38 protein-coding genes (2 of these 38 cut by a window edge) are annotated in these 57,671 nt (G+C 74.3%); 25 read left to right on the top strand and 13 right to left on the bottom strand.

What is annotated here, in order from left to right; genetic code table 11:
* From topA to WMF20_RS30260, 4 genes are all read left to right on the top strand, one after another.
* A protein-coding gene (gene topA, locus WMF20_RS30275) for a type I DNA topoisomerase (RefSeq protein ID WP_437605362.1) crosses the window boundary here: on the top strand, positions 1-577 show its 3' end. Its footprint begins 2,021 nt before the window's first position; only the last 577 of its 2,598 coding nucleotides appear in the window; its start codon lies off the left edge, out of view; its stop codon occupies positions 575-577.
* 34 nt (positions 578-611) lie between these two features.
* Positions 612-2,051, top strand: a complete 1,440-nt coding sequence (gene trmFO / locus WMF20_RS30270; RefSeq protein ID WP_437605361.1) for a methylenetetrahydrofolate--tRNA-(uracil(54)-C(5))-methyltransferase (FADH(2)-oxidizing) TrmFO — start codon at positions 612-614, stop codon at positions 2,049-2,051.
* Between the two features lie 277 nt (positions 2,052-2,328).
* On the top strand, positions 2,329-3,813 hold the full coding sequence (locus WMF20_RS30265) for a DUF2330 domain-containing protein (protein ID WP_437605360.1): 1,485 nt from the start codon (positions 2,329-2,331) through the stop codon (positions 3,811-3,813).
* Positions 3,814-4,085: 272 nt separating this feature from the next.
* Positions 4,086-5,309: a phospholipase D-like domain-containing protein gene (locus tag WMF20_RS30260; RefSeq protein ID WP_437605359.1), complete on the top strand. Its 1,224-nt coding sequence runs from the start codon at positions 4,086-4,088 to the stop codon at positions 5,307-5,309.
* Between the two features lie 309 nt (positions 5,310-5,618).
* Here WMF20_RS30260 and WMF20_RS30255 read toward each other — a convergent pair whose 3' ends face one another.
* From WMF20_RS30255 to WMF20_RS30240, 4 genes are all read right to left on the bottom strand, one after another.
* Entirely contained in the window at positions 5,619-7,475 is a 1,857-nt protein-coding gene (locus tag WMF20_RS30255; protein ID WP_437605358.1) for a serine/threonine-protein kinase, read from the bottom strand.
* A gap of 203 nt (positions 7,476-7,678) precedes the next feature.
* Positions 7,679-8,185: a hypothetical protein gene (locus tag WMF20_RS30250; RefSeq protein ID WP_437605357.1), complete on the bottom strand. Its 507-nt coding sequence runs from the start codon at positions 8,183-8,185 to the stop codon at positions 7,679-7,681.
* Positions 8,186-8,442: 257 nt separating this feature from the next.
* Positions 8,443-14,295, bottom strand: a complete 5,853-nt coding sequence (locus tag WMF20_RS30245) for a HAMP domain-containing protein (RefSeq protein WP_437605356.1) — start codon at positions 14,293-14,295, stop codon at positions 8,443-8,445.
* Positions 14,296-14,944: 649 nt separating this feature from the next.
* Complete coding sequence (locus WMF20_RS30240; protein WP_437605355.1) at positions 14,945-15,616, bottom strand: hypothetical protein; 672 nt, start codon at positions 15,614-15,616, stop codon at positions 14,945-14,947.
* Positions 15,617-16,015: 399 nt separating this feature from the next.
* Between WMF20_RS30240 and WMF20_RS30235 the strand changes: the two genes are divergently transcribed.
* Together WMF20_RS30235 and WMF20_RS30230 are read left to right on the top strand one after the other, a co-directional pair.
* On the top strand, positions 16,016-17,197 hold the full coding sequence (locus tag WMF20_RS30235) for a mechanosensitive ion channel family protein (protein WP_437605354.1): 1,182 nt from the start codon (positions 16,016-16,018) through the stop codon (positions 17,195-17,197).
* A gap of 406 nt (positions 17,198-17,603) precedes the next feature.
* Complete coding sequence (locus WMF20_RS30230) at positions 17,604-18,722, top strand: CBS domain-containing protein (RefSeq protein WP_437605353.1); 1,119 nt, start codon at positions 17,604-17,606, stop codon at positions 18,720-18,722.
* Positions 18,723-19,074: 352 nt separating this feature from the next.
* Here the strand turns inward: WMF20_RS30230 and WMF20_RS30225 are convergent, their stop codons facing one another.
* The 4 genes from WMF20_RS30225 to WMF20_RS30210 form a co-directional block, all read right to left on the bottom strand.
* Positions 19,075-19,623: a hypothetical protein gene (locus tag WMF20_RS30225; protein ID WP_129577679.1), complete on the bottom strand. Its 549-nt coding sequence runs from the start codon at positions 19,621-19,623 to the stop codon at positions 19,075-19,077.
* 10 nt (positions 19,624-19,633) lie between these two features.
* The gene (locus WMF20_RS30220; RefSeq protein WP_437605352.1) at positions 19,634-20,125 is read right to left on the bottom strand and encodes a YtxH domain-containing protein; all 492 of its coding nucleotides are present in this window, start codon (positions 20,123-20,125) and stop codon (positions 19,634-19,636) included.
* A 471-nt stretch (positions 20,126-20,596) separates the two neighbouring features.
* The gene (locus WMF20_RS30215; protein ID WP_437605351.1) at positions 20,597-21,169 is read right to left on the bottom strand and encodes an OmpA family protein; all 573 of its coding nucleotides are present in this window, start codon (positions 21,167-21,169) and stop codon (positions 20,597-20,599) included.
* Between the two features lie 234 nt (positions 21,170-21,403).
* Positions 21,404-23,914 carry a PAS domain S-box protein gene (locus tag WMF20_RS30210; RefSeq protein WP_437605350.1) on the bottom strand — a complete coding sequence of 837 codons (2,511 nt, stop codon included), beginning with the start codon at positions 23,912-23,914 and terminating at the stop codon, positions 21,404-21,406.
* 362 nt (positions 23,915-24,276) lie between these two features.
* On the opposite strand from WMF20_RS30210, the gene WMF20_RS30205 reads away from it, so the two are divergent.
* Entirely contained in the window at positions 24,277-24,789 is a 513-nt protein-coding gene (locus WMF20_RS30205; protein WP_437605349.1) for a hypothetical protein, read from the top strand.
* Positions 24,790-24,961: 172 nt separating this feature from the next.
* Here WMF20_RS30205 and mug read toward each other — a convergent pair whose 3' ends face one another.
* Positions 24,962-25,474, bottom strand: coding sequence for a G/U mismatch-specific DNA glycosylase (gene mug, locus WMF20_RS30200; protein WP_437617187.1), 513 nt, complete (start codon positions 25,472-25,474; stop codon positions 24,962-24,964).
* Positions 25,475-25,666: 192 nt separating this feature from the next.
* On the opposite strand from mug, the gene WMF20_RS30195 reads away from it, so the two are divergent.
* The 7 genes from WMF20_RS30195 (at position 25,667) to WMF20_RS30165 (ending at position 40,006) form a co-directional block, all read left to right on the top strand.
* A complete protein-coding gene (locus WMF20_RS30195) occupies positions 25,667-28,885 on the top strand; it encodes a hypothetical protein (RefSeq protein WP_437605348.1) in 3,219 nt (1,072 codons plus the stop codon).
* Positions 28,882-31,971 carry a hypothetical protein gene (locus WMF20_RS30190; RefSeq protein WP_437605347.1) on the top strand — a complete coding sequence of 1,030 codons (3,090 nt, stop codon included), beginning with the start codon at positions 28,882-28,884 and terminating at the stop codon, positions 31,969-31,971. Before WMF20_RS30195 ends, WMF20_RS30190 begins: the two co-directional genes overlap by 4 nt.
* A 420-nt stretch (positions 31,972-32,391) precedes the next feature.
* Entirely contained in the window at positions 32,392-35,679 is a 3,288-nt protein-coding gene (locus WMF20_RS30185) for a hypothetical protein (protein ID WP_437605346.1), read from the top strand.
* Between the two features lie 51 nt (positions 35,680-35,730).
* On the top strand, positions 35,731-36,336 hold the full coding sequence (locus tag WMF20_RS30180) for a hypothetical protein (protein ID WP_437605345.1): 606 nt from the start codon (positions 35,731-35,733) through the stop codon (positions 36,334-36,336).
* Between the two features lie 142 nt (positions 36,337-36,478).
* Entirely contained in the window at positions 36,479-37,423 is a 945-nt protein-coding gene (locus WMF20_RS30175) for a hypothetical protein (RefSeq protein WP_437605344.1), read from the top strand.
* Positions 37,424-37,665: 242 nt separating this feature from the next.
* Positions 37,666-39,135: an alpha-amylase family glycosyl hydrolase gene (locus WMF20_RS30170; protein WP_437605343.1), complete on the top strand. Its 1,470-nt coding sequence runs from the start codon at positions 37,666-37,668 to the stop codon at positions 39,133-39,135.
* Between the two features lie 40 nt (positions 39,136-39,175).
* Positions 39,176-40,006, top strand: a complete 831-nt coding sequence (locus tag WMF20_RS30165) for a glutathione S-transferase family protein (protein ID WP_437605342.1) — start codon at positions 39,176-39,178, stop codon at positions 40,004-40,006.
* 31 nt (positions 40,007-40,037) lie between these two features.
* On the opposite strand, the gene WMF20_RS30160 is transcribed toward WMF20_RS30165, so the two are convergent.
* Positions 40,038-41,078 carry a phosphatase domain-containing protein gene (locus tag WMF20_RS30160; protein ID WP_437605341.1) on the bottom strand — a complete coding sequence of 347 codons (1,041 nt, stop codon included), beginning with the start codon at positions 41,076-41,078 and terminating at the stop codon, positions 40,038-40,040.
* A 444-nt stretch (positions 41,079-41,522) separates the two neighbouring features.
* Here WMF20_RS30160 and WMF20_RS30155 point away from each other — a divergent pair, with 444 nt between their 5' ends.
* Together WMF20_RS30155 and thpR are read left to right on the top strand one after the other, a co-directional pair.
* Positions 41,523-43,487, top strand: a complete 1,965-nt coding sequence (locus WMF20_RS30155; protein ID WP_437617186.1) for a M2 family metallopeptidase — start codon at positions 41,523-41,525, stop codon at positions 43,485-43,487.
* 17 nt (positions 43,488-43,504) lie between these two features.
* On the top strand, positions 43,505-44,092 hold the full coding sequence (gene thpR / locus WMF20_RS30150) for an RNA 2',3'-cyclic phosphodiesterase (RefSeq protein ID WP_129577666.1): 588 nt from the start codon (positions 43,505-43,507) through the stop codon (positions 44,090-44,092).
* Positions 44,093-44,244: 152 nt separating this feature from the next.
* On the opposite strand, the gene norR is transcribed toward thpR, so the two are convergent.
* Positions 44,245-45,804: a nitric oxide reductase transcriptional regulator NorR gene (gene norR, locus WMF20_RS30145; RefSeq protein ID WP_437605340.1), complete on the bottom strand. Its 1,560-nt coding sequence runs from the start codon at positions 45,802-45,804 to the stop codon at positions 44,245-44,247.
* A gap of 441 nt (positions 45,805-46,245) precedes the next feature.
* Here norR and WMF20_RS30140 point away from each other — a divergent pair, with 441 nt between their 5' ends.
* Complete coding sequence (locus tag WMF20_RS30140; protein ID WP_437605339.1) at positions 46,246-46,725, top strand: globin domain-containing protein; 480 nt, start codon at positions 46,246-46,248, stop codon at positions 46,723-46,725.
* Here WMF20_RS30140 and WMF20_RS30135 read toward each other — a convergent pair.
* Positions 46,706-47,119 (bottom strand): secondary thiamine-phosphate synthase enzyme YjbQ, encoded by a 414-nt coding sequence (locus WMF20_RS30135; protein ID WP_437605338.1) that lies wholly within the window; start codon positions 47,117-47,119, stop codon positions 46,706-46,708. The two genes, WMF20_RS30140 and WMF20_RS30135, sit on opposite strands and share 20 nt — an antisense overlap.
* A gap of 187 nt (positions 47,120-47,306) precedes the next feature.
* On the opposite strand from WMF20_RS30135, the gene WMF20_RS30130 reads away from it, so the two are divergent.
* Entirely contained in the window at positions 47,307-47,660 is a 354-nt protein-coding gene (locus tag WMF20_RS30130) for an HNH endonuclease (protein WP_129577663.1), read from the top strand.
* Between the two features lie 44 nt (positions 47,661-47,704).
* On the opposite strand, the gene pdxH is transcribed toward WMF20_RS30130, so the two are convergent.
* The gene (pdxH, locus tag WMF20_RS30125) at positions 47,705-48,292 is read right to left on the bottom strand and encodes a pyridoxamine 5'-phosphate oxidase (protein ID WP_437605337.1); all 588 of its coding nucleotides are present in this window, start codon (positions 48,290-48,292) and stop codon (positions 47,705-47,707) included.
* A gap of 222 nt (positions 48,293-48,514) precedes the next feature.
* Between pdxH and WMF20_RS30120 the strand changes: the two genes are divergently transcribed.
* From WMF20_RS30120 to ruvC, 7 genes are all read left to right on the top strand, one after another.
* Positions 48,515-50,050 carry a serine/threonine-protein kinase gene (locus WMF20_RS30120; RefSeq protein ID WP_437605336.1) on the top strand — a complete coding sequence of 512 codons (1,536 nt, stop codon included), beginning with the start codon at positions 48,515-48,517 and terminating at the stop codon, positions 50,048-50,050.
* Between the two features lie 29 nt (positions 50,051-50,079).
* Positions 50,080-51,237 (top strand): hypothetical protein, encoded by a 1,158-nt coding sequence (locus WMF20_RS30115; protein ID WP_437605335.1) that lies wholly within the window; start codon positions 50,080-50,082, stop codon positions 51,235-51,237.
* A gap of 547 nt (positions 51,238-51,784) precedes the next feature.
* A complete protein-coding gene (locus WMF20_RS30110) occupies positions 51,785-53,248 on the top strand; it encodes a PQQ-dependent sugar dehydrogenase (RefSeq protein WP_437605334.1) in 1,464 nt (487 codons plus the stop codon).
* Between the two features lie 234 nt (positions 53,249-53,482).
* Positions 53,483-53,683, top strand: coding sequence for a hypothetical protein (locus tag WMF20_RS30105; RefSeq protein WP_437605333.1), 201 nt, complete (start codon positions 53,483-53,485; stop codon positions 53,681-53,683).
* Positions 53,684-53,724: 41 nt separating this feature from the next.
* Positions 53,725-55,890, top strand: a complete 2,166-nt coding sequence (locus WMF20_RS30100) for a hypothetical protein (RefSeq protein ID WP_437605332.1) — start codon at positions 53,725-53,727, stop codon at positions 55,888-55,890.
* Positions 55,891-56,014: 124 nt separating this feature from the next.
* Positions 56,015-57,523 carry an FAD-binding oxidoreductase gene (locus WMF20_RS30095; RefSeq protein WP_437605331.1) on the top strand — a complete coding sequence of 503 codons (1,509 nt, stop codon included), beginning with the start codon at positions 56,015-56,017 and terminating at the stop codon, positions 57,521-57,523.
* 4 nt (positions 57,524-57,527) lie between these two features.
* On the top strand, positions 57,528-57,671 hold the 5' portion of the coding sequence (ruvC, locus tag WMF20_RS30090) for a crossover junction endodeoxyribonuclease RuvC (RefSeq protein WP_129577656.1). It continues 396 nt past the right edge of the window; 144 of the gene's 540 nt are visible here — the first part of the coding sequence; the start codon lies at positions 57,528-57,530; the stop codon falls past the right edge of the window.

Here is a 57,671-nt window from a genome sequence, read left to right as displayed (position 1 = left end):
GACCGACATCTCGTGCGACAAGTGCGGGAAGCCGATGATCATCAAGACGGGGCGCTTCGGGGACTTCCTGTCGTGCACCGGGTACCCGGCCTGCAAGAACACGCGCCCGGTGCCGCTCGGCGTCGCGTGCCCGAGCTGCGGCGGCGATCTCATCGAGATCCGGCCGCGCAAGAAGGGCGGGCGCACCTTCTACGGCTGCTCGAACTGGAACGCCGAGCAGAAGTGCGACTTCAAGCTCTGGCAGAAGCCGGTGCCGGTCCCGTGCCCCCAGTGCGGCGCGAAGTTCGTCACCCGCACCGCCGGCAAGAAGGCGATGCTCGTCTGCGCGACGAAGGACTGTGGGTTCAAGCAGGAGATCGTCGAGGGCGAGGGGGAGGACGGCGCCGCGGACGGGTCCGCCCCCCTCGACGCCGCGGCGGTCGTCGCGAGCGCCGCGCCGGCGCCGGCCGACCAGCCCGAGCCGCCGACGCCCGCGCCGGCCGACCGGTCCGAGGCCGCGCCCAAGGGGGCCGGCGCGCCGAAGGGGGAAGCCGAAAAGCCCGCGCGGGCCGTGCGCGCCCGGCGCACGGCGAGCTAAGAAGGCCGCGAGACCTCCCACCCTGGTGAGCTGAATGAACGGAGCGGAGAGCCCGAGCGACGATGTCGTCGTCGTCGGAGGCGGCCTGGCCGGTTGCGAGGCGGCGTACCAGCTCGCCCAGCGCGGGCTGCGCGTGCGCCTCGTCGAGATGAAGCCGCACAAGCGCACGCCCGCGCAGACGAGCGATCGGATGGGCGAGCTCGTGTGCTCGAACTCGCTGCGCGGCGCGGCGCTGAGCAACGCGGTGGGGCTGCTCAAGGAAGAGCTCCGTCGCGTGGGCTCGCTCGCCCTGCGGTGCGCCGACGAGACCTCGGTGCCGGCCGGCGGCGCGCTGGCGGTCGACCGCGAGCGGTTCGCCGAGGCGATGACGCGGGCGATCGAGGCCCACCCCCGCATCGCCGTGGAGCGGCGGGAGGTGACGGAGATCCCGGCCGAGCGCCCGGTGATCCTCGCGACCGGCCCGCTCACGTCCGACGCCCTCGCGGCGAGCCTCGCCGCGGCCGTGGGCGCCGAGCACCTCGCCTACTACGACGCGATCGCGCCGATCGTCAGCGCCGACTCGATCGACTGGTCGCGCGTGTGGAAGCAGTCGCGCTACGGCAAGGGCGGCGCGGTCCGGGGCGAGCGCGCCGCGCCGCAGGAGGGCGCCGCGCGACCCGAGCCGACCGCGCCGCCGCCGGAGGACGCGGCCGAGCGCCGCGACGACGCCGAGGCCGGCGACGAGGCGTACGTGAACTGCCCCTTCGACGAGGCGCAGTACAAGGCGTTCGTCCGGGCCCTGGTCGAGTCGGAGAAGGTGGAGGCCCGCGACTTCGAGGAGGTGCGCTACTTCGAGGGGTGCCTGCCGTGCGAGGTGATGGCCGCGCGCGGGGAGCAGACGCTCGCGTTCGGGCCGATGAAGCCGGTCGGGCTCACCGATCCGCGCACCGGCAGGCGGCCGTACGCGGTGCTCCAGCTGCGCCCGGAGGACGAGGCGGCGACGGCGTACAACCTGGTCGGCTTCCAGACGCGCATGAAGTACGCCGAGCAGCTCCGGGTGTTCCGGATGGTGCCCGGCCTCGAGGAGGCCGAGTTCCTCCGCATGGGCTCCGTGCACCGGAACACCTTCGTGGACGCGCCGGCGCTCCTCGGCCCGGCGATGGAGCTGCGCGCGCTTCCAGGCGTGCACCTCGCCGGCCAGATCTCGGGCGTGGAGGGCTACGTGGAGAGCGCCGCGGCCGGGTTCGTGTGCGCGATCCTCCTCGCGCAGCGGCTGCGGAACGAGCCGCTCCGGCCGCCGCCGCCCACGACGGCGCTCGGCGGCATCCTCACGCACCTCGGGCGGAAGCAGCCGTCGTATCAGCCGTCGAACATCACCTGGGCGCACATCGCGCCGCTCGAGCCCGCGCACGGCAAGCTGCGCAAGCGCGCCCGCTACGAGGCGATGGCCGAGCGCGCCCTCCGCGACCTCGACGCGTGGTGGGCGGCGGGCTGACGGGCGGCCTCGGCGGGCCGTGGACGCGCGCGTCGCGCGCGTCCCAGACGAGCGCTTGGGAAGGCTGTAACCCGGGAAGAACCTTGAGGTTTCTCCCTGCCTGCGCGCTCTGACGCCGGGCCCGCGGCGCGCGGCGCGGGGGCCACCGGCGCCGCGCCAATCGTGCGCGGGCTGCCTGCCGCGCGCGGGCTTAGGTAGCCTGGCGGTGGTGCGCCGCGCGCCGACCGCGCGCTCCGGGAGCCCGCCCCGCGCGGACCCGCGCCCATGGAGGTACCCGATGAAACTTCGCTTGCTCGCGCTCCTCGCGCTCGCCGTTCCTGCCGCGACGCTCCTCTCGCCGCGCGAGGCGCTCGCCTGCGGCGGGTGCTTCGCCCCGCCGACCGAGACCACGGTCGTCAACGCGCACCGGATGGTCCTCTCCGTATCGCCCGTGCAGTCGGTGCTCTGGGATCAGATCCAGTACTCCGGCGATCCGAGGGAGTTCGCCTGGGTGCTCCCGGTGAAGCCCGGCGCGACGATCGAGGTCGGCTCGGACGCGTGGTTCGAGACGCTCGACGCGGCCACGTCGGTCCGCATCACGGCGCCCAACTCCTTTTGCGCCTCGAGCGGGGGCGGCTGCGGCACGCTGTCCGCCAGCGACTCGGAGGGCGGCGTGGCAGGGGCGTTCGGCAACGACCAGGTCACGGTCCTCCACCGCGGCACCGTCGGCCCGTACGAGACCGCGACGCTCACGACCGACACGCCCGGCGCGCTGAACACGTGGCTGGAGAGGAACGGCTTCGGCGTCGACGAATCGACGCAGCCGGTCATCGACGCCTACGTCGCGGAGCAGTTCGATTTCATCGCCCTCAAGCTCCAGCCCGGCAAGGACGTGAAGGAGATGAAGCCGGTGCGGGTCGTCATGCCGGGGGCGAACGCCACGCTGCCGCTCCGGATGGTGGCCGCCGGCACGGGCGCGAACGTCGCGATCACCCTCTTCACCATCAGCGAGGCGCGGCTCGCTCCGGAGGGGTTCGCGGCCGCGGCGGTCCCCGTCGACCTCCTCGCGTGGGACTTCGCCTCGCAGGACTCGAACTACGGCGAGCTCCGCGAGAAGGCGCTCGCGGCGCAGGACGGCGGCCGCGCGTTCCTCACGCCCTACGCGCAGCAGGGCTCGCTGTTCTCGCCGGTGTCGAGCTCCGCGGCGCCGTTCGGCGTGCAGTACACGACGAGCGGCTCGACCACCCCGGTCGACACGATCGCCGCGGCGTTCGCCCAGCAGGGGCTCGCGAACGGCGAGACCCACGACGCCGACTGCGCCGTGCGCTTCGCCGAGATCGCGACGGAGAGCCGCGCCGTGGCGAGCCCGTGCCCGGCCGGCGTCCCGCTCTCCGACCCGAGCTGCGGCGAGGTCGCCTCGGGCCAGATCGACGCGCGCGAACTCGCGTGCGGGCCGCTCGACGACCTCGCGGTCGCGATGATCGGCCTGCACCCGAGGGACGTCTGGCTCACGCGCCTCGAGGCGAACCTGCCGCGCGCGGCGCTCGACACGGACCTCGTCCTGAGCCCCGCGAAGCAGGAGCGGGTCGACAACTGGATGCGCGCCCGCCTGAGCGTCCACGCCGAGGTGCTCTGCGGCGCGGCGCTCCCGCTCGTCGACGGCGACCGCGCCTCGCGGACGCGGGGGCAGGGCACGCTCGTGGGCATGACGCTCGGCGCCCTCGCCCTCGCGGCGGCGATCGCCCGCCGCGGCGCGCGCCGCTTCGCCTCCCGCCCGGCCTGACCGGCGCTCACGCGTCGACGTCCCGCGCCCTCGCCCGCGCGCCGGAGTGCTGGGCTGCGCCCGAGAGACCGCTTGCCCCGGCGGCGCTGTGGCGCCGTGGCCGCGCGTGGCAAGCTGCCACGTCGCGCGCCTCCATTCGCGAGCATCCCTGCGCGATCGCGACTTCGCGAGGTGGCACACGGGCTGCTTGAGCCGTTGTGGTGAGGGCGTGCGGGCCACTGCGGCAATCGAGCTGCAGCCGCCCCGCGTCGGGACTCGACATGACCTGCTCGGTGCTGACTTTTCCAGGCTCCAGGGCGAACTCCAGGACCAGCCACGCGGTGCCGGACAGGGGGCGCGCGCTCCACGCGACGCGCCTCCTGCCGGGGATGACGGTGGTGCTCGAGTCGCTCCTCGACGACATCGCGCGCGCCCGGGAGCGGATCTGGATCTCGACATACATCTACCGCAACGATCGGATGGGCCACCGCTTCGCCGACGCGTTCGCGGACGCCGTGCGGCGCGGCGTCGACGTGCGGCTCCTCTACGACGCGCTCGGCAGCCACGCGACGCCGGCGCAGTTCTTCGAGGACATGCGGGCTCGCGGCGTCCGCGCGCGCGCGTACCGGCCGCTCGGCACGGTGCTGCGCCGGGGCGTCCTGTTCCCGCGGGAGCACTCGCGCATCGTGGTGATCGACGGCGCCGGATACGTCGGCGGCGCGGCGTGGGCCGACGAGTGGCTGCCGCGCGATCAGGGCGGCGACGGCTGGCACGAGGTCTGTAGCCGGGTGGTGGGGCCCTGCGTGGGCGACATGGAGCGGGCGTTCGAGTGCCGCTGGATGCTCGCCGACGAGGCCGACGGGCGCTCGTTCGACTACTGGACCGGCGGCGTCTACGACGACGTGGAGTTCATCACCGACGCGCCCAGGCCGCCGGCGATCATCTACGAGCGCCACGTGGAGCGGGTGCGCTCGGCGCGGCGGCGCGTGTGGATCGAGAACGCGTATTTCTGCCCGCCCCGCGGGCTGGAGCGCGAGCTCATCGCCGCCGCGCGCCGCGGGATCGACGTGAAGATCATCGTGCCGCGCAACTCCGATCTGCCGGCCATCCGCAACGCGAGCCTCGCGCGGTACAGGTGGTGGCTGGAGAACGGGCTCCAGATCCACGAGTTCCTGCCGTCGATGCTGCACTCGAAGTTCGCGGTGATCGACGACGACTGGGCGACCGTGGGGACCTTCAACGTGAACCCGACGAGCCTGCGGTGGGTGAGCGAGGCGAACCTCATCGTCAAGCAGTCCGGCTTCGTGAGGGACGCGGCGAACCTGTTCGAGCGGGACCTCGATCGGAGCGAGGAAGTGTGCCTCAACAACCTGCCCAAGCTGGGAGCGCTCGCGCGGATGCGAAACGCGCTGTGGAGCCTGGGGCTCGACCTGCTGGAGCCAGGGTACGCGTCGGGGAGAGGGCGCGGGGCGCTCCCCGAGCCGGAGCGGGAGTTCCTGCCCGCGATCGGGGTCTAGAGCGGCGGTCACCCGCTTCGGATACGGGCCCATCTCGACGTTTTCGGTGCTCAGCGCACTGGAGTGCGCTTCCGCGCCGAAAACGCCGAGCTGGACCCGTCTCCTGTGCGGGTGACCGCCGCTCTGTAACGCATGTACCAGAGACGGGCGAAAACCGCTCTAGGGCGACGAGCTCCCTCCCGCGGGCCTGGCGATTGGCCAGTACGGCAATCCAGATCACGAAGCCGCCAGGCAACCAAGAGAGAATTGAGCTGGTCTTGGTCCCCCGGCTTGGTCTTGCTTCCCCGGCCGCGCCGTGAGGCCGACTCGCTACGGCGCGGCTGGAGCGGTCGGGGGCTCCTCGGCCGCGCCGGCGTCGGCGGCCGGCGGGGGCGGCTCGGCCGCAGGCGGGGTAGGGGCGGGCTCCTGAATGGCCGCCCCCGCATCCTCGTAGACCTCGACGGCAGGCGCCGAGGCGTCGGCCACCGGCGGGCAAGCCGACCCCCCGCCTTCAGGACCACCAGCGCAGGCCGCAGACCCGGGCTCCGGCGACGCGCCCGACCGGGGCGCGTGCGCAAGGAGCTGCGGCGCCTCCACGCCCGCGTCGGACACGGGAAGATCCGGGAGCGGCGCGCTCGCGGTGGGCGCCGGCGATGTGGTGGCCGCAGCGGCCGGCGCTGGCGCGGGGGGAGCCGGCTTCGGAGCCCTCGTCGGGCGCGGGGCCACAGGCTCGGCCACGGGCGCCGGGGGCGCCACGACGCCGCGGGCGATGCTGGCCGTGAGGGAGCTCGCCTCGGCCGCAGGGCGCATCGACGGCGACGGCTCGGCGGCCGGCGCCGGAGGCTCGGCCAGAGACGCCGGCGCCGTCGGCGTCAGCTGGACCGCAGGGCCCGTCGCGACCGGCGCCACGCTCCACGCCGCCGCGCCCGCCATGAGGACGAAACCCGCCGCCGCGACGCGGCGGAACGGGAAGCGATCCCGCAACGAGGGACGCTGTGACGGGGACACCACCACCGGCGGATTCACCATCGCGGTCGCCTCGGACCACGCGCGCTCGCCGCTCTCCTCCAGCGACCCGCGCCGCACCACCACCGGGGCGCGGCGGCTCGTCTCGTCAGGCGCCCGCCGCGCGGACGCCATGGGGAGCTGCAGCTCCAGCGCGTCGTCGGAGCGCCGCGAGTGCAGCGTCGGCGCAGCGCTCACCACCATCGGCCGCGGCGACGGCGCGGGGACCTGGCTCGTCCGCTCGTCCAGCCACTGCGCGCGGAGCGACGCGCCGCACAGGTCCTCCGAGACGCCCCGCGAGAGGAGCCACGTCGCGAGCGCGACGCCGAGCTCGCGCATGCTCCCCCAGCGATCCGCCGGGTCCTTGCGCAACCCGCGCTCGATGATCGACCACAGCGCCGGATCCGTGCCGCACCGCTCGACGAGCGACTGCACCGGATCCTGGATGACCGCCCGCAGCGTCCCGAACCCCTGCTCGCCGGCATAGGGCGTCTCGCCCGCGATCGACTCGTACAGCATCGTGCAGAACGCCCAGATGTCCGCGCGATGATCGAGCTGGCCCTGCCCGAGCGCCTGCTCGGGCGGCATGTACTGCGGTGTCCCGATCACCGCCGCGCCCGTCGAGCCGGACTGCGGTTCGGTCCACGTCACCTTCGCGATCCCGAAATCGACGACCTTCGGCTGGACCCTGCCGTCGCCCTGCTCGGCGAGCATCACGTTGTCCGGCTTGAGATCCCGGTGGACGACGCCGCGCTCATGGGCGGCGTGCATCGCGCTCGCGACCGGCAGCAAGACCGCGATCGCCGCCTCGGGCAAGAGCCGCTGCTCGCGGCAGAGCATGTCCCGGAGGGCCTCGCCCTCCAGGAGCTCCATCACGATGTACGGCGTGCCGCCCGCGGTCTTGCCGAGATCGAAGACGCGCACGATGCCCGGATGGCTGAGCTTCGCCGCCGCCCGCGCCTCGCGCAGCAGGCGCTCCGCGATCGCAGGAGAGCGCATCTCCGGGCGCAGCACCTTGATGGCCACGTTGGCCTCGAGCGCCGTGTTCGCAGCGACCCAGACAGAGCCCATCGCCCCCTCTCCCGCCTTGCGGAGGAGCTGGTACTTGTCGCCCACCACCGTGCCAACCTCGAAGCGTTCCCCTAAGGTGTGCTCGAAACCCTGGGTCAAGTTGCTCGACATGCGCTCTCCTGCCGCCTGCTCCGGCCATCCGCCGCCCACGACGCCACGCTTCGCCACGAATCCGATTCTGGAGCATCGCTCGTGCCAGGCGCTCCTCTCGGGGAGCGCCTGAAATCCCGAACGAGCGCGTCGGCGGCAGCGCGCCTCAGCGAGGCAAGTTGCCACGCGCCGGGCACCACGCGCGCGCTCGCCCCGCGAGCCGCCTAGATGAAGCTGTCGTACGGACGTCGCTGCGCGCTCTCGCTCCGGACGTCCTCGGCGCCCGAATACTCGAGGATCATTTCCAGGATCTCCGCGTCTCGCTCCGAGGTCGCGTGAACGCCCACGAGGACCGCGCCTTGCCGCAGGCCGCTCTCGTACACGTGCGCGCGGTGCTCGGGGACACCAGCGCCGACGAGCCCGCCGGCCGCGCTGTCCGCGCCCGCCAGCGCGGACTCCAGGGGGCCCGCCACCACGAGCCCGAGGCCAGGGAACACCGCGCTCGCGCCGGCCGCCGCGAACGCCGCGAATGCCGCCCCCACCGCCGCGCCGACGCCGCCGCCCGCCGCCGCCCGCGAGCCGGTTCCGCTCTCGACGCGCTCTCCGCGCGCATCGTCGCTCATGACAAGGCTGATGGCGTCGCGCTTGTATCCACAGCTCATGACGCGCTCAACCGCCCTCTCGGCGTCGAGCCGCGTCCTCACAAGACCGGTCACCAGCTTTGCCCTCACCGACAGCTCCTTTCCCGAAGAACGTCCTCGACCCGGGCGCGTCCCCTCTCTGTATTCTGGAATCCCACACGGTACAGCAGGCGCCGTGCCAACGAAGGATGCCGCAAATGCACGCTCTCCTACGCTGTCGGCTGTGGACGGTCGACGCCTGAGCCTGCGGAGGGACGCCACACTGAGGCGTCGTTGCAGCGAAGACGAACCGCCGCGTGCGCTCGGACACATCCGCGCCGCGCGGCGGCGAGCCGGGGAGAGCGAGCTCAGCGATGCAGCCAGATGCGGAGCAGCGCGAGCAGCTGCTCCGTATCGACCGGCTTGGAGATGTAGTCGGTCGCGCCGGCCTCGAGGCATTTCTCGCGATCGCCCTTCATCGCCCTGGCCGTGACGGCGATGATCGGGAGCGTCTGGAAGGCGGGCCGCTGCCGGATCGCGCGCATCGTGTCGTATCCGTCCATCTCCGGCATCATGATGTCCATGAGCACGACATCGATGCCGCTCGTCCTCTCCAGACGGTCGATCGCGGCCTTGCCCGTATCGGCGGCGAGCGTGGTCATCCCCTGGCTCTCGAGGACGGTCTTCAGCGCATAGATGTTGCGGAAATCGTCGTCGACGATCAGCGCGCACTTGCCGGAGAGCGCGGCGGCCGACTCGTGGAGCTGCTCGACCACGAGCCGCTTCGCCTCCGGCAGATCCGAGAGCCGGCGGTGCAGCGCGAGCGTGACCTCGTCGAGCAGGCGCTCCCTCGACTGGACGTGCTTCACCGGGAGCCGCTGCGCGAGGCGGCCGAGCTGCACCTCGTCGTCCCCGGCGACGTCGGCCGGCGTGTACACGATGGCCGACAGATCGACGAAGCGCCCGGCCCGGTCGAGGTGCTCGATGAGCTCGAGGCCGGGCATGTCGGGCAGGCGCAGCCCGAGCACGACCGCCTCGTACGGCTCGCGCTCGAGCGCCGCGAGCGCGGCCTCGCCGGTCGCCACGCTGGCGACCGTGACCCCCTCGTCCCGGAGCAGCTCGACCACGGGATCGCCCGACGCCGCGTCCGGCTCGACGACGAGCAGCCGGCGCCGCGGCGAGCTGACCAGCCCGTCGAGCCGCGCGAAGGCCTCGTCGAGCGCCGTCCTGCTGCTGAGCGGCTTGTTGAGGAGCCCCACCGCGCCCATCCGCCGCGCGCGGCTCCGCTCCTCCTCCGTCTCCGTCGTGATCACCTCGACCGGGATGTGCCGCGACGACAGATCGCGCTTGAGGCAGTCGAGCACGCGCCAGCCGTCCATGTCGGGCAGGTTGATGTCCAGCGTGATCGCCGCGGGCTTGAGCTCGCGCACCAGCGAGAGCCCCGTCGCGCCGCGGACGGCGACGACCGCCTTGAAGCCGTGCTCCCGCGCGACGTCCACGAGGAAGCGGGCGAACACGGTGTCGTTCTCCACGATCACGATCGCGCGGTCGCCGGGGCGGACGCTCTCGCTGTCGTCGATGACCTGCGTGTCCGGGCCCGCGGCCATGCGATCCGACGGCCGGCTGCTGTGGACGGTGTCCTCGATGGCGGGCGGCGTGTCGAGGACGTGCGCCGGCGGCCGCCGCACCGCCCGCACGGGCCGGTAGGTGCGCGGCAGGTAGAGCGTGAACGTGCTGCCGCGGCCCGGCGCGCTCACCAGCGCGAGGTCGCCGCCGAGCATCCGCGCGATCTCTCGGCTGATCGCGAGCCCGAGCCCGGTGCCCCCGTACTTGCGGCTCGTGCTCCCGTCGGCCTGCTGGAACGCCTCGAAGATGATCTGCTGTTTGTCCGGCGCGATCCCGATGCCCGTGTCGTGGACGGAGAGGGCGATCACCGAGTCGGCCCGGCTGAGCACATCGTTCTCACGGTTCCAGCCGTCGCGGGCCACTGTCACCTCCAGGACCACCTTGCCGCGCTCGGTGAACTTGAAGGCGTTGGAGAGCAGGTTCTTGAGCACCTGCTGGAGCCGCTTCGCGTCGGTGAGCATCGAGGACGGCAGCGCCGGCGAGAACGAGAGCTCGAACTCGAGCTTCTTGGACTCGGCGACGTGCCGGAACGTACGTTGTACGTAGTCCGAGAGGTCCTTGAAGGCGATCTCGCCGACGTCGACGACGACGGTGCCGGACTCGATCTTGGAGAGGTCGAGGATGTCGTTGATGAGCGCCAGGAGATCGGTCCCGGACGCGTGGATCGTCTTCGCGAACTCGACCTGCCGCGGGGTGAGGTTCTGGTCGTTGTTCCTGGAGAGCTGGTCCGAGAGGATGAGCAGGCTGTTCAGCGGGGTCCTGAGCTCATGGGACATGTTGGCCATGAACTCCGACTTGTATTTCGACGTGAGGGCGAGCTGCCGCGCCTTCTCTTCGAGGGCCTGGCGGGCCTGCTCGACCTCGTGGTTCTTCCGCTCGACCTCGACGTTCTGCTCGGCCAGGAGGCGCGCCTTCTCGCCGAGCGCGGCGTTCGTCTCCTGGAGCTCCTCCTGCTGGCTCTGGAGCTCGCGCGCGAGCGACTGGGACTGCTTGAGCAGGTCCTCGGTGCGCATGTTCGCCTCGATCGTGTTGAGCACGATGCCGATCGACTCGGTGAGCTGATCGAGGAACGCCTGGTGGGTCGGGCTGAAGCGCTCGAGCGACGCGAGCTCGATGACGGCCTTCACCTGCCCCTCGAAGAGCACGGGCATCACGATGATGTTGACCGGGGGCGACTCGCCGAGGCCGCTCGTGATCGTGATGTAGTCGGGCGGCGCGTTGACGAGGAGGATCTTCTCCTTCTCGAGCGCGCACTGGCCGACGAGGCCCTCGCCGAGCTTGAACTGGTTGTCGACGTGCTTGCGCTCCTTGAACGCGTAGCTCGCGAGCAGCTTGAGGACGGGCTCCTCCCGGGAGGAGTCCATGATGTAGAAGACGCCCTGCTGCGCCGTGACCACCGGGGCGAGCTCGGACAGGATGAGGCGGCCGACGGTGAGGAGATCCTTCTGCCCCTGGAGCATGCGCGAGAACTTGGCGAGGTTGGTCTTGAGCCAGTCCTGCTCGCTGTTCTTCAGCGTCGTGTCCTTGAGGTTCCGGATCATCTCATTGATGTTGTCCTTCAGCGCCGCGACCTCGCCCTGCGCCTCGACCTTGATCGACCGGGTGAGGTCGCCCTTGGTCACGGCGGTGGCCACCTCGGCGATCGCGCGGACCTGCGTCGTGAGGTTCGCCGCGAGCTGGTTCACGTTGTCGGTGAGGTCCTTCCACGTGCCGGCCGCGCCGGGCACGCTCGCCTGGCCGCCGAGCTTGCCCTCGACCCCGACCTCGCGCGCCACCGTGGTCACCTGATCCGCGAACGTCGCGAGCGTCTCGATCATGCCGTTGATCGTGTCCGCGAGCGCGGCGATCTCGCCCTTCGCGTCGACGATCAGCTTGCGCTTGAGATCGCCGTTGGCGACCGCGGTCACGACCTTCGCGATGCCGCGCACCTGGTTCGTCAGGTTGCCGGCCATCGAGTTCACGTTGTCGGTGAGGTCCTTCCAGGTGCCTGCGACGCCGCGGACGTCGGCCTGGCCGCCGAGCTTGCCCTCGGTGCCGACCTCGCGCGCGACGCGCGTGACCTCGGAGGCGAAGGAGTTGAGCTGATCGACCATCGTGTTGATGGTGTTCTTGAGCTCGAGGATCTCGCCCTTGACGTCGACGGTGATCTTCTTCGAGAGGTCGCCGTTGGCGACGGCGGTGGTGACGGCGGCGATGTTGCGCACCTGGGCGGTGAGGTTGCCGGCCATCGAGTTGACGGAGTCGGTGAGGTCCTTCCAGGTGCCTGCGACGCCGCGGACGTCGGCCTGGCCGCCGAGCTTGCCCTCGGTGCCGACCTCGCGCGCGACGCGCGTGACCTCGGAGGCGAACGAGCGGAGCTGATCGACCATCGTGTTGATGGTGTCCTTGAGCTCCAGGATCTCGCCGCGGACGTCGACGGTGATCTTCTTGGACAGGTCGCCGTTGGCGACGGCGGTGGTGACGGCGGCGATGTTGCGCACCTGGGCGGTGAGGTTGCCGGCCATCGAGTTGACGGAGTCGGTGAGGTCCTTCCAGGTGCCGGCGACGCCGGTCACCTCGGCCTGCCCGCCGAGCTTTCCCTCGGTGCCGACCTCGCGCGCGACGCGCGTCACCTGCGCCGCGAAGGCGCTCAGCTGGTCGACCATCGTGTTGATGGTGTTCTTGAGCTCGAGGATCTCGCCCTTGACGTCGACGGTGATCTTCTTCGAGAGATCGCCCGTGGCGACGGCGGTGGTGACGGCGGCGATGTTGCGCACCTGGGCGGTGAGGTTGCCGGCCATCGAGTTGACGGAGTCGGTGAGGTCCTTCCAGGTGCCTGCGACGCCGCGGACGTCGGCCTGGCCGCCGAGCTTCCCCTCGGTGCCGACCTCGCGCGCGACGCGCGTGACCTCGGAGGCGAAGGAGTTGAGCTGATCGACCATCGTGTTGATGGTGTTCTTGAGCTCGAGGATCTCGCCCTTGACGTCGACGGTGATCTTCTTCGAGAGATCTCCGTTGGCGACGGCGGTGGTGACGGTCGCGATGTTGCGCACCTGGGCGGTGAGGTTGCCGGCCATCGAGTTGACGGAGTCGGTGAGGTCCTTCCAGGTGCCTGCGACGCCGCGGACGTCGGCCTGGCCGCCGAGCTTGCCCTCGGTGCCGACCTCGCGCGCGACGCGCGTGACCTCGGAGGCGAAGGAGTTGAGCTGATCGACCATCGTGTTGATGGTGTCCTTGAGCTCGAGGATCTCGCCCTTGACGTCGACGGTGATCTTCTTCGAGAGATCTCCGTTGGCGACGGCGGTGGTGACGGTCGCGATGTTGCGCACCTGGGCGGTGAGGTTGCCGGCCATCGAGTTGACGGAGTCGGTGAGGTCCTTCCAGGTGCCTGCGACGCCGCGGACGTCGGCCTGGCCGCCGAGCTTGCCCTCGGTGCCGACCTCGCGCGCGACGCGCGTCACCTCGGCCGCGAGGGAGCTCAGCTGATCGACCATCGTGTTGATGGTGTCCTTGAGCTCGAGGATCTCGCCCTTGACGTCGACGGTGATCTTCTTCGAGAGATCCCCCTTCGCGACGGCGGTGGTGACGGCGGCGATGTTGCGCACCTGGGCGGTGAGGTTGCCGGCCATCGAGTTGACGGAGTCGGTGAGGTCCTTCCAGGTGCCTGCGACGCCGCGGACGTCGGCTTGGCCGCCGAGCTTTCCCTCGGTGCCGACCTCGCGCGCGACGCGCGTGACCTCGGACGCGAACGAGCGGAGCTGATCGACCATCGTGTTGATGGTGTCCTTGAGCTCGAGGATCTCGCCCTTGACGTCGACGGTGATCTTCTTCGAGAGATCGCCGTTGGCGACGGCGGTGGTGACGGTCGCGATGTTGCGCACCTGGGCCGTGAGGTTCGACGCCATCGAGTTGACGGAGTCGGTGAGGTCCTTCCATGTGCCCGCGACGCCGCGGACGTCGGCCTGGCCGCCGAGCTTCCCCTCGGTGCCGACCTCGCGCGCGACGCGCGTGACCTCGGACGCGAAGGAGCCCAGCTGCTCGACCATCGTGTTGACGGTCTTGGCCGTCCGGAGGAACTCGCCGTCGAGCGGCCTGCCGTCGACCTCGAGGGCCATCGTCTGCGAGAGATCGCCCTTGGCGACGGCCCCGATGACGCGCGCCGTCTCGGCGGTGGGGTGGACGAGATCGCCGATCAGCGCGTTGATGCACGCGACCTCCTCGGCCCACGCGCCGTTCACCTCGCCGATGAAGGCGCGCTGCGAGAGCTTGCCTTCCTTGCCCACGACACGGCTCAGGCGGTGGAGCTCCTTCGCCATCTTCTCGTTGAGCTCGACGACCTCGTTGAAGGTGTCGGCGATCTTCCCGTCGAGCCCCAGCCAGTCGACGGGCAGCCGCACCGAGAAATCGCCCTTCTTGAGGCTCATCAGCGAGCTCAGCAGCGTCCGCCCGTCGAGCCCGCTGCGCTCGATGGGCGCCGCGGCGCGGGGGCTCTCCGCCGCGGGGGCCTTTCTCGCGCGCGGGGCGCCGTGCGACCCCTCGCTGGACGCGCCCTTCTTGCTCTTGCCATTGCCAGCCTTCGCTCTGCGGGCCTTGTCGAGGTCGCTACGCTGCTCCATGCCGCTGTTCTCCTGGCCCTGCATTGCAGTCTGGGCCGATCGGTGAAGGGAAACGAGGGCGCGCCCCGGGCGCGGAGGGGATTCGGGGCGCCGAGAGCGGTGGGATCAGGCGCCCCGGCGCGCCGCTCGGGGGCTGGGACACCATCGCGAGGCGGCGAGAGGGCGAGAGGAGGACTGGCCCTCTCGTCAGGGGGGCGGGATCGTCGGCCGCCTCGGGCTTCCGCTGGACGCCGCGCGCCGCCCGGAGGGCGGGGCTGTCGCTGCCCGACTGCGAAGATTCCGTCGGGTCCCATCGGGTTCAGGCTTCGAGGCACGGTGGCCATGTGCGCCTGCGCCACCGCGCAGGAGCATGGGTTCGTATACTACGCAAGCGCGCAGCCGGGCAAGCATCGCGCCGCGCTCGCCGCGCGCTTCTCGGGTCGCTTCTCGTGGGATTCCGTGGCAGGTCGCGGGCGATGTGGCGAGGGGCGGTGTGGCCAGGGCGAGGAGCGAGGCGGGGAGGTGCGTTGCGTGCCGGCGCGGGCGTTGCGTGCAGGCGCGGCTGTTGCGCGCCGGTGCGGGCATTGTGCGCTGTGCGGGTCGCGGGCGTTGCGCGCTGGTGCCGGTCGCGGGTGTTGCGCGCTGTTGCGGGATCGGTCGAGGGGCTGCCTCAGGCCACGTCGGCCTTGGGGGGCCGGCGTCTCGGCAGGAGAGCGCTGGGCTGCTTCCGTGGCGTGACGATGCAGTAGCGCCCAGCCTCTCCCATCCGCTCGTGGATGCCCGATTCCAGGATCTCTCGCGCTGGCCTCAGCGGCGGCAGCCATCGCGACACGTTCGCGAGGCACGAGGTGCGCTCGGGGAACGGGGAGTGACGGGGCCGCGGCCGCTCCGTCGCGCCGCCGTGCGGCCGCTCCGTCGCGGCGTCGTGCGGCCGTTCCGGCGCGTCACAGGCGCGCTCCGGGGCGGCGTCGTAAGCGCGCTCCGAGGCGGCGTCGTGGGCCCGCTCCGCGGCAGGGTCGTGGGCCCGCTCGGCGGCGTCATAGGGCCGGTCCGAGAGCGATCGGTACACCCGCTCCGAGAGCGATCCGTGGTGCGGCCGCTCCGAGGGCGCGCCGTGGGGCGGCCGCTCCGAGATCGGGCCGTGGGGCGGCCGCTCCGAGGGCGCGCCGTGAGGCCCCTCGATGGCGGCGGCGCTCTGCGCAGGGAGCGTGCCGGACGATGCGCGCCGCTTCGCGGTCGTCGCGGCGATCCGGAGCCGGAGATCCTCGACGTGCCTCGCGAGCCGCTCCGTCTCCTCGGTGAGCCGCGTGAAATCATCGACCTGGCTTCTGCGCTCTGACATAAACGAGTCCTTTGCCGCGTTTCTTCAGCCGATCTCGATTCTTTGGCCAGCTCAGGTGCACACCGCATGCCGCGCGAGCGCGGGCCCCTTGAACGGACGCCAAAGAACGACGTAGAGCTGCGGTGTAGCGATTTGTCGCAGCGTGGCAACGCTGCCTCCACCGTGCAATCGCGATCTCGGCGGCTCGCGCGGAGCGTGCCGGACATCCCGCGGGAAATGTGGGGAACGGACTCGGCGGCACGCCCTGTGCCGTGCGACGCCGCACACAAGATGGATGAGCCCGTCGCGCCTCGCGGCCTCACGGCCTGATCTCGTCGCGCTCGCGGGGCGCGGCGGGGTATTCCGTGCCCCGAGGGGCCTGGCCTGATGGCGCGCGGCGCTGGTTGAAGGAGCAGACCCATGCAGAACTCGAACTTTGAATCGCTCGGCGCCCGGCTGGGCCTCCCGGCGGACGGCGTATGGCAGTGGGTGATCGTCGCGGCGAGCGTTCCGGTCGGCTTCGCGCTCGCTCGGCTGACAGTGGGCCTGTTCCGGCGCGCCGGCTCGATCGTCGTGCGACGGACGGCGACGCCATGGGACGAAAGAACGCTCGACGCGGCAATTGGCCCCGTGACGCTTTGTCTCGGGATCGTCCTGACGGCCGGCCTCGCCAAGATGACGCGGCTCGGCCAGGAGCTCGTGGTCGATCTGCGATCGCTGCTCTCGGCGCTGTTCATCGGCGGCGTGGCGTGGCTGCTCATGCGCCTCGTCGGGATCCTCACCGAGGTGCTGGACGCGCGCGCCCTGCGGCACCTCGAGGAGGGGAGCGAGTCGTCCCGCGGCCTGCGCACCCAGGCCCGCGTGCTCGAGCGGGTCGCGCGGGTGGTCATCGTGATCGTCGCGGGCGCGCTCGTGCTCCTGAACTTCGAGGCGGTGAGGAACGTCGGCGTGTCGCTCCTGGCCTCGGCCGGCATCGCGGGCGTCGTGCTCGGCCTGGCGGCGCAGAAGCCGGTGGGCGCGATCCTGTCGGGCCTCCACATCCTGTTCACCCGGCCGATCGATCTCGGCGACAAGGTCGTGGTGGACGGTGAGTTCGGGACGATCGAGGAGATCCGGCTGACCCACGTGGTCATGAAGATCTGGGACGAGCGGCGGCTCATCGTCCCCACCGCGCGGCTCCTCGACCAGTCGTTCCAGAACTGGACGAAGCACGGCTCGGAGAAGCTGGGCACCGTCGAGCTCTACGTGGATTACCGCACGCCGGTGGACGCCGTGCGGCGGCGCTTCGAGTCCATCCTCCCGAACAGCGAGCTCTGGGACAAGCGGGTAAAGGCCGTCCAGGTCACGAAGGTGACAGAGCGCACGATCGAGGTGCGTTTTCTCGTCTCTGCCCGCGATGCTGGGCAGCTGTTCGATCTGAGGTGCTGGGTTCGCGAGGAGATGCTCCGGTGGGTCCAGGAGCTCGAGGAGGGGATGTACCTGCCGCAGGAGCGCTTCTCGCGGGCGGCTCCGGTCGCCGAGGCGGCCGAGCGGCGTGGTCCGGCCTCGGGTCGCGCGCGGCGGGCTGGAGCGGTCGACGGGGTGGCCGATGTGAAGCTGTGACGGTGCGCGCCCGCTACGTAGCGGAACGCCACACCGCGACGCCAAGGCTGGGGCGATGGACGTCGGCGCGCTCTTCCGGCGCGTCACGGTCGCGTGAGCGTCCCGCCTCGTTCCTGTCGACTCGATGACACGTTCGAAGCGCGGAACAGGCCTCCACGCCTGTCCGCGCGCTCCGTCGCGCGCCGGGGCCCGCCCGCTGCGCCGGGGTCGTGCCGCTCGCCGTCAGGCGCAGGAAAGCGGCATGTGCTTTGCAGCGAACATAGAAAGATCCGTCAATTGGCCCGTCAGCCGTCGACCGCGCGACGAGGTTTCGCCAGGCCCCTGGGGGGAATGGGGGCATGGCAGGTCGTAACTGCCCCGCCCGCTCTGTGCAGTTGCCTGCGCGGGAGTCCAGGAGCAACGCGCCATGAATTGGGTCATCAGGATCACGCGGGTTGGCGGAATCGATGTTGTTGCGCACGCGGCGTTCGGCCTGCTCATCCCGATCGGGGCGCTCCAGTGGGGGGCGCGGCACGGCGGGAGCGGCGCGCTCTTCGGCTGCGCGCTGGGGGCGGCGCTGCTCGGGTGCGTGGCGCTGCAGGCGCTCGTCCACGGGGTCGTGGCGCGGCAGCTCGGCATGCGGGTGAGCGAGGTGCTGCTCTCGCCGATCGGGGCGATCGCGAGGCGCTCGCGGCCGGACGCGGGGTGGGCGCAGGGCGGGGCGCTCGGCCTGGCGGCGAACTTCGCGCTGGCCGTGATCGTCTTCCTGGCGGCCGGGGCCCCGCACGGGGCGGGGGAGCTCCGGTGGGCGTCCGTGCTCCAGGCCGTCGAGGCGCCGTCGCGCGAGACGGCGGTCGTGTGGATCGCCAGCGCGAACCTCGGGATCGCGATGCTCGGGCTCTTGCCCGCGCTGCCGCTCGAGGGGGGGCGGGTGCTGCGCGAGACGCTGTCGCCGCTCACCGGCACCTGGCTCGCGACGTCGCTGGCGGCGACGCTCGGGCAGGCGATGGCGGGCGTGCTGTTCTTCATCGCCCTGATCGGCGGCCAGCTCTTCATCGCGCTGCTGTCGGCGCTGCTGTTCCTTGGGGCGCGGCGGGAGTGGAGCGCGGCGCAGGCGGCGAGGGCGCCTGTCGCGTCGTCCGAGGCGCGTCGGCTCGAGGGCCGGGCGGTCCAGCTGTGGCCCGGCGAGCTCGTGGGCGATGCGGCGCGGCGCATCCTGGCGAGCCAGGAGCCCGATTTCCCGGTGGTCTACGAGGATCGGGTGATCGGGATCGTGACGCGCACGGACGTGATGCGCGCGCTGGCGGCCGGCGAGGAGGGGGCGTTCATCGCGTGGATCATGCGCTGCGATGTGCCGCGGGTGGCGGCGGACGTGTCGCTCGACGAGGTGGGGCGGAAGATGGTCGAGAAGAACACGCCGGTGGTCGCGGTGTTCGACGGGGAGAGCTACCTGGGGCTCGTGAAGCACTCGGATATCGCGGGGGCGCTCACGCGGGGGCGCGGGGGGAGGCTCGGGAGGATCCGGCTGGCGGCGCAGGCGGGGTAGGCGAGAGAGGCTCTGCCGGGCTGAACGGCCCCCGGAGGGGGTGTTTGTGGTGCGGCCCGGCGCGGGGGCCCCGCCGAACTCGCCCGGGATGTTACCTCTCCGGCGCAAGCGCCGGAGAGGTAACATCCCGGGCTCAGACATCGGCCCATCCCCCGCGCCGGGCCGCACCACAAACACCCCCTCCGGGGCCTGGGGGTGATCCAATCGGCCCATCCCCCGCGCCGGGCCGGCCCACCAATACCCCCTCCGGCGGACGAGTGGCGCCCATCAACACTCGTCGGGCGATCGAAAACGCCCCGCCCACCGGAGACGGGGGGCGGGGCGTCGGGGATTGTCCCTGAGAGGCGGAGCCTCAATCGTTTCGCACGAAATTGAGCTTGAAGGAGACCACGAGCACCAGCGCGTCCTGACTGATACGCCGCTTGCCCCAGGCGACCCCGATGTGCAGCCCCTCGATCGGCTCGAGGTTGGAGGGGAGACCTACGGTGTGCGTGAGCGTCTTCGTGAAGTTCCACTCAGGCTTCTTGTTCGCAAGCGCCGAGTTGACGGCCCTCATGATGGTGTGGTCGATGATCGAGGGGATGCCGCGGATGTCGGCCTCCTCGAGCTCGACGTTGAACGCGAGGACGTTCCCCTTGTTCCTCTCGATGATCTCCGGGGTGATCATCACCCGGAGCTCGTCGAGCTTGATGGTGGGGTTCACGCCAACGATGGACCACTTCAGCTCCGCGGGACAGGTGACGCGCAGGCCCATGTCCTCGACCAAGGTGATCTCGGTCGCCTTGCCGAGGTAGAGCCAGCGGTCGGTCTTCTCATCGTCGTCCAGGTGAATTTTCACAGGGAGGAACTCGCCCAAGACCTGGGCGAGATCCTCCCGCGTGATGATGGCTTCGAGCCACACGGCCGGCGCCTCAGCTCAGGTGGTGACCGCTCTCGCCGCCCTGGGCTCGCCCGCCCTCCATCCCGTAATGCGAGTTCCCGGTCTCGGACGAGACCGCGCCCTTCACCGCGTCGACCGCGCCGCCGACCTTGTCCTGGACCTTGCGCTCGGCCTGCTCGACCCCGCGCGTCGCCTGGCGCTTGAGGCCGTCGAGGCGGTTCAGGATGTCACGGCGCAGCGCCTCGCCGGACGTCGGCGAGAGCAGCATGGCCACGCCCGCGCCCACCGCGATGCCGGCGCCGAAGAACGCGAGCGTCGTGAGCGGGCTCCGCTTGCGCGCGAGGCCGACCCAGCCGAGCACGTCGTCGAAGCCGAGCGCCCCGACGGTCGCGGCGATCCCGGCGACCGCCTTCGCGACGTCGAACGCCGTCGTCTTGGCCGTCGTCGCCGCGACGCCCGCCCCGGCAGCCGCCGACTCGTACACACCCTTCGCAGTCCCCACCGCGTCATTCAGTCTCGTCATGGCTCTTGTCTCCTTGTGACGGACATGACGTCCGCCGGTTCGTGAAGGGGATGCATTGCAGGCCCCGGACCAACCAGCAGACCGCGCTGTACGGCCCGCCTGTCCCCGCAGCCGCACCCCCTCACCGTGACGCCTCCGTGACGAAATGCCACATCTGTCGTGCCGCGCCTCGCGCGCCCACACCCCCAGTCCACGCCGCCGGTGAGCCCCCCCAGGGCCCGCGCGCAGGCCGCCGCGCCGCCGCGGCAGCCCGCCGCACCGTCGCACCGTCGCAAACGGAAGATGGTCTATCGGGAAACGTGACCAGGAAGGCAGATGCGCCCCCGCCCGCCCTGATCCACGCCCGCCGAGCGGGGCTCGCCCGCACAGGAGACGGGCCCAGATCGGCGTTTTCGGCGCACAGGCGTACTCTTGTACGCCGAGCACCGAAAACGTCGAGATGGGCCCGTATCCGCAGCGGGCGCGCCCCGCTCACCGGGGGGAGTGGGGGACGCCGAGGAGCACGACGTCGACCCGGCGGTCGTAGCCGTAGGAGTACATCGGCTGATTTCCGACCGCCTCGGACGCGCCCGTCGCGCGCACCGAGACGCGGTCCGCAGGGATGCCCTCCTGCACGAGGATCTCCTTCACCCGCGCGGCGCGACGAAGCGAGAGATCCTGATTGTAGGCCTGCGTACCCCGCGGATCGGCCCGGCCGACGAGCTCTATCCTCACGTCCTTGAGGTTGGAGGTGAGCAGGCAGTCGACGATGGCGCGGAGCTCCAGGTGATCCTGGGGCAGCGGCTCGGCCGAGTCGAAGGCGAAGTTCGTCTTGGGCAGCCGGCAGACATCGGCGATGTCTTCGCCGAGGGTGAGCCGGATGAATCGATCTTCGCCCTCCCGCAGATCGGGCCACTCGACCTTGTAGACCCCATCGGGGCCCGGGTTGGGCAACCTCGGCTCGGCCCGCGCCTGCTCCACAGGCGGGGCCGCGGCGCACGCGGAGAGCAGCGAGATCGCAAGCGCGCCCAGGCAGAGCCTGGGCAGGTGGAACACCGACGGCATGGAGACCCTCCTTTCGAGGTTGCGGCCCGAGAGGCAACGACACGGCGCCGAAGGAAGGAACGGTGCCTTCCCGGTCCCGCCATCCGCGGCGCGCATCGCCTCGAGCCGCCTGTTGTACCGCGGTGGGTAGTTCAAACTCCGTGCCGAGCCGGAAGCCGCGCCGCGCGGCCGAGAGGCGCTCCCTCGGGCCGCGCGCGGCGCCGCGTCACGCGCGGGCCGCGGGACCCGGCCGGATCAGCCCGGCGAGGAGGGCTCCCTGGCCTCGAGCTTCGGCCAGGTGAACCGGAAGGTGGCGCCGGCGCCGACGGCGGACTCGACCCACGCGCGCGCGCCCTTGCTCTGGACGATCTTCTGCACGACCGACAGGCCGATGCCCGTGCCCTCGACCTTGTCGCGCGCCTTCAGCGTCTGGAAGATGCCCCAGATCCGGTCGTGGTACTCGGGCGCGATGCCCGACCCGTTGTCCGAGACCGAGAACTCCCAGAACGGGCCGGCGTCCCGCGCGCCGATCCGGACCTCCGGATCGGCGCGGCCCGCGTGCTTCAGCGCGTTGCTGATGAGGTTCAGGAACGTCTGCTGGAGCGGCGCGCGCTCGGTGACCAGGACGGGCATGTCGGGGGCGATCTCCACCCGCGTCTCGGGCGGCGGCGCGAGCAGCTCGACGATCTCCCGGAGGAGCTTGCCGACGTCGATCGCCTCGGGCTTCTCCCGGACGCGGCCCGCCCGCGAGTAGCTCAGGATGCCGTCGATGAGGTTCTCGAGCCGGTGGACGCGCCCGCGGAGCAGATCGAGCTGCTTCCGGCTCTCCGACGTCATCTTGTCGTTCAGGTCCTCCTCGATCCACTGCGAGAGGTTGGCGATGCCGCGGAGCGGCGCCTTGAGGTCGTGGCTCGTGACGTACGCGAACTGATCGAGCTCCTTGTTGCTGCGCTCCAGCGCCTGCACGAGCCGCTGCCGCTCCTCCTCGGCGCGCTTCTGATCGTCGATGTCCGTGTACGTGCCGAACCACCGGACGATGCGGCCCGACCCGTCGCGCGCCGCGACCGCCCGGCCGATGAACCAGCGGTAGACCCCGTCGGCGCGCCGGAGCCGGCACTGGCTCTCGTACGGCTCGCCCGTGCGCAGCGCCTGCCGCCACGTCTCGATCGCCCGCTCGTGCTCCTCGGGGTGGATGATCCGGCTCCAGCCCTCGCCCCCCGTGTCCTCGGCGGTCAGCCCGGTGTAGTCGTACCAGCGCTGGTTGAAGTACTCGTGGTGGCCGTCAGGGCGGTTGGTCCACACGAGCTGCGGCATCGTCTCGGCGAGCAGCCGGAACTGCGCCTCGCTGTGCTTCAGCTCCTCCGCGAGCGTCTCGACCTCCTTGCGCACCGTGACCTCGCGCTCGAACAGCAGCGCGTTGTCGACGCTGAGCGCGGCGCGCCGGGCGAGCTCCTCGGCGAACTGCACGTCGGCCTTCGTGTAGCGCCGGCCCGACTCCGCGTGCGCGAGCGTGATCGCGCCGAGGACGCGCCCGCGCGCCGCCAGCGGCACGACCAGGTACGACCGGAGGCCGAGCTCGCGCGCCATCCGGAGGTGCTCCTCGTCCCGCGCGTTCTCGACGAGCAGCGCTTCCGAGATGTCAGAGGACCACTCGGTCTCGCCGGTCCGGAGCACCTTCGGCACCCCGCGGCTCGCCGCGGGATCGACGGGGTACTTCTCCTCGATCTGCTGGACGAGCGTCACCTTCTCGGGGTCGGTGTGCTGGACGGCGACGCGCTGGATGACGCCGTCCTGCGCCTGGATGTCCACCGCGCACCAGTCGGCGAGGAGGGGGACGGCGAGCCGGGCGAGCTGCCCGAGCGTCTCGCGGAAATCGAGCGAGGACGAGAGGATCTCGCCCGCGCCCGCGAGGAGGCTGACGTTGGCCTCGGCGCGCTTGCGCTCGCTGATGTCGAGCACGTAGGTGAGGTTGCGCTTCTGCGTCTCGATGCGGGCGGAGCCGACGAGGACCGCCACGCGCTTGCCGTCCTTGCGGATGTACTCCTTCTCGAACTGCTTCGTGGCGCCGCGGAGGCTCAGCTCGTTCACCGCGTCGTGGTGCACGTGCTCGTACTCCGGCGGGGAGAGCTGCTGCCAGGTGAGCAAGCCCGCCTTGATGTCCTCGCGGGTGTAGCCGACCATCGAGAGGAAGCAGTCGTTCGCCTCGAGGACGCGCCCTTCGTAGTCGCTGAAGAGCAGGCCCATCATGCTGGTGTCCATGATGCGCCGGAACACCTCGTCGCTCGCCTGGCGCTCCAGCTCGCGGAGCGCCGCCTCCTGCCGCTTGATCTGCTCGGCCCTGCGGTGCAGCTCGACGAAGACGGCCACCTTGGCGCGGAGGATGTCGGGATTGAACGGCTTGACGACATAATCGACCGCGCCCTCGCGGTAGCCGCGATACAGTCGATCCTCGTCCTCCGGCAGACCCGAGATGAAGATAATCGGCGTGTGCCTCGCCCGATCGAGCCCCCTCACGCGGGCGGCCGTCTCGAAGCCGTCGATCCCGCGCATCTTCACGTCCATGAGGATCAGCGCGAACTCCTCGCGGCTCAGGTGCTCGAGCGCCTCCTCGCCGGATTGCGCGGTGACGAGCCGCTGGCGCAGCGGATCGAGCACGGCCTCGAGGGCGAGGAGGTTGGGGCGGTGATCGTCGACGAGCAGAATGCTCGCGACGGGCTCGGACGGCGTCGCGGGAAGGGGGGCGCCAGGCTGGAGAGGGGCCTTCATCTCGTAAGGGCTCTGCCCTGGCCTTCGGTCGGGCATAACGATGACGGTTAACGGCGCGCGGACCGTCTGGCAAGCGAAAGCGGCGCTCGCACGGCCGCGGCGGAGGGTCGAACGTTGGTTCACCGGCCGCGCGGTCACTGGCCGCGGCGCTGCGCTGCACGGGGCCGGGCGCCTCGGGGGCCGCGCGCCTCGTGCGTCGTGTCTCGTGCCTCGTGCCTCGTGCCTCGTACGACTTGCACCACGTTGTGGCGATCCGTCACGCGCGGCGAGCGGAGCGGACAGCACCGCGGGCGCCGCGCCGCGGCGGCGGGCCGCGCGTGGCTGGCATGGGGCCTGCTGGATGCTTCGCCGAGGGAGCACCTATGCGATTCGGACTCAAGCTGGCTTCGTTCGCCTTCGCGCTCGCGGGCGCGCTGGCGAGCGCGCCGTCGCCGGCGAACGCGGCCGACGGGGCGGGGCTCTTCGCGCTCCCGCCGAGCCGGCCCGACGCGTCGGCGCGCGCCGCGATGCCGGCGCCGGAGCCGCCCGCGACGTCTCGAGGGACGTTCGTGGCGCTGGTCGAGCGAACGATGCTCGCCGCCTTCGCGCCGCCGCCGGCGGAGATGCGCGTCGCGCCGCTCGTGAGCCAAGGCGGCGGCGGCGGGCTCCGCCTCGTGCTGCCCGTGTGCGAGGACGGCTGTTCGCGCTACGCGACCCGCGGGGTCCTCCTCGTCACGCCGAGGACGCCCGACTCGCCGATGGCCTGGCTCGCCGCGGTGAGCAACCGCGGCGCGCGCTCGCCCGAGGGGCCGCCCGGCCTCGCGGCCCTGCGGGAAGAGGCCCGCAGCGCCCGCGCGAAGGTGCCTCAGGAAGAGGAGAGCGCGCTGCCCGAGTAGGCGCGAATGCGGGCGAGGCGGCGAGCGCGCGGCGGCGGGGAGCACGCCTGTCGCCCGCGGCCGCCGAGCTGGCCTGAGCGGGAGGAGCCGAGTCGGCGGAGCACGGATGTCGCGCGACGGTGGCAGACGGGGCACCACCTTTCGGGAGAACGGAGTCGGCGCGCTCGGCGGCTCACGGAGAGACGGGGGCAGACATGACCGCGTCGTGCAAGGCGCGGAACATCGCTGCGAGCTTTTCCGGCTGGTAGCTGGCGTTGAGCCCGCTCGGGTTCGGCAGCACCCAGATCCTCGTCGCGTCGAGCGTCTCCCGCTGCGGGCCGGGCGCGGCGTGGGGCCTGCCGAACGCGCTCCGGTAGGCGCCGATCCCGAGCACGGCGAGGAAGCGGGGGCGGTAGCGCCGCACTCTGGCCGCCAGCCGCTCTCCGCCGGCGGCGAGCTCGTCGGCGGAGAGCTCATCGGCCGATGCGGTCGCTCGCTCGATCACGTTGGTGATCCCGTAACCGAGCTTCAGCAGCTCGCGCTCCTCGAACGGAGAGAGCACGCGATCGGTGAACCCGCCGGCGTGCAGCGCCGGCCAGAACCGGTTGCCCGGTCGGGCGAAGTTGTGCCCGACGGCGGCCGTGTAGAGGCCCGGGTTGATGCCGCAGAAGAGGACGTGGAGGCCGGGGGCGATGACGTCCGGCACCGTCTTGCCGGCGGCGGCGAGGATCTCTTCGCGGGTGGGCCTTCGGGGTCGGCGAGGGGTGGACACGGGCTTTCGGGGCGAGCGCGGGGCGCGGCGGGGCGCAGCTTACGACGGCGGCGCGCGGGGCGAGCGCGGCTGTCGGCTGGAGGAGGTGAATCGGCTCTGGACGGGGGCGGTACAGCGGATACCGTCGTGCCTTCCCCGATGCTGGCGCGCTCGCTCGGTCTGCTCACGGCGCTGCTCGCGGCCGCCTGCGCGCGCGCGCCCGAGCCGGCCCCCGCGCGCGGCGCCGCGGGGGCCGCTCGGCCGGCGTACGGCGCGCGCGCTGCGGACGCAGGTGTGTCGCGCGTGTCGGGCGCGCCGGGCGCGTGGGGCGCCTTTGTCGCGGCCGGCGCGGCGCCCCGCTACGTCCAGGGGCTCGCGGACGTGTTCCGCGTGACGCACGGCGGGCCGGACGCGGCCGTCGTGGATCGCGTCGTCGCGGCGGGCGCGCGGCTCGAGCTCGGCGGGGGCGGGCGCGTCGTCGCGGCGGCGTGGGAGCCCGATCTGTGGGCGTCCGGCGATCCCGTCGTCGGGTCGCTCGCGATCGCGCCCCACCTCGGCGGGGGCTTCCTCCACTGGACCCGGCGCAGGGCGTTCCGGTCGCGCGGCTTCACGGGGCCGCTCGCGGAGGTGGCGCTCGGCGGCGGCGCCCGCGCGGTGCGGGGCGCCAGGAACGGCCTGGGCGGCGTCGTGATCTTCACGGAGCAGGGGCCGCGCGTGCTCCCGCCGGGCGAGGACCGCGGCCGGGCGCTCGAGGCGCCGGCGATCCACGATCTCGCCGCGCTCGACGCGGAGCGCGCGGTGCGCCTCGACGTCTTCGGCCGCGCGGCCACGACCGCGGACGGCGGCAGGACGTGGGTCGACGCCGGCCGGCGGATCGGGCTCGGCGCGCGCGGCCTCGGCGCCGCGCCGGACGCGCTGTGGCTCGGCACGGCGCTCGGGCGCGTGGCCGTGCTGCCGGACGGCTCGCTCGGCCGGCCCGACGGCGATCTCCGCGCGATGTCGGCGGCCGGCTCGTTCCAGCTGCTCTTCGCGGGCGGCCGGGCCGGTGAGCGCGAGGCGCTGGCCCTCGAGGAGCGCGCGCAGCTCGCGCCGCTCGAGGCGGCCGTCTCGGCCGGCGCGCTCCTGCCCGACGGGACCGCGCTCGGGGTGTTCGAGGGCGGGGTCGCGCGGATCGACGCGCGCACGGGCGCGACGCGCGAGCGGCTCGCCGGCTGGCTCCCGGACGGGCTGGACTGCGCGCCGATGCGCGCGGAGGACGGGCTGCTCTTCCTGTGCGCGTGGGACGACTACGAGGGCTACGGCAGCTACGTGCTGCGCTCGGAGCGCGGCGAGGCGCCGCTCGTCGAGCGCGCCTTCAGCGACGAGGGGTTCTTCGTGGCCGACGACGGCGGCGCGGTCGGCTACGTCGGCGGCTGCGCGGCGTCGCCGCGGCTCGTGGGCGACGAGGAGCGCGATCGCCGCTACGGCGAGGTCGTGGTCCACCCGCGGATCTGCGTGCGGCGCGGCCCGGGCGCCTGGGTGGAGCGCGCGATCGAGCTCGGCGAGGCGGAGTCGCTGGTCGGCTGGGCGCCGCGCCGGGACGGGAGCGCGGTCGCGCTGCTGCAGGGCGAGGGCGGCGCGCTGCCGGCGCCGGTCGGCGCGCGGCTCTGGCGCGACGAGGGGGGCGCGCGGGTCGTGCAGCTCGGGGCGCGCCCCCCCGGCTGGTACTGGACGCCGCCCCCGCGCGACGGGGCGCGGGTGCTCGTCGACCGGCGCTTCCGCGCGCGCGACGACGGCGGGGTCGACGGGTGGCTGTCGTCGATCGAGTGGCCCGATCCCGTCGGGCAGGCGAGCCTCGGCGTCACGATCGCGGCGGACGGGGCGATCTCGCCGCGCGCCTTGCCGCCGGAGCCGGCGGGGATGGTGGTGACCGGCGATCACGGCGTGCTCGTCACGCGCGGCGGGGAGCTCCACGAGACGCTCGATCACGGCCGGACGTGGCGCGCCGCGGGGCGCTCGCCGGTGACGCCGTCGTCGTTCCAGGGCGCCTGCTCCGCGCTCGGCTGCGCGCTGGTCGGCGGGGTGCGGCTCGGCTGGGGCGCGGGCGAGCCGTCGCCGGCCGTCGCCGCCGCGCCGGGGTCCGGATGCGGGGGAGCGGAGGCGGGCGGGGCGGGCGCGGGGGCGTGCCCGGACGGCGGCCAGCCGCAGGGGGCGGCGGGGCTGCCGGTGCTGTCGTGCGCGCCGGTCGGCCTGCCGGCGCCGCTCCCGGGCGCGGCGTCCGCGGCGGGATCGGAGCGATGGACCGTGGCGACGCCGTACGGCGACACGCTGGAGATCGTCGCCGACGCGCCGGAGCCCGAGCGCGCTGCGCCGCCGGCCGACGACGCGCCGCCGCCGCTGTCCGAGGAGGCGCCGCCGGAGGGCGCGGCGCCGGGGAAGGGCGGCGCGACGCGGGGGCGAGGCGGTCCGAAGGCCGCGGCGCTCCGGACGCACAGCGTCGTGGTTCGCCTGCCGTTCGATCTGCGCGGCGAGGCGCTGCGGCTGAACGCGACCGCGCTCGCGCCGAGCGGCAGGCGCGGCGCGCAGCGGGCCGCGGCGGTGCCGCTGCTCGCGCCGGGCGGCGAGGCCGCGCTGCTCGTCGTCGCCGAGGCGGGCGAGCTGCTGCTCGGCCCCGAGGGCGCGCGGGCGCTCCCCGCGCTCGAGCCGCGCCGGAGCCCCGTGGACGGGTCCGCGGGGCGGGCCCCCGGTCTCCTGCTCGGCCCGGGCCGCGCCCTCGTGCTCGGCGAGCACCGGCGCCGCGCGGCCATCGAGGAGCACGGGCCGGAGCCCCGGCAGCCCGCGCGCATCGTGGGGCTCGATCGCGAGGAGCTGCGGGGCCGGCCGATGGCGCTCGCCCGGCGCGACGACGGGGAGGCCGGCGTGCTGGTGCTCGACGGCCCCGCGCCCGAGACCGCGGGGGCCGCGGCGCTCGATCGCCTGGCCGGGACGGCGGGCGAGGTGGACGCGCTGGCGCCCTGGTCGACGCTGACCGCCGCGAGCGACGCGCGCTGCCGCGCCATGCGGGGCGCGTGGCGCGCGCTCGTGACGCTCGATCCGGAGCGCGCGCTGCGCCTCGATCGGCGGGCGCTGCCCGCGATCGCGCTCGGCGACCAGGGCATCGCGGCGGTGCGCTGGGGGCGCGAGCGCGTGTGTCTGGAGGCGCTGCACCTCGCGGTCGCCGACTCGAGGCGGCGGGGCGAGGCGGCGGCGGACGCGGCGCTGATCGCGCGGTGGACGGCGCCGCGGGGGCAGGGGGGCGGGGCGGGGCGGGGCGAAGGGGTGCTGCGGACGGCGTCGACGATGCAGCGGCTCTCGTGCGCCGCGGGCGCCAGGTCGGGCGACGAGTGACGCCGCGCGCCCTCGGGCGGCTCTCGCTCCTCGCCGCGCCGGCGCTCGCGGCCTGCGGCGCGGCCGAGCCGGCGCCCGGGCCGCCCGCCGCGCCGGAGCCGCCGCGCCGCGCCCCCGCCGTCGTCGCGCTCGGCCCTGCCCGGTACGTCGCGCAGGCGGCGCAGGGCCTCGTCGAGCGCGCGGTCGTCGGCGGCGAGGAGATCGACAGGGCCGTGGTGAGCGGGCGGCGCGTCGAGCTGCACGGCCTCGAGCGGATCGAGCCGCTCGGCGCCGGCGGCCCGGAGCTCGCCGGCGGCGCGGCGTTCCCGGCCTGGGCGCAGGCCGGGCCGCGCTACGTGTTCTGGAGCGGCGGCGACATCTACACGGCGACCACCTTCGCCGGGGAGCTCCAGAAGCGCGCGACCTTGCCGGGCGGCGTCGCCGGCGTGTTCCCGTGGCTCGACGGCGTCGGCCTGATCACGTCGGCCGGGAGCTTCGCCGTCCAGGGCGCGACCGGCGCGCTGCGGCCGCTCGGCTTGCCGTCGCTCGTCGCGGCCGTGGCGTCGAGCGACCGCCGCGCGCTCGGCCTGACCGTCTTCGGGCGCGCGCTCCTCACGCTGGACGCGGGCGCCTCCTACCGCGACGTCACCGCGGAGATCGGCGGCGCGATCGCGCTCGAGGTCCGCGGCGAGGAGATCGTCGCCTCGCTCCGCGGCGGCCTCGAGCGCGCCGTCGACGCGGGCGGGCGCCTCGGCGCGCCCCGCGCCCCGCGCGCGCGGCCGCCGGCCGACGCCGACGCCTACGCCGCGTGGCTCCCCGGCGCCGCCTTCGATCGGCTCGCGGACGCCGTCGCCGCGGGCCTGCCGCTCGACGACGGCGGCGCCGTGATCGCCGCGGACGGCGCCGTCGGCCGCATCGATCTCGCGACCGGCCGCGCGTCGTCCGTCGCGCCGCTCCCGCCCGGCAGCGGGGAGTGCGCGCCGTTCCGCGCGAGCGACGCGCTGCTCGCCGTCTGCGCCGGCCCGGATCGCGCGAGCGTCGTGGACCTATCGAGCGACGCGCGCGGCCCGCGCGCGCTCCGGCTGGAGCGCGCGTTCGAGCTCCGGCCCGAGCCGGAGCGGGAGGCCGGCCGCTTCGTCGGCGTCGACGGCGAGGCGCTCGGCTACCTCGGGCCGTGCGAGGGGCTGCCGAGGCCGCGGCTCGATCTCCGCGCGATCGCGCCCGCGGCGTTCGCCGGCGGCGCGGCGCCCGAGAGCGCGGTGCTCTGCGTGCGGCGCGGGCCGGGCGTCTGGGTCGAGCACCGCCTCGATCCGGCGGACGCGACCGACGTCATCGCCTGGATCCCGCGCGGCGGCGGGGGCGCGGTCGCCCTTGTCGCGCGCCCCGGCGCGTTCCTGCCGGACGGCGAGCGCGTCGAGGTGCGCGGCGCGCTGCGCGTCGTGCGGTTCGCGCGCAGCGAGCCGCCGCTCCACCTGCCCTCGTACGGCGACGGGCGGCCCGGGCTGCTCTCGCGCGCGCTCGCCGCGCGCGCGGACGGCGCCGTCGAGGGCTGGCTCCCCGCGCAGGGCGCGGTCGGCCTCGCGCCGATCGCGATCGACGCCGCCGGCCGGCTGCGCCGCCTCCCGCTGCCGGCGCGCGCGAGCTCGCTCGAAGCGTCGGGCCCGTTCGCGCTCGTCGAGACGGAGGACGGCGGGCTCTTCGAGACGATCGATCGGGGGAGGCGGTGGACGCCGGTCGCGCCGCCGCCGGGCGGCGCGGCGGCGCGGCTCTCGGGCTGCTCCGCGGTGGGGTGCCGCCTCGGCCCGTTCCTCCGGCTCGGGTGGGTGTCGGCCGCGAGGGGCGGCGGGGCGCGCGCGGCGTCGCCGTCCGACGCGGCCGCGGCGGAGCCGTCCCCGCGGCGCGAGCGCGACAGGCCGCCGCGGCCGCCGGCCCCGCCGCCCCTCGCGCGGCTCGCGTGCCGCTTCGCCGGGCCGATCGCCGCCGCGCGCGTGCCGGAGTCGCACGGGTTCGGCGCGGTGGCCGCGCGGCGCCTGCGCACGGCGAGCCCGCTGCGGCTCGGCACCCTCGGGGTGCTGACGCTGCCGCCCGTCGGCGGCGCGCTGCCCGCGGCCCCCGCCGACGCGGAGCTCGCCTGGATCGCACCGCTCGATCTGCGCGCCGAGCTCCGCCGCGCGAGCGTGCCGGTCGCGGGCGCCGAGCTGTCCCAGCTCGCGTACCGACCCTACGAGGCGCAGGTCGGGCTCGCGATCGATCGCGACGGCCGCGTGGCGCCGATCGCGGTCGGCCCGAAGGAGGCGTGCCTCGCCGGCCTGCTCGACGCCGCGCGCGTGACGCGGCCGATCGGCGGCTGCGCCCCGCAGCCCTCGATCGGCGTCGATCTCGGCGATCGCGCGGTGTTCCTGAGCCCCCGGTACGACGGCCTCGCGGTGAGCGCGGTCGACCTGCGCGGGGAGGCCGGGGCGGCGCGCGGCGCGCCGGCGAGCGCGCGGCCGTCGTCCGGGAGCGGGGCGCTGCGGGAGCTTTACGTGCAGCGCGCCGCGCCGATGGCGGGGCCGCAGGCGAGCTTCGCCTTCGGCGCGGGCGCGCGCGGGGGCGCGCCGGTCGCGGTGGCGGTCGCCGGCGACGGCGGCGCGGTGCTCTCGCCGGTCGATCCGGAGCTCGGCGAGCTGGGCCCCGAGGAGGCGCTCGCGCCGCTCGGCGAGCTCGTCGCGGGCAGCGCGCCGTCGTGCGCCCCGCGCCGCGGGGAGGCGCGCGTGGCCCTGCCGTTCGACACGGAGATCGGCCTCGCGCCCGGCGCGCTGCCGGGGGTCGCCGAGGCCGGGACGGCGGGCGTCGCGGTGATCCGGTGGTCGCGCGATCGCGCGTGCCTCGACGCCGTGGAGCTCAACGTGCGGGACGAGCGCTACGAGGCCGACCTCGGCTTCTACGAGCCGCCCGGCGTCGTGAAGAAGCTCGTCGCGCGCTTCGCGGGGCCGCCGCCCGCGGCCCGGCGCGGCGATCGCGGCGAGCCGGCGCGGGAAGCTGGCGGCGGCACGCTCGTGCTCGTCCAGCCCGGCCAGGAGGTGCGGCAGCCGGTGCAGTGCACGGCGGTCGTGAGGGGGCGCTGAGGCGATCGTGCGCTGAGGCGGGCGCGCGGCGCTCGGCGGAGCAGCGCCTTGGCGAGAGCGCAGGGCGGTGGTCTCGGCAGGACGGTGGACCTTCGCGAGAGCGCAGGGCGGTGGTCTCGGCAGGACGGTGGACCTTCGCGAGAGCGCAGGGCGGCGGTCTCGGCAGGACGGTGACCTACGCGAGAGCGCAGGGCGGCGGTCTCGGCAGGACGGTGACCTACGCGAGAGCGCAGGGCGGTGGTCTCGGCAGGACGGTGACCTACGCGAGAGCGCAGGGCGGTGGTCTCGGCAGGACGGTGACCTTCGCGGGAGCGCAGGGCGGTGGTCTCGGCAGGACGGTGACCTTCGCGAGAGCGCAGGGCGGTGGTCTCGGCAGGACGGTGGACCTTCGCGAGAGCGCAGGGCGGTGGTCTCGGCATCATGGTGGACCTCTGCGAGACCGCAGGGCGGCACCCGACGGCGCTCGAACCGTTCGACCACGACCCCACTGCCGTGTACGTTTCGACCGCCCACCCGATGCGCCGCGCGACCGCCGCCGCGATGCCCTCCCGCGCAGGCGTCCTCCTCGGGCTCGCCCTCGCCGCTGCCTGCAGCGCCGCCTCCGAGCGCCCTCCGCCGCCCGCCGGGCCTCCGGCCGCCGCGCCCTCGGACGTGCCGCCGCTCTCTCCGGCGCGCTACGTCCTCACCGAGGGCATCGGGGTCCTCTTCGACGCTGCCGCGTCCGGCGATGGCGCCCCCGCGCCCGGCCCGCAGCCGGCGCTCCACGAAGGGATCCGCGTGCGCCTCGACGGCGGCGTCGTGCTCGCCGCCGCGCCCGCGTCCGAGCCGCTCCGCGGGTTCCGGTCGATCCCGGCGCGCCTCGGGGGCGGGTTCGTCCTGTGGTCCGAGGGCCGCGTCTACCGCGCCAGCGACTTCCTCGGCGCGCTCGCGCCCATCGCCGACGTCGGCGCCCCCGGCGGCGCGCGGCCGTACCTCGACGCGATCCTCCTGCGCAGCGACCGCGGCCTCCTCGAGATCGACCCGTCCTCGCTAGCACTCCGGCGCTTCGGCGCAGCGGGCGCGGTCGACGCGGTGGCCGCCGACGCGCGGCGCGCGGCGCGCCTCGACCTGTTCGGCCGCGCCTCGGTCACGCTCGACGGCGGCGCCACCTGGATCGACGTCCTCGAGACCCACGGCCTCGCCACGACGCTCCTCCAGGAAGGCGGCGGGGAGGTCGCGCTGCTCGGCCCCTCGGGCAGCCCCGCGCTCCGCGTGACCGCCGCCGGCCTCGTGCGCGCCGCGCCCGCGCCGCCGCGCGACGGCCCGAGCCCCTCGCTCCACCCCCCGTCGGCGCGAGACCCGTTGCCCGGCGCCTCCTCGAGCCGCGGGCTCGCCCCGGAGGCTCTCGCGCTGGCCGCGGCGACCGGCGCCCTCCTCCCCGGCGGCAGGCTGCTCGTCGCCCGCGACGGCGGCCTCGCCGTGCTCGCCGCGGCGACCGCCCAGCCCATCGCCGACGCGGAGATCGACGGCCTCGACCCGCGCTACGCGCGCTGCCAGCCGTTCCGGGCGGGCGAGGACGTCCTGCTCGCGTGCGCGCACGAGGCCGCCCACGTGCTCCGGCTCGAGACGACGCTCTCCGCGCCCCGCCTGGAGGCCACGTTTCCGCCCCGCGGCCGCGACCCCGATCCGATCGCGACCTCCCGGGGGGCGTTCCTCGGCGACGACCGCGGCCGCCTCGCCTTCGCCGGCCGGTGCGGCAGCGCGCCTCCCGGGCTCCACGACTTCCAGGAGAGCCCGGACGGCGCCGCCTCGCCGGACCGCGAGCGGTCGCCCTGGCCTTCCGCGCTGTCGGGCGAGCCGCGCTCCGAGACGGCGCGCCCCTCGCGCGGCGGGCCCGCCGAGGACCGCATCGCGCGCGTCTGCGTGCGCACCGGCGGCGGCCGCTGGGTCGAGCGCCGGCTCGAGGGCGAGGACGCCGCGCGCCTCTACCGCTGGGTCGCCGGCGAGCGCGGGACCGTGACCGCGCTCGTGCTGGAGGCGCCGCCCGTCGCGCGCGACCGCGAGCGCCCGCCCGAGGGCGTCCGCGTGATCCGCGTGCGCGAGCGCGACCCGGCGCTCGCCGGCGGCGCCTTCCCGGCGCTCGCCGACCCCGCCTCGCCGCGCCTCGTCGACACCGACTTCTGGGAGGACGACGACGGCGCCGTGCGCGGCTGGCTCCACCTGGCCGACGCCGCCTCGCCGGCCGACGGCGCCTCGCCGTCCGGCGCGGCGCCGCCGGACGGGGACGCGCCCGCCGCGCGCCAGCTCTCGACCCGCCGCGGCGGCCGAATCGCCGGCCTGCGCATCGACCCGCGCGGCGGCGTCACCGTCTATCCCCTCCCGGCCGCCGTCGCGCACGTCGTCGCCGGCGGCCGGTTCGCGCTCGCCGCCACCGGCGACGACCCGCCGGCCTACTTCGAGTCGACCGACGGCGGCCGCTCGTGGCGCCCCGTGGAGGGCCCGCCCGCTCGCCAGATCGAGCCTCCGCTCGACGACGGCGCCCCCTTCGCCTGCTCGCCGATCGGCTGCGCCATGGGTGAGCACGGCCTCGTCCGCCTCGGCTGGGGCGGCCCGCCGCCGCCGCCGCGCAGCGCGCCGCCGCCCTACGCCCCCGCGGCGAGCCCCGCGCCCCGGACGGCGCCTCCGCCGCTCGTCTCCTGCCGCCTCGACGACGACCCCCCCACGTTCCCGCCCCCCGTCGCGCTCCCGGCGCCTCGCCCCCCGGAGCGCCCGACCGCGGGCCGCGCCGGCCGGATCGCGCTCGCAGCGCCGGGCGCCCCCGCGGCGGCCCGGCTCCTCGGCGGCGCGCCCCCGGTCGTCTCGCTGTGGACCGCCGTGTCCTCCCCCCTGGGCGCGCTCCGCGACGGCGTCTTCACCGCCAGCGTGCTCCCGCCGTTCGCGGGCACGGCCGCGCCCCGCCGCGTCTCTCTCCAGGGCCGCTCGCTCGCCACGGCGACCGGCGAGGCCGTCCCCGTGCTGCTCGCGCCGGACGCCAAGGCGCCCGCGGATCTCTTGCTGCTCTTCGACGCGAACGAGCCGCACGGGCGGCGCGCCCTCCGCGTGCCCGCGGGCGCCGCGCCCCCCGCGCTGCTGCCGTTCGATCACACCGGCGCGGTCGCCGCCGCGGCCGAGCTGCCGGGCGGCGGCCTGCTCGCCTTCGACGCCGGCAAGCGGAGCCTCCTCCTGGCCACGCGGCAGGCCACCGTCGCCGTCGCCGGGCTCGCGCCCGTCCCCGACGTCGCCGGCGCCCGGCTCACCCTCGGCCGGCGGCTCGACGCCCCCGGCTTCGCGCTCGTCGGCTATGCCGTCGCCTCGGGGGAGGTCGTCGCCGCGCCGCTCGACGTCGCCCGGGGCGAGGTCGGCCCCGCCGAGCCGCTCGGGTCCCTCGCGTCCCTCGCCGAGATCGGCGCCGGCGGCTGCGGCGGCGCTCGGCCGTCGCACCGGTTCATCGCCGAGCTGCCGGTCACCCTGCGGGTGGCGTCGAGGAGCGGCGCGCCGCTCCTCGAGGAGGACGCCCCCGCGGCCGCGCTGCTCGCCGGCGGCCGCGGCGCGCTGTGCCTCGAGGCGATCGAGATCCGCGCCGCGGCCCGGGGCGCGCAGGATCTCGGCGCGGTCTTCGGGCCCGGCGGGGCCGCGGCGCTCCGCGGGGGCGCGCGGCTCCGCTGCGAGCTCCTGCCGGATCGTCCCTGAGGCGCGTCCCGGAAACTGCGCTCCGCCGTGCCCACGTGCTAGGGTCGGCCCATGCCCGCCCTTCGATCCTTGGCCCTGCCGATCGCGGTGGCTGCGTCGATGCTCGGCCAGCTGGCCTCTTGCTCCGAGCGGCCCACCAACTTCCCCGACCGCGACGGCGTCATCGCCGCCCAGGCCGAGTGGTGCGCCGCGCTCGCCAAGCTCCAGCGCGCCGGCGCGTCCTGGGAGCACCTCAACGCGTGCAAGGCCGCCTACCCGACCTCCTCGCCCACCTATCTCCGCGCGATGACGAGCTGCTTCTCGCGGCGCATGGAAGCCGCCACCGAGAGCTCGCCCGACCGCAGTCAGATCATCCTCGAGTGCAACGACGAGATCGCCGTCAAGATCAACCCGGACGAGCCCACGGCGAAGCCCGTCATCGACGCCCGCTGCGCGCGCATGTCCCGGTGCGAGAAGATCCCGGTCCCCGACTGCCAGGCCGCGTTCAGTAAGCTCGAGGCGGCCCAGCGCGCGATGTTCACCACGATCTACAACGCCTCCGGCCGCTACGAGATCATCGACTGCCTCGAGAACGCGAGCTGCACCGACAACGAGGAGGCGGGCCGCCAGGCCTGTTACAAGCCCACCTCCGACGCGCTGCTCTGGTTCCCGGACTGAGCCCGCGCTCCCCGGCGGACGCCGCGCCCCCTCGGGCGCCGCGCGTCGGCGCGGCGCCCGGCCCGCCGTGAGGCCCCGCGCCCGCGCGCATGCCCGCTCGTCCGCGCCTCGTCTCCACGAAATCCCTGGTAGCGTGCTGCGCATGCGAACCGCCCGACCTCGAACCGGTCCTCTGTCTCAGCTCGGCGCGCGACGTCAGCGCGCCGAGCGTCCTCACGCTCGCCCTGCCCACGCGCGCCCCGGAGCGGCGTCCCGCCTCGCCGGAGGCGGCCGCCGGCTCCTGCTCGCGCGCGTCGTCGCCGCCGCGCTCGCCCTGATCGGCGCGTGGCTGCCCGCGACCGCGGCGCACGCGGCGGGCACCGCCACCATCGCCGATCGCGCCCCCAAGGAGGACGACGGCCGCTGGAAGCTCAAGATGACGATCAACTACGGAGGGACGCCGCACCTCTCGCACATCCCGATGCTGTTCTCGTTCACGCCGACGGTGCACTACGAGCGCGCGCTCACCGACCAGTCGCCCGAGAAGCCGATCCTGAACCGCATCCCGCTCCAGAACCAGCAGTCGATCAACGAGAGCATGGACGTCGGCTTCTCCGACGGCAGCGGCAAGGTCTTCTCGATCACCAAGTTCGACTTCGTCCTGCGGCGCGATCGCGGCTTCGAGGCCGGCGAGTACGAGCTCGTGATCAAGCGCGCGAGCGACGGCGTGCAGGTCGGGCAGAAGCAGAAGATCACCCTGCAGGGCGAGAACGCGATCATCGATCGCCGCGCGATCGTCTTCACCGGCGAGAAGAAAAAGAAGGACAAGGCGGCGGACAAGCCCGACGCCGAGAAGGGCGGCGAGGCCGAGAAGGCGCAGGGATCCGAGGGCGAGCCCGCGTCCGAGCCCGCGGAGGCCGAGGCGCCGTCCGACGCCGAGCTCCCGCCCGACGAGGCGCCGCCGCCGGTGGAGCCGAGGCAGGGCGGCTGCGGCTGCCGGCTGTCCCCCGAGGAGGCCGCGACGCCCCTCGCCCTGCCGCTCGTCGCCCTGGGCGCGGCGGCCGCACTCGCTCGACGGATCCGCACGCGCCGCGCGCGCCGCGGCTAGCGCCGCTCGCCGCGCCGGCGCACGCCGCAATCGGGCGCGGCGCGCGCGGCGTGCGCGCCCGCAGCCAGTGCGGACGGGTGCTCTGCGAGGCGACCTCTGTGCTGGACGGCGCGCGCAGCCTCGCGCGGCGCCCGCCCAGCGTGATCGCGCTTGCAGGGACCACCCGAGCCCGCCGACAATCCCCCCGCCGACGCCGACTGCCCGCGACTCCCTCGCGGGCCCCGCCGTCCCCAATCCAATCGATGAGCTCCCTAGTCCCTGCCCACCAGCACCCTCTGCTGTACGCGATCTTCGTGCGCGTCTGGCTCCATGAGCTCTCGCGCGCCGCCAAGGCCAGGGTGACGCTCGCCAGCGTGCCCGACGCGGCGCTCGACCGGCTCGCCGCGCTCGGCGTCGACTACGTGTACCTGATGGGCGTCTGGACGCTCGGTCAGGAGGGCCAGCGCCTCTCGCTCGCGCACCCGGACCTGCGCGCCGAGTACGACCGCGTGCTGCCGGACTGGACCGACGCCGACGTGGTCGGCTCCCCGTTCGCCGTCGCGCGGTACGAGGTGAACCCCGCGTTCGGCGGCGACGCCGCGCTCGCGGATCTGCGCCGGCGCCTGGCGGCGCGCGGCATCGGGATCATCCTCGACTACGTCCCGAACCACGTCGCGCGCGACCACCACTGGGTGAAGGAGAAGCCGGAGTGCTTCATCCTCGGCGACGACGGCGCCCCGCTCAGCGGGCGCGACCCCTACATCCCGCCGTGGCCCGACACGGCCCAGCTCGACTACCGCCTCGCCGCGACGCGCGCCGCGTCCACCGAGGCGCTCCGCAGCGTCGCGTCGCGCTGCGACGGCGTCCGCTGCGACATGGCCATGCTGGTGCTCGACGACGTCTTCCGGCACACGTGGTCCAAGCGGCCGCCCACGGAGCGAAAGGCCGAGGCCACCGGCGAGTTCTGGGCCGAGGCCATCGACGCCGTCCGCCGCGACCACCCGAGCTTCATCTTCATCGGCGAGGCGTTCTGGGACCTCGAGTGGCGCCTGCAGATGCTCGGGTTCGACTACACCTTCGACAAGAGCCTTTACGATCGGCTGAGCCACGCCTCGGCGTCCTCGGTCCGCGGCCACCTCGCGGCCACGCCCGACTACCAGCGCCGGAGCGTCCGCTTCATCGAGCACCACGACGAGCCGCGCATCGCGGCCGTGCTCCCGCCGGACCGGCGCCGGGCCGCGGAGTTCATCGCGGCGACGGTGCCCGGCATGCGGTTCATCCACCACGGCCAGCTCGAGGGGCGGACGGTGCGCGCCTCGCTGCACCTCGCCCGCGCCCCGGAGGAGCCGGTCGACCAGGCGTGCCTCGCCTTCCACGAGCGGCTGCTCGGCGCGGTGCGCCGCCCCATCCTGCGCACCGGCAGCTTCGCCACGCTCACCCCGCGCGGCGCGGGCGCCGACGCGTTCGTCGCCTACCGGTGGGAGCCGCTCCCGGCCTGCGGCGCGCCCCGCAGCGCGGCGCCGCTCGTGGCGGTGGTCAACTTCGCCCCGTCGCGCGGCGGCTGCCGCGTCCCGCTCGACGTCGCCGGCGTCGCCGGCCGCAAGGTCCTGCTCGTCGACCTCATGACCGGCAACGAGCACCCGCGCGACGGCGACGAGCTCGTCGATCTGTCGCGCGGCCTCGGCGTCGAGCTCCCCGCCTACGGCGTCCACCTCTTCGAGATCCGGCGCTGAGCGGCCGGCGCGCCCGGTCGGCCCGCGCCTGGAGGTCCCCATGTCGAATGTCGGCGCCGGCGCGCCCTTCCGCCTCGTCACGATCCCCTTCAGCCACTACTGCGAGAAGGCGCGGTGGGCGCTCGACCGCGCCGGCGTCCCGTACCGCGAGGACGCCTACCTCCCGCTCGCCCACGCGCTCCCGGCGCTGCGCGCCGGCGGGCGCCGATCCGTGCCGGTGCTCGTCACGCGGGCCGGCGCGGTCTCCGACTCCACCGACATCCTGCGCTACGCCGACGCGTTCGTCCCGTCGGAGCACGCGCTCTTCTCCGGCGAGCCCGGCGCGCGCCGCGCCGACATCGAGGCGCTCGAGGAGCGCTTCGATCGCGAGCTCGGCCCCGCCGTGCGCCGCGTCGCGTACTTTCACGCCCTGCCCGACGAGGAGGCGATGTACTCCCTGATGAGCGGGGCGTTCCGCTCGATCGAGGGCGCCGGCGCCGCGCCGCCCTCGTGGCTCGGGCGCGGCGCATTCCGCGCCTACTTCCCGGTCGCGCGGGCGGTCATGAGGCGCTCGATGCGGATCGACGCCGCCGGCGCCGAGCGCTCGCGGGGCAAGATCCGCGCGGTCTTCGACGCGGTGAACGAGCGGCTGCGCGACGGGCGCCCGTTCCTCGCCGGCGATCGGTTCTCGGCCGCCGATCTCGCGTTCGCCGCGCTCGCCGCGCCGCTGATCGCGCCCGAGCACCACCCGGTGCCCTTCGCGCTCGGCGGGCTGCCGGCCGTCCTCCGCGAGCTCATCGAGGCGCTCCGCGCCGAGCCGGCCGGCGCCTTCGTCCAGCGCCTGTACCGCGAGCAGCGGCACCGGAAGGCCGGCCCCCCCGCCGGCGGATGACGCTCGGCGCGCGCCCACGGTCGCCGCGCGCTCAGCCGCGCGCCGGCACGCTCGCGAGCAGGTCCCGCACCGCCGGCCCTGCCTTCAGCGGCTCGCGGCGCGCGCCGAAGTGCCGCGCGTGATCCCGGATCACCCCGATCGCCGCGTCCGGGGCGAGGCCGTGCCGGGCGCGCAGCCACGCCGCCAGCACGACGGCCGCGCGGCCCGCGCCGGACGCGCAGTGCACAACGAGGGGCGCGCCGCCGGCCTCCGCGCGCCGCAGCGCGGCGAGCGCCTGCTCCAGGGCGTCGGGCGAGGGGATCGCCCCGCCCTCGAGCGGCACGTGCGTCACCCGGAGGAACTCGCGCTGGTAGCGGCCGAGGAGCGGGACTCGATGGAGCGCCAGCTCCCCCTCGTCGAGCAGGCAGAGCACCTCGCGCATGCCCTGCCGCGCCATGAAGCCGAGCCACGCCTCGACGGGGGCGTCGCTCGGATCGGGCTGCTGCGCGGCGTCCGGCGGCGCGACCACGGACGAGCGGATCCCGGAGGTCGACCAGAGCGCCATCCCGAAGCCGGGGCGCTCCGCGCCGTGCACGATCCGGTCGAGCGGCGACGCGGGCGCGAAGTTGAAGGGGGCCGACGTCGACTGCTCGCGCCCGCTCCGGTAGAAGAGCTCGAACTCCTCGACGGACGCCTCGAGCTCGGGGTCGTCGATCGAGCCGGGCCGCGCGCGCCGCACCTCGTGGATGGCCTCGGTCGGCGACCGGCCCAGCGACACGAGGCGGCAGGCGAGCACCACGCCGGTGCGCCCGATGCCGCCCTCGCCGTGCACGACGGCGGGCCGCGGCGCCCGTTCGAGGAACGCCACGGCGCGCAGGAGGTCGACGCCCGGGATGCGTGTGAAGTCCGCGAGCGGGCAGTGCAGGTGGACGAGCGAGCCGAGCGCGTGCGGCGAAGGCGCCCGCCGCGAGAGCGACACCATGCTGCGGAAGCCGAGCTCCACGAGCTCCTCGACCGCGCGCGGCGCGTGGGGGTACGCCATGCCGGCGAGCTCGCCGGGCAGGACGAACGAGAAATTCTCGAGCTCACTCATGGCCGCCGCCCGGTGCGCACACGGTCGTGACCTGCGCCGCGCGGTGGGGCATCCGTCCGCGCCGGCCCGGGAGGTCGCGGCGCCCCGCGCCCCTCGCCTCGTCGCGGATCGGCGCGGCGGGGCGCTGCGCCGGGCCGCCGCCCCTCGGTTCCGCGCTCGGCCCGCGGGCGGGCGGGGCGGCGGGGGCGGCGAGGCCGAGGATTGCCGGGAGCGGGGGCCTGGGCGCGAGAGCATTCCTCATGGTGGGTCCGCATTGTAACGGCACTTCACGGCCGCTTGGCAGCCGTCACGGCGAGCGCGGTTCGTCCTGGTCGCGGGGGCCGAGCCGCGGGGCCGAGCCGCGACGATCGCACGTCGCTCCTGGTTCCCTCGGCACGGTCCGGCGTGTATGAAGGGCGCGTGGTCCGCTACGCCCTTGCCCGGACGGCGATCCTGCGCCCCCTGATGCTCGTCGCGCTCGGGCTCGGGTCGGGGTGCAGCGGCGCCGCGTCGCCGGCGTCCGCGTCGGCGGCCCCCGGCGGGGAGGCGCCTCCGGCGGCGCCCGAGGCCCCCCGGCCCCAGGCCGCCCTCCCGCAGGAGGCGCCGCCCAGCGTGGCCGAGGCGCAGGCCTTCCTGGCCGGGGTCGACCGGGACCTGCGCCGGCTGCGGCTCCAGGCAGCGCGCGCGGGGTGGATCAACCAGACCTTCATCACGGACGACACCGACGCGCTCGCCGCCTCCGCCGAGGAGGCGAGCATGGAGTACCTCAACCGGACGATGAAGGCGGCGAGGCGCTTCGACGGCCTCGCGCTGCCCGCGGATCTCGCCCGGCAGCTGACGCTCCTCAAGATCTCGACCGCCCTGCCGGCGCCGAGCGACCCTGCCGAGCGCGCGGAGCTGGCCGCGCTCTCGGTCGAGATGACGAGCCTTTACGGCAAGGGCAAGTACTGCCCGAAGGGCAAGCCGGGGCGCGCCGCGGCTGCGGGGGCCGCGCCGGCGGGGGCTGCGGCTGCGGGGGCCGCGGCGGCGGGGGCCGCGCCGGCGGGCGCGCCGGCGCCGAAATGCCTCGCCCTCGACGAGCTCTCGAACATCCTGAAGACGAGCCGCAAATGGGACGAGCTGCTCGACGCGTGGGCGGGCTGGCACGCGATCGCCCCGCCGCTCCGGCCGATGTTCGAGCGCTACGTCGCCCTCGGCAACAAGGGGGCCGCCGAGATCGGCTTCCCGGACGTCGGCGCGCTCTGGCGGGCCGGGTACGACATGCCCCCCGAGGCGTTCGAGGCCGACACCGAGCGGCTCTGGGGCAAGCTGAAGCCGCTCTACGACGAGCTGCACTGCTACGTGCGCGCGAGGCTGCGCGCGATCCACGGCAAGGACAGGATCGGCGACAAGGCCCCGATCCCGGCGCACCTGCTCGGCAACATGTGGGCGCAGGAGTGGTCGAACGTCTACGCGCTCATGGAGCCGTACAAGGGCCAGCCGTCGCTCGACGTGACGCGCAAGATCAAGGCGAAGAAGCTCGACGAGAAGCAGATGGTCTCGCTCGGCGAGCGGTTCTTCACCTCGCTCGGGCTCGACCCGCTGCCGGCGACGTTCTGGGAGCGATCGCTCCTCAAGAAGCCCGTCGATCACGAGGTCGTCTGCCACGCGAGCGCGTGGGACGTGGGCGACCGGGACGATCTCCGCATCAAGATGTGCGTCGAGCCGACCGAGGAGGATCTCATCACGATCCACCACGAGCTCGGGCACGTCTATTACTTCCACCAGTATTACAAGCTCCCGATCCTGTTCCAGTCGGGCGCCAACGAGGGCTTCCACGAGGGGATCGGGGATACGATCGCGCTCTCCGTGACGCCGAGCTACCTGAAGACGCTGGGGCTCATCGACCGGGTGCCCGAGGACGACAAGGGCCTCATCAATTTCCTCTTCAAGAAGGCGCTCGACAAGATCGCGTTCCTGCCGTTCGGCAAGCTCATCGACCAGTGGCGGTGGGACGTCTTTTCGGGCAGGACGAAGCCGGCCGACTACAACAAGGCGTGGTGGGCGCTCCGGCTCAAGTACCAGGGCGTCGCGCCGCCCGTGCCGCGCAGCGAGGCCGACTTCGACCCGGGGGCGAAGTACCACGTGCCGGCGAACGTCCCGTACACGCGGTATTTCCTCGCGCACATCTACCAGTTCCAGTTCCACCGCGCGCTCTGCAAGGCGGCCGGGCACACGGGGCCGCTCCATACGTGCTCGATCCACGGCAGCGCGGCCGCGGGCGAGAAGCTGCGCGCCATGCTGTCGCTCGGCGCGAGCCGGCCGTGGCAGGAGGCGATGAGGGCGATGACGGGGGAGACCGAGGCCGATCCGAGCGCGATGCTGGAGTACTTCGAGCCGCTCCGGAGGTGGCTCAAGGAGCAGAACAAGGGTGAAGTCTGTGGGTGGTAATCGAGCGTAGGTGAGCTGTGCGCGTCTTCGTCGCCGTTGATCCGGGAGCCGAGCTCCTCGCCAAGGTCGGAGAGCTCCTCAGGGAGATCTCGCCCCGGGCTCCGTCCGCCAAGTGGGTGGAGCCTGCCGGGCTGCATATCACGCTCGCCTTCATGGGCGAGATCGGAGAGGAGCGCCTGCCGCTCGTCATCGCGGCGGCCGGGAGCGTGGCCGCCTTCCACAGGCCGCTCACGCTGCGCATCGAGAAGGGCGGCGCGTTCGGCACGCGGCGCCGCCCGCGCGTGCTCTGGCTCGGCGTGGGCGGCGCGGTCGGCGCCCTCACCGCGATCCACCGCGATCTCGAGCAGACGCTCTCGCTCTCGACGGGCTACGTGCCGGAGGACCGGCCGTTCGAGCCGCACCTCACCCTCGCCCGCTCGCGCGATCCGCGCGGCGATCCGGCGCTCGACGCGTGCGCTCAGGCCGTCGGCAACGTCGACTTCGGCGAGACGCGCGTCGAGGAGATCATCGTCTACCAGAGCGAGATGACCCCGAAGGGCGCGCGCTACACCGCGCTCGCGCGGGTGCCGCTGGAGGGGATCGGGGCCGCCGATCCGAGGCGGTAGCTCCGCGCGCCGCGTCGCCCACGCTGGGCGGGCCCCAGGTGACCAGGCCGGGGAATCCGTCGATGGGCGCCCGGCGCGCCCGCTCGGCGTGGCCGGCGACGACAGCCGCGCGTCGTCGCCCGGCGGATCGACCGAGCCATCGGCTCGCCCCCTCAGCGCCGCCGCGGCGGCGCGGGCCCGGGGAGGAGCCCGAGCCGCACCGCTTCCTTGTAGGCGAACGAGCGGCTCAGCCCGAGCAGCCGGCCGGCCACCGCGGCGTTGCCGCTGGCTGCCTGGAACGCGCGCGCGAACGCCTCGCGGCGCGCCCGCTCCAGCGTCTCGGCCAGCGTCTCCACGCGCCGCGGCGGCGACGGATCCGGGAGCGGCTGCGGCGGTCCAGGAGCCTCCGCCTGGGGCGCAGAGGAGCGCGCGTCCGCCCCGGGATCGAGGTCCTCGGGCCGGAGGACGAGCGACCTGCCGGCCGCGCCTCCGCCCGCGACCATCCGGCGCAGCACCGCGCGCTCGACCGCGTGCTTCAGCTCGCGGACGTTCCCCGGCCAGGCGCGCTGCGCGAGCGCGTGCAGCGCCGCGTCGGTGAAGTCGACCCTCCTCGCGCCGAGCTCGGCCGCGAGCCCCGCGGCGAAGCGCTCGCAGAGCGCCGGGATATCCTCGCGGCGCTCGCGCAGGGGGGGCACGCAGATGGGGTAGACCCAGAGCCGGTGGAACAGGTCGGCGCGGAAGCGCCCCTCCTCGACCTCCCGCCGGAGATCGCGGTTCGTCGCCGCCACGACCCGCGCCTCGACGCGGTGCGCCCGGTCGTCGCCGACCGGCTGGATCTCCCCCTCCTGCAGCACGCGGAGCAGCTGCGCCTGCGCCGCCAGCGGGAGCTCGCCGACCTCGTCGAGGAAGACCGTCCCGCCGCGCGCCGCCTCGAACCGGCCGGCGCGCGCCGCCGTCGCGCCGGTGAAGGCGCCCTTCTTGTGGCCGAAGAGCTCCGACTCGACGAGCTGCGCCGGGATGGCGGCGCAGTTGACGACCACGAGCGGCCGGCTCGCCCGCGGCGATCGCTCGTGCAGCGCGCGGGCGACGAGCTCCTTCCCCACGCCCGTCTCGCCCGTGACGAGCACCGGCACCGAGAGCGGGGCGAGCACCGCGATCTCGCGCTCGATCCGCTGCATCCCGGCCGAGCGGCCGGGCACCGCCGGGGCGCCGGGGGCGGGGGCGAGCAGGCGGCGCGTCTCCGGGGCAGGCGAAGGTCCGGCGTCGAGCCGCAGCGCCGCGGCGCAGAGCCCGGCGAACACCCGCGCGTCCTCGTCGCGCAGGTCGCGGAGGCCGTGGGGGTCGCAGGCGTCGAGCGTGAGCAGCCCGGCGAGCCGGTCCTGCACGCGGAGCGGCACGGCCATGCAGGCGTGGATCGGGTGGATCGCCCCGGCGTTGCCGAGCAGCCAGCCGCTGTACGGGTCGGGCTCGCTCGGATCGAGGAACCGGATCGGCCCCGCCGCGAGCGTCGCCCTGCGGAGCCGCGGGTGCTCCGCCGGCCGGAAGCAGAGCCCCCGGGCCGCCGGCGAGAGCCCGATCTGCGCGGCCACGGTGACGGCGCCGTCGTCCGCGGCCGTGAGCACCGAGAGCGCGTCCGCCGCCGTCACGCGCGCGAGCTCGCGCAGGATCCGCTGCAGCGCCTCGTCGCGGGCGGGCGCTTCGGACAGGCTGAGCACGGCGTCGAGCAGGGGCACGCGGGTTCCTCGGGGAGACGGGGGCCTGTGGCGGTTTCCTGCCGGAAACCACCGCAGGAGACAGCGTAACCATCGCAGGAAACACCGCGGGGTCGGCCGGGGCAAGCGCGCAGGCGGGGCGGCGCGCGATCGGGGCGGGCGAGCGACGACCGCGCGGCCGCGCGCGGCCGCGGACCGGGTTTCCCAGAGGAGACCGCCGCAGGCCGCCCGGCGCGTCGATCTCGCGGGAATCCGGCGGGATCGACGCGACTGGCCGGCGAGGCGCCTCTGGCACGGCCCGTGCGAGGACTGCGAGCCGACGGGCGATCAGGCGGTGAATCCCGTGAGCTTCACGTGAGCTGACGCGGTGAAGCGGGCTGACGCGAGCTCACGCGAGCTGATCGCGGCGTGATGATCGAAGACGGCGCGCGCGCGGCGCAGCGCCCGGCTGGGAGGAATGTCATGGGACTGAACGTTGGCTTGCTGCGGGAGAGCTTCGAGCTCGTGCTCCAGAGGGAGCCCAACCTCACGCACCGTTTCTACGGGATCCTGTTCTCGCGCTACCCGCAGGTGCGGCCGCTCTTCGGGCGCAACAGCCGGGAGCACCAGGAGACGATGCTCGCGGAGGCGCTCGTCGCGGTCATGGACCGGCTGGAGGACGCGTCCTGGCTCGAGGAGAAGCTCATGGCGATGGGGGCCAAGCACGTCGACTACGGCGTCACGGACGAGATGTACCCCTGGGTCGCCGACGCGCTGATCACCGCCATGTCCGAGGTCGCAGGCACGGATTGGACCCCGGCGCACAAGCAGTCGTGGTCTGACGCGCTCGGCGCGATCGCCTCGCTCATGCAGCGCGGGGCGAGGGAGTACGGCGCCGGCCGGCCCGACGCAGCGCGCGCCGGGGGCCAGGCCGAAGGCGGCGTCACTCCCCCATCGCCTTGACGACGACGCGCTTGCGCCGCTTGCCGTCGAACTCCGCGTAGAAGATCTGCTGCCACGGCCCGAGATCGAGCTTGCCCGCGGTGATCGGCACGATCACCTGGTGGTGCACGAGGATCGATTTGAGGTGGGCGTCGCCGTTGTCCTCGCCGGTCCTGTGGTGTTTGTAGTCGGGCCCCTCGGGCGCGAGCTGCTGGAGCCAGGTCCAGATGTCCTCCCAGAGGCCGGGCTCGTGGTCGTTCACGAACACGCCGGCGGTGATGTGCATGGCGCTCACGAGGACCATGCCCTCCCGGATGCCGCTCGCGGCGACGACGGCCGCGACGCGGTCGGTGACGTTGATGAGCTCGCGCTTGGCCTTCGTCTCGAAGTAGAAATATTCGGTCTTCGACTTCATGGCTCCTCCCGCGCGCGCGTCACCGGGCGTGACGGAGCGCGCCATCAACGATCGCGCGGCCACGCGGCCACACGGCCGCGCCGCCCGCCCTCGCGGGCGCGCGCCGGCTCCGCGGCTCCATAGCCCACCTGCCGACCCGGCGCGAACCGCGTGCGGGCCCCGCGCCGCGGGGCTACGCTCGAGCGCCGTGAAGGCCGCGCGGCGACGGTTGATCCTCGACATCGTGGCGACCGACGCCACCTTCGAGCGCACGGAGATCCGCGGCCAGGCGGCGTGGGTGGGCAAGTGCATCCATTGCCTGTCGCACGTCGTCGTCGGCCTCGACGGCGAGCCGATCCAGCGCGCGACGATCGAGCACATCGTCCCGCGCACGCACGGCGGGACGGACGCGCTCGACAACCTGGCGCTCGCGTGCGGCCGGTGCAATGCGCTGAAGGGGATGCGGCTCGACGTGCGGCGCCGCGACGACCCGAAGCTCGTCGCGATCATCGAGCGGCTCCGGGAGCGCAAGGCGAGCCGCCTCCGCGGCGCCGGGACGTAGAGCGACGCCGCGGCGCCGGGGGCGGGGCGCTCGGCGCGCTGCGCTCAGGGGTAGAGGCGCTCGACGCGCCAGCCGTCGCCGTCGCGGAGGTAGAGCACGCGGTCGTGCAGGCGGCTCTCCTGGCCGCGCCAGAACTCGATCCGCTCCGGCACCAGGCGGTAGCCGCCCCAGAACGGCGGCCGGGGCACCGGCCCTCCCTCGAAGCGGGCCTCGATCTCGCGCACCCGATCGATGAGCGCGTCGCGCGAGGGCAGCGGCGCGCTCTGCCGAGACGCCCAGGCGCCGATCTGGCTGCCCCGCGGGCGGGTCTCGAAGTAGGCGTCCGACTCCGCGTCGCTGATCCGCTCGATGCGGCCCTCGACGCGGATCTGCTCGGCCGCCTTGGCCCAGTGGATGCACAGCGCGGCGAACGGGTTCGCCGTGATCTCCATCGACTTGCGGCTCTCGTAGTTGGTGAAGAACACGAACCCGCGATCGTCGATGCCCTTCAGCAGCACCATCCGCGCCGACGGGCGCCCGGACGCGTCCGCCGTGGCCAGCGTCATGGCCGTCGCGTCGGTCGGTTCGGTGGTTTGCCGCTGCTCGAGGAGCTCGCGCGCGAGGACGAAGGGATCGGTCGGCTCGTTCGTCATGGCGAAACTGCGGCATGCATATACAGGCAGCGAGCGCGCGTGGCGAACCCGAACGGCCGGTTCCGCCGCGCGGACGCGCCGTCTCGAGCGCGGGCGCCGCGCGCGGGGGCGAGCCGCTGCCGGCGCGGCGACGAGGGCGCGGCGGCTTCGCTTTCCAGGAAGGCCCGCGTTGTCGCGCACTCGGCGTTTTGATACTAGCGAAGAGCCAGAGCGAGGGCGTGCATGGTCGCACCGGTCAATGTGGGGGACGTCCTCGCGGACAAATACGAGGTCGAGCGCGTCCTCGGCGAGGGCGGGATGGGCGTGGTGGTCGCCGCCCGCCATCGCCTGCTCGGCGAGCGGGTGGCCATCAAGTTCCTGCTGCCCCAGGCCCGCGAGCGCGCCGATCTCGTGGCCCGCTTCCTGCGCGAGGGGCAGGCCGCGGCGCGCATCCGGAGCGAGCACGTGACGCGCGTGTTCGACGTCGGCACGCTCGCGCGGGGCGAGCCCTACCTCGTGATGGAGTACCTCGAGGGGACCGACCTCAAGGCCCTCCTGCGCGATCGCGGCCCGCTCTCGGTCGAGCTCGCGTGCGACTACCTGCTGCAGGCGTGCGAGGCGCTCGCGGAGGCGCACGCGCTCGGCATCATCCATCGGGACCTGAAGCCGGGCAACCTGTTCCTCAGCCGGCGGGCCGACGGCAGCCCGCTCATCAAGGTCATCGACTTCGGCATCTCCAAGATGGCGCTCGCCGCGGAGCCCGCCGCGCCCAAGGCGCACGACATGACCGAGAGCTCGGCGATGCTGGGCTCGCCGCTCTACATGGCGCCCGAGCAGATGGTCTCCTCGAAGAGCGTCGACGCGCGCGCCGACGTCTGGTCGATGGGCGCGATCCTCTACCAGCTGCTCACGGGCGCCATGCCCTTCGGGGGCGACTCCGTGATGCAGATCTACGACCGCATCCTGGAGGGGCCGCCGCGGCTCCACGGGCAGCGCGCCGACGTGCCCGAGCGCCTCGAGCGCGCGGTGCAGCGCTGCCTCCAGCGGAACCCCGCCGATCGGTTCGGCAACATCGCCGAGCTCGCCGCCGAGCTGGCCCCGTTCGCGCCGCCGCACGCGCAGCACCTCGCCGAGCGCGCCGCGCGCGTGCTGCGGGTCCGCCTCGACGCGATCGGGGAGGGGGGCGCCGCGGGGGTCCGCGAGCTCGGGCGGCGCCCGCTCTCCACGGCGCCCGGGCCCGCCAGCGCGCCGCCGCAGCCCGGCGGCAGCTCCGGCGGCCGGGGCGTGCCGGCCGGCTCGGCGTGGGGCGCGCCCACGGCGCTCCTGACGGACGGCGCGGCCACGGATCGCTCCTGGGGGGGTACGCGCGCCTCGCCGGGCGGCGGCCGCGCCGGGGCGCGCACCCTCGGGATCGCGGCGGCCATCGCCGCGGCGCTCCTGGGCGGCGCGGGGCTCGCATGGTTGTTCGCGCTCCGCTCGCCCGCGCCGGACGCCGCGCCGACGTCCTCGTCGGCGCCGGAGGCATCGTCGCCGCGCGACACGGCGGAGCCCGCGGCCGGCAGGCTCGTCGAGCTCCCCGACGGTGGCGCCGCGCTGCAGCCGGGGGCGAGCGCGACCGTGACCGTCAGCGCCATCGGGACGGCGCGGCCGGCGGCGAGCGGGTCCGCTGCGCCGAAGCCGAGCGCATCGGCGAAGGCGGCGCGGCCGCCCGGGCGGCCTTCGCCGCCGCCTCGGCCCACGCCGTCCCGGCCGGACGATCTGTTTTCCGATCCGCGATGACATCGCGTGCGCCCAGGAGAGGTCCCGTCTTGCTCTGCCATCGTCGTCCCCCGAGCACCTGTCCCGAGGCCGGCTGCGGTGCGGCGGCCTCCAGCGCGCCGCGGACCGGGGGCGCGCGCCTCCGAGCGCTCGCGCTCCTGTCGGCGTTCTCTGCGCTCACGGCGCTCGCGCCGGCCGCGCGCGCCGCGGAGCCCACCCGGGAGGAGCGCGCCGCCGCGGTCGCGCTGTTCGATGAGGGGCGCGCGCTGATGGCGGCGGGCAAGCACGCCGAGGCCTGCCCGAAATTCGCCGACAGCCACCAGATCGACCCGGGCATCGGCACTCTGTTCAACCTCTCCGATTGCTACGAGCGCATCGGCCGGATCGCGACGGCGTGGATCGGCTTCCGCGACGTCGCGGCCGCGGCGCTGTCGGCCGGGCAGACGGAGCGCGAGCGGGTGGCGCGGGGCCGGGCCGCCGCGCTCGAGCCGCGCCTCTCGCGCCTGCAGATCGTGGTGCCGAAGGAGGCGGCGATCTCCGGGCTCTCGCTCACGCGGGACGGCGTCGCCGTGGGGCAGGCGCTCTGGGGGACGGCGGTGCCGCTCGACCCTGGCGAGCATCGGGTCGCGGCCGTGGCGCCCGGGCGCACGCCGTGGGAGACGAAGATCGTGATCGACAAACCGGGCGTGGTGAGCGTCACCGTGCCCGCGCTCGAGCGCGCGCCGGAGCCGGAGCCCGCCGCGCGCTCGAGCGCCGCGCCGGGCGCGACCGCCGCGCCGCTGCCGGCCCGTCCGCCGGCGGACACGCCGCCTCCGCCGCAGGGCGGGAGCATCCGCAAGCCGATCGGCATGGTGGGGGTCGGGCTCGGCGTGGTCGGGCTCGGCGTCGGCACGGCGCTCGGCTTCGTGGCCAAGTCGACCTTCGACGAGTCCATCGAGGGCGGCCACTGCGACGAGGAGGGCCGCTGCATCGATCGGACGGGGCTCGATCTCCGCGACGATGCGGTCAGGATGGGCAACATCGGGACGGTGGTGTTCATCGCGGGGGCGGTGCTCGCGGCCGGCGGGGCGGTCCTCTGGATCTCCGCGCCCTCTGCGCCCGACGCCGCGACGGCGTCCGGGGGCGGGCGCGGGCGCACGGGCGGCGCTCCCGTTCGCGCGCGCGTCGGCCTGGGCCCTGGCAGCGCGTGGATCTCGGGATCGTTCTGAGCGGCGCGCGGCACGAGCAAAGGTGGCAGATTCGTAATTGTCTGTCTCCATGCCGAGCTCCGACGACGGAGAGCCGTAGTGGCCCACGACGGCCGGTGAGCCCGGGCGGCGGCCCTCGCCGGCGGGATCCGTGCATGCGGTGATCAGACGGGCGGTGGGCGGGAATATAGCTCTGGTTTCGACCAGAAACGGATTCACGCGTACCGCTCTGCTTCAAATGTCTGCCTTGGAGAGATGGCTATCGCGCCGCCGGAGTGCCGCGGCCTGCCAGGCGAGTTCCGCCTGAACGGCGGATTGACTCCATGTGCGGCGCCCTGTCGTTCGATACCGATCGATCGGTACGACCCTCCGTCTCTTCATCCCGGCGGCGACCCGCCGAGCGGGCTTATCGGCGGTCTCCGGTCCTGCGGGCGATGACCGCTGGGACTACAGGCCACGCACTTCAGGCCACGCTCTTTCGCCCGGGCAGTAGATCATGAGTGCGCCACGGCGCCCCTCATGTAGAATGCGCCCCATGAAAAAACAGCGTACGACCTTGGCTTTATGGATGGCTTTGACGCTGGGTGGCAGCGCGTGTCTCGCGCTGGGCACCGGCGCATGCAGCGATGACGGGGAGACGGGCTCCAGCGGCGCGACCTCCGGCCCGGGGGGGAGCCAGGGCTCCACCGGGACGACGGGAACAGGGGCTGGGAGCGGGACGGGGGCCGGAACGGCGACGGGGACGTCGAGCGGCTCCGGTGGCGCCGGAGGCGGCACATCGGCGAGCGGGGCCACCACCACGGGAACGGGCGGCTCGGGCGGCGACGAGCCGCCGACGTGCGACGCCAGCGCGGCTCCCGATGTCGGGAAGCTGGCGCTCGCTCCCGTCGTCACCGGCGTGGACAAGCTGACGTATGCCGCGCAGCCGAAGGGCTCGAACGACTGGTATCTCGTGCAGCAGACCGGTCAGATCCGCGTGTTCTCGGGCGGGGCGCTGCGCCCGGGGGTCTTCCTCGACGTGAGCAGCGAGATCCGGCTCCAGAGCGGTTCCTTCGACGACGAGCGCGGGCTCATCAGCATCGCGTTCCCGCCCGACTACGCGACGAGCGGCAAATTCTACATCATGATGACGCCGACCACGGGCACGAACATGAACCGCGATACGGTGCTCGAGTTCAAGCGCTCCGCCGGCGATCCTTACGTGGCCGATCCGACGCCCACGAAGACGATCCTGCGGCTCGACAGCTCGCAGGTGAACCACAACGGCGGCCATGTCGTGTTCGGGCCTGACGGCATGCTCTACGTCGGCACGGGCGACGGAGGCGGGTCCTGCAACAACGACAAGCAGGGGGCACCGCAGGATCCGAGCTCGCTGTTCGGCAAGATCCTGCGCCTCGACCCGAACGCTCCCGAGCCGTACGCCGCGGCCGGCAATCCCTTCCCGGGCGACGGCGCGCGGACCTGGCATTATGGCCTGCGCAATCCGTATCGCTTCGGCTTCGATCGCGCGACGGGCGACCTCTTCATCGGCGACGTCGGCCAGGATTCGTACGAGGAGGTCGACTACGTCCCCGCGGGCGTGTCGGGGCTGAACTTCGGCTGGGCGAAGTTCGAGGGCGACCACGAGGATACCTGCCGCGGGCGCACCCTGCGCGAGGGCTCGACGCACACGCGGCCCATCGTCGACATGGACCGGAGGGCGAGCGCGACGGGGCCGTTCCGCGATTACAAGTCGGTCATCGGCGGCTTCGTGTACCGGGGCACCGGTGTGCCTCAGCTCAAGGGCGTGTACCTGTTCGGCGACTACACCGGAGGGCGCATGGGCGCGCTCGTCCAGTGCGGGGACAAGACGTCGCCCCTCACGCTCATCCTCAAGAACCCCGATCCGAACACGCCCAACGCTCCGGCGTTCACGCGTCAGGGCGGGCTGCCGACCTTCGAGGGGCTCACCGCGATCGTCGAGGACAACGCCGGCGAGCTCTATTTCGTGGCGAACCGCAACAGCCTGGTGAAGATCGTCCCCGGGACGTGAGCGAGCCGGATCACGGCGCGGGCGCCGGATGACCGGCGCCTCGCGCCGTGCCCTGCCTCCAGCGCGCGCGCGTCTCCCGGCGCGCGCCCATGCGCGCCCGCTGCGCCACCCTCACGGCAATCCGCCATCGCCGCAGCGCCCGTCTTGTCGCGTCCGCTCGCTGCCGGCGGAGCGCCCCCTACCGAGCGCCCACCGGATGTGCTTCGCTTGCGCCGCTCATTCAGGAGGCTCCCCATGAAGAATGTCTTGACCGTGCTTGTGGCGCTCGGCGCCGTGTGTCTCGTCGGCTGCGAGGACAAGCCCCAGCAGGCGACGCCCGAACCGCCGAAGGGCGCGACCACGACCGAAGCGGCGAACCCCGCGCCCAAGGCGGCCGAGCCCGCGAAGGCGGCGCCGGTCGAGAGCGCCAAGCCGGCGAGCACCGGCGGCTGGTGATCCGCGCGGGGGCTCGGCCCGCTGCCCCGTGGCGCCGACCCATGGCCGCGCGCCCCCTCGCGCTCGCGCTCTCGCTCGGCCTCGCCGCCGCGGCCTGCGACGGCCGCCCCGCGCCGCCGGCCCCCGGCGGCGGCGCCGATCCGCTCGAGCCGCTGCGGCGCTTCGAGGCGGCCCGCCGCGCCGCGACCGACTTCTCCCGCCTGCCCAGCTCCGACCGGCTGCTCGGGCCCGATCCGATCGCGCTCCGCCCCGTGGATCCGCTGGGCCGCCCCGCGGCGCCGGGCGCGCCCGCGCTGCTCTCGCCGCTCCGCGGCCGCGACGCGCTCGTCCTGCTCGACGCGTCGCTGCGCGAGCTCTCCCGCGCCCCCGCGCCGGCCTCGCCGACGGGGGTCGCGGTCATGCCCTCCGGCGAGGTCTTCGCGAGCGGCGAGGCGTCGCCCGCGCTCTTCCGCTACGTCGTGCGCGGCGCCTCGCTCGAGCCCGCGGGGCGCATCGAGCTCGCGGGCCTCCACGGCGTCCGCGACGTCGCCGCCGGCCCCGAGGGGGTCCTCTACGCGCTCGACGAGCGCGCCGGCGCGCTCCTCACGCTGCGCCCCGGCCCTCTCCGCGCGGACGGGCGCATCGAGGTCGAGCGCTGGGACGAGCCGATCGGCGCCGGCCCGTTCCGCATCGTCCGGCTCGCGCGCCACCTCGTCGTCGACTGCCTCCTCGACCACACGCTCGTCGTGCTCCCGGTCGGCGCGGACGGCCGCCCGCTCCCCGGCGGCGCGGCGCGCATCCGTCACGACGGCCCCATCTGGAGCTTCGACGCGCTCGAGACGGACGACGCCGGAGGCGGGCTCCTGCTCGCCGCAGGCGGGGTCGAGGATCGCCCGCTCGACCGGACCGGCGGCTCGTTCGGCTACATCGACTCGTTCGTCTTCCTCTACCGCGTCGCCACCGGCGCCCGGCCCGAGGCGGCGCTGCTCTCGGCCGTGAACGTCTCGGAGCACGGCGTCCTCACCCCGAAGGCGATCGCGCTCTCGGCGCTCCCGTCCGGCGTGCGCGTGGTCGCGACCGGCTACGGCGGCGACCGCCGGGCCGAGCTCGTCTTCCGCGCCACGGACGCCGGCCTCTCGGCCGCGCCGGAGGTCTCCACGCGCCCGATCGCCCCCGGCGTCGTCGCGATGGCCGCGCTCGGCGGCGGCGCCTTCGCCTACGCGAACCCCCTGCTCGACGCGTGGCTGCTCGACGCGGGCGGCGAGGGCGCCGCGGTCGCGAAGCGGCCGGTCCAGGACGGCGGCGAGGACGCCCGCGCCGAGGAGCTCCGCCTCGGGGAGGCGCTCTTCTTCACGTCGCTGATGGCGCCGTGGAACAGGGCCGACGGCCCGCTCAGCCGGTTCACCTGCGAGACGTGCCACTTCGAGGGCTACGTCGACGGCCGCACGCACCACACGGGCCGCGGCGACGTGCGCGCCACGACAAAGCCGCTGCTCGGCCTGTTCAACAACCGCCCCCACTTCTCCCGGGCCCTCGATCCGGATCTCACCACGATGGCGGACAACGAGTTCCGCGTCGCCGGCGCGCTGAGCGGCCACGACCCGTGGTTCTCCCTCTCCGCCGCCGACGCCCCGTGGCTCGCCGAGCTCGGGCTGGCCGACGCCGCGCGCGCCGGGCTGCCCCCCGAGGCGCTCCGCCGCGCGCTCATGAGCTTCCTCATGGCGTTCTCGCACCGCGCGAACCCCGCGGCCCTCGGCCGATCGAGCTTCACCCCGCTCGAGCGCGACGGCGCCCGGGTGTTCCGGGACCGCTGCGCGCGCTGCCACGCGCCCGTGCTCCGCAGCGACGATCCCGGCTCCGCGGTGCCGTTCGAGCGCTGGGAGGAGCTCGTGCTCGCGCCCGAGGGGGCGATCGTGTGGGGCCGCGCCGGGTACGAGAAGACCGGCGTCGTGCCGTATGTGCACGAGGACGGCGCGCGGGTGCCGTCGCTGCGGCGGCTCTACAAGAAGCGGCCGTACTTCACGAACGGCTCCGCGAAGAGCCTGCGGCAGGTGCTCGAGCGGGCGCGCTTCCACGACGGGGGCGGCCGCGCCGACGCGCCGGTCGGCGCCGCAGCCGCCGCGGCGCCGGGCGCCTTCTTCCACGACGGCGCCCCCGCGGGCGAGGGCCTCACCGCGCTGGACCCCGGGGCGATCGAGGCGCTGCTCGCCTTCCTCGATCTGCTCTGATCGCGGCGCGCTGCCCTGACCGCGCCGCAGCGCGTCTGTCCGCCTTTTTCTCGGCCGGTCGAGCCCCGGGCCCGCCCGCGCGGATCCCGCAGCATCGCCGCGCGATCCGCGGTAAATAGGCGAGATGCGACTTCACCCCACGTTCCCCCGCCCGTCGGCGGCGGCCATCGACAAGGCGCGCCGGCTCCTCGAGCGCGCGCTCGGCCCTTCCAAGGTCATCACGTCGGCCGAGGGGTGCGCCGCCTACGCGGGGGACGAGTCGGATCAGCCGCCGGTGAGCCCGGACGCGGTCGTGCTCGCCTCCTCGCCGGCCGACATCGAGAAGGCGGTGCGGGCGGCGAGCGAGGCCGAGGTGCCGGTCGTGCCGCGCGCCGCCGGCAGCGGCAAGTCGGGCGGCGCGGTGCCCGTGGCGGGCGGCATCGTCATCGCCACGATCGGCATGAGCTCCATCAAGGAGATCAGCCGCGAGGAGCAGGTCGCGGTCGTCGAGCCGGGCGTCATCCTCGCCGACCTGCACGCGGCCGTGGAGGCCGAGGGGCTCTTCTACCCGCCCGATCCGAACTCGCTCAAGATGTGCGCGCTCGGCGGCAACATCGCCGAGAACGCCGGCGGCCCGCGCGCCTTCAAGTACGGCGTCACGCGCGAGTACGTGCTCGGGCTCGAGGCGATCCTCGTCGACGGCACGCGCCTCCGCACCGGCCGGCGCACGGTGAAGGGCGTGACGGGCTACGACGTCACCGCGCTGCTCGTCGGCAGCGAGGGCACGCTGGCGATCACGACGGAGGCGACGCTCCGGCTCATCGCGAAGCCACCGTCGGTCATGACGCTGCTCTGCCTGTTCCCGGACGTGCGCGCGAGCGGGCGCGCCGTGAGCGCCCTCGTCGCCGCCGGCGTCGTGCCGCGCTGCCTCGAGCTGCTCGACCGCCCGACGCTCGACGCGGTCCGGGCGCGCGGCGTCGGGGTCGACGAGCGCGCGGGCGCGATGCTGATCATCGAGGTCGACGGCGAGCCCGCGGACTGCGAGGTCCAGACCGAGCGGGTGGGGCAGGTCTGCATGGACGCCGGGGCGCTCGACGTGCTCGTCGCGCAGGACAAGGCGCAGCGCGACCGGCTCTGGGAGGCGCGCCGCCAGCTCTCGCCCACGACGCGCGCCATGGCGCGCCACAAGATCTCGGAGGACGTCGTGGTCCCGCGCGACAAGATCCCGGCGCTGCTCGACGAGGTCGCGGAGATCTCGGCGGCGACCGGTGTCCGCATGCTGACGTACGGCCACGCCGGCGACGGCAACCTCCACGTCAACCTGCTCTGGAACGATCCGGAGCTCGTCCCCCAGGTCGAGACGGCGCTGTCGCGCCTGTTCCGCGCGGTGATCGGCATGCGCGGCACGCTGAGCGGCGAGCACGGCATCGGGACGTCGAAGGCCGAGTTCCTCGCGCTCGAGCAGTCGCCGGAGCTCATCGCCATCGAGCGCAGGATCAAGGCGGTGTTCGACCCGAAGGGCCTGCTCAACCCGCACAAGATCTTCCCGCGGCGCGCGCTCACCGCCGCCGAGCGGGGCGAGCGCGACGGCGGGGCCGAGCGCGCGCCGGGCTTCCCGACCCGCGTCGCGGCGCCGTCGCACGGGGCGTGCTGAGCCGATGCGGGTCCTCGGCATCGATCCCGGGTCGCGCCACCTCGGCTGGGGCCTGCTCGTCCGGCACGGCACGCGCGTCGAGCACGTCGCGCACGGCGTCATCGACATCGACACGAGCGGGACGTTCGCCGGTCGGCTGGTGGAGATC

Source organism: Sorangium sp. So ce834 (assembly GCF_051521425.1).
GTDB lineage: Bacteria > Myxococcota_A > Polyangia > Polyangiales > Polyangiaceae > Sorangium > Sorangium cellulosum_D.
The sequence above is the reverse complement of the archived record's forward strand: the minus strand, read 5'-3'. Positions and strand labels throughout refer to the sequence as shown.

Coding starts and splice junctions, on each gene's coding strand:
- WMF20_RS30165 (WP_437605342.1), top strand. CDS start 39,176: ATGTCGAATGTCGGCGCCGGCGCGCCCTTCCGCCTCGTCACGATCCCC.
- WMF20_RS30205 (WP_437605349.1), top strand. CDS start 24,277: ATGCGATTCGGACTCAAGCTGGCTTCGTTCGCCTTCGCGCTCGCGGGC.
- WMF20_RS30215 (WP_437605351.1), bottom strand. CDS start 21,169: ATGCCGTCGGTGTTCCACCTGCCCAGGCTCTGCCTGGGCGCGCTTGCG.
- WMF20_RS30120 (WP_437605336.1), top strand. CDS start 48,515: ATGGTCGCACCGGTCAATGTGGGGGACGTCCTCGCGGACAAATACGAG.
- WMF20_RS30140 (WP_437605339.1), top strand. CDS start 46,246: ATGGGACTGAACGTTGGCTTGCTGCGGGAGAGCTTCGAGCTCGTGCTC.
- WMF20_RS30185 (WP_437605346.1), top strand. CDS start 32,392: ATGGTGGACCTCTGCGAGACCGCAGGGCGGCACCCGACGGCGCTCGAA.
- WMF20_RS30220 (WP_437605352.1), bottom strand. CDS start 20,125: ATGACGAGACTGAATGACGCGGTGGGGACTGCGAAGGGTGTGTACGAG.
- WMF20_RS30180 (WP_437605345.1), top strand. CDS start 35,731: ATGCCCGCCCTTCGATCCTTGGCCCTGCCGATCGCGGTGGCTGCGTCG.
- WMF20_RS30170 (WP_437605343.1), top strand. CDS start 37,666: ATGAGCTCCCTAGTCCCTGCCCACCAGCACCCTCTGCTGTACGCGATC.
- pdxH (WP_437605337.1), bottom strand. CDS start 48,292: ATGACGAACGAGCCGACCGATCCCTTCGTCCTCGCGCGCGAGCTCCTC.
- WMF20_RS30100 (WP_437605332.1), top strand. CDS start 53,725: ATGGCCGCGCGCCCCCTCGCGCTCGCGCTCTCGCTCGGCCTCGCCGCC.
- WMF20_RS30155 (WP_437617186.1), top strand. CDS start 41,523: ATGCTCGTCGCGCTCGGGCTCGGGTCGGGGTGCAGCGGCGCCGCGTCG.
- WMF20_RS30235 (WP_437605354.1), top strand. CDS start 16,016: ATGCAGAACTCGAACTTTGAATCGCTCGGCGCCCGGCTGGGCCTCCCG.
- trmFO (WP_437605361.1), top strand. CDS start 612: ATGAACGGAGCGGAGAGCCCGAGCGACGATGTCGTCGTCGTCGGAGGC.
- WMF20_RS30240 (WP_437605355.1), bottom strand. CDS start 15,616: ATGTCAGAGCGCAGAAGCCAGGTCGATGATTTCACGCGGCTCACCGAG.
- WMF20_RS30110 (WP_437605334.1), top strand. CDS start 51,785: ATGGCTTTGACGCTGGGTGGCAGCGCGTGTCTCGCGCTGGGCACCGGC.
- WMF20_RS30095 (WP_437605331.1), top strand. CDS start 56,015: ATGCGACTTCACCCCACGTTCCCCCGCCCGTCGGCGGCGGCCATCGAC.
- WMF20_RS30245 (WP_437605356.1), bottom strand. CDS start 14,295: ATGGAGCAGCGTAGCGACCTCGACAAGGCCCGCAGAGCGAAGGCTGGC.
- WMF20_RS30105 (WP_437605333.1), top strand. CDS start 53,483: ATGAAGAATGTCTTGACCGTGCTTGTGGCGCTCGGCGCCGTGTGTCTC.
- WMF20_RS30135 (WP_437605338.1), bottom strand. CDS start 47,119: ATGAAGTCGAAGACCGAATATTTCTACTTCGAGACGAAGGCCAAGCGC.
- WMF20_RS30175 (WP_437605344.1), top strand. CDS start 36,479: ATGCGAACCGCCCGACCTCGAACCGGTCCTCTGTCTCAGCTCGGCGCG.
- WMF20_RS30210 (WP_437605350.1), bottom strand. CDS start 23,914: ATGAAGGCCCCTCTCCAGCCTGGCGCCCCCCTTCCCGCGACGCCGTCC.
- WMF20_RS30255 (WP_437605358.1), bottom strand. CDS start 7,475: ATGTCGAGCAACTTGACCCAGGGTTTCGAGCACACCTTAGGGGAACGC.
- WMF20_RS30265 (WP_437605360.1), top strand. CDS start 2,329: ATGAAACTTCGCTTGCTCGCGCTCCTCGCGCTCGCCGTTCCTGCCGCG.
- WMF20_RS30230 (WP_437605353.1), top strand. CDS start 17,604: ATGAATTGGGTCATCAGGATCACGCGGGTTGGCGGAATCGATGTTGTT.
- WMF20_RS30160 (WP_437605341.1), bottom strand. CDS start 41,078: ATGAGTGAGCTCGAGAATTTCTCGTTCGTCCTGCCCGGCGAGCTCGCC.